Here is a 57,114-nt window from a genome sequence, read left to right on the forward strand (position 1 = left end):
TTTTACAAAGGAACCTCGTCTCTGAGAGACGGGGTATCAACATATCTGGCGTTGACTTTTGGCACGCTGTTGAGTTCTCAAGGAACGGACGCTTCCTTTGTACTCACCCGCTGGGGCTTTCCTCCGGGCGCTTCCCTTCGGTGTTTCCAAACTCTATCAGGCTTTTTCCGTCTCCCTGACCGCGGTCTCTGCGAGCATGCAGAACCGGATCCATGGATAGGATCGAACTTGATGAGGATGCCGCCGAGGCTTTGAGTGCTTGGCGCGCTGTGCGGCCTCAGGCAGGAGTCCGACAGTACATGTCACTGGTAGTGGACGCAAATCGATTGCGGTACGTCGTACGCCTGCCAACTGGGACCAGTTGTGCGGAACCGGGACTTCATATGACTTACGCTTCTGAACAGTGCGCCGTCGTGGACAGGTAGTGACGGCGCTAATGACTCTCCACCCCTGGGAGGCTCCCCATGACGACCGTGACGTCCCCTCTTGCTGGACGTGCAATCGGGCTGAGCGCAGTGCCCGACCCGGTGTTCTCCGGCGCGATGGTGGGACCCGGTACCGCCATTGATCCCGCGCGCGAGCCTTCGGAGGCCGTCGCTCCCGTCGCCGGCATCGTCGTCTCTCTGCACCCGCACGCGTTCGTCGTCGTCGACGAGCAGGGCCACGGTGTGCTGACGCACCTGGGCATCGACACCGTGCAGCTCAACGGCGAGGGCTTCGAGCTGCTCGTGAACAAGGGGGACACCGTGCAGCGCGGTCAGGCGATCGTGCGTTGGGACCCGGCCGGCGTAGAGGCCGCCGGCAAGTCTCCGGTGTGCCCGATCGTGGCGCTCGAGGCCACGGCCGAATCCCTCTCCAATGTCGTGGAGGACGGCGACGTGAAGGCCGGCGACGAGCTCTTCAGCTGGCAGTGACGTCAGCCCGGGAACGGGCGCCGAGAACGACATCCATCGCGGCGGGGTGCACCGCCGCATCTATCGGAGACGGGTGAAATGGAGACAACGCTGCGAGGCGTCGGCGTGAGCCACGGTGTGGCGATCGGCGAAGTACGGCACATGGGGACCGCGGTGCTCGAGCCGCCGGCGAAGCAGATTCCGGCCGAGGAGGCGGAGCGCGAACAGGGGCGCGCCCGTCAGGCCGTCGAAGCGGTCGCCGCCGACCTCATCGCGCGCGGCAACCTGGCCGGCGGTGAGGCGCAGGCCGTGCTCGAGGCGCAGGCGATGATCGCGCAGGACCCGGAGCTCATCGCGGACGTGGACCGGCGGATCGCCGTCGGCAGCACCGCCGAGCGCGGTGTCTACGACGCCTTCTCGCACTACCGCGAGCTGCTCGCGGGCGCGGGCGAGTACATGGCGGGCCGCGTCGCCGACCTCGACGACGTGCGGAACCGGATCGTGGCGCGGCTGCTCGGCGTTCCGATGCCCGGTGTGCCGGACAGCGACGAGCCGTACGTGCTGATCGCGCGGGACCTGGCGCCGGCGGACACCGCTCTGCTCGACCCGACGCTCGTGCTCGGCTTCGTCACCGAGGAAGGCGGGCCGACCAGTCACAGTGCGATCCTCGCGCGGGCGCTCGGTGTGCCTGCCGTGGTGGCGCTGCCCGGCGCCGGTGAGCTGGCCGAGGGCACGGTGATCGCGGTGGACGGCAGCACGGGTGAGATCTTCGTGAGCCCGAGCGCCGAGAAGAAGGCCGAGCTGGAGAAGCAGGCCGAGGAGCGGAAGGCCGCTCTGGCCGCTTCGACCGGGCCGGGCGCCACGTCCGACGGGCACAAGGTGCCGCTGCTCGCCAACGTGGGCGGTCCTTCCGACGTGCCCGCGGCGGTCGAGGCCGGGGCCGAGGGTGTGGGCCTGTTCCGCACCGAGTTCCTGTTCCTGGACGACAGCAAGAAGGCGCCGTCCGAGGAGAAGCAGGTCGAGGCGTACCGGCAGGTGCTGGAGGCGTTCCCCGAGGGCCGCGTCGTCGTGCGTGTGCTGGACGCGGGCGCCGACAAGCCGCTGGACTTCCTGACGCCTGCTGACGAGCCGAACCCGGCGCTGGGCGTGCGGGGTCTGCGGACGCTGCTCGACCACCCCGAGGTGCTGCGTACGCAGTTGACCGCGCTGGCCAAGGCGGCCGAGGGGCTGCCGGTGTACCTCGAGGTCATGGCGCCGATGGTGGCGGACCGGCTGGACGCGAAGGCGTTCGCGGACGCCTGTCGGGCGGCGGGGCTGCAGGCCAAGTTCGGTGCGATGGTGGAGATTCCGTCGGCCGCGCTGCGGGCCCGGTCGATTCTGCAGGAGGTCGAGTTCCTTTCGCTGGGGACCAACGACCTTGCGCAGTACACCTTTGCGGCCGACCGGCAGGTCGGTGCGGTGTCGCGGCTGCAGGACCCGTGGCAGCCGGCGCTGCTCGACCTGGTGTCGCTGTCCGCCGAGGCGGCCAGGGCCGAGGGCAAGAGCTGCGGTGTGTGCGGTGAGGCCGCGTCGGACCCGGTGCTCGCCTGTGTGCTGACCGGTCTGGGTGTCACCTCCCTGTCGATGGGTGCCGCGTCCATTCCGTACGTGCGCGCGACGCTCGCGAAGTACACGCTGGCGCAGTGCGAGCGGGCTGCGGCTGCCGCTCGGGCCGCGGACTCCGCCGACGAGGCGCGGGCGGCCGCGCAGGCGGTGCTGTCCGGGGAGTGAACGAACTGCCGGATTCCGGCTGGTCGTTGTGTGCGTAAGGGTGTCCCACTTCGGTGGGGCACCCTTACGCGTTGTCGGGGTCGGTCAGTGAGTGTGCGGGTCGTTGTACGGACCCAGGTCAGGGGCCTGGGCGTAGTCGAGGCCCGGTTCCGGTGGGACGGGGTCGCCGGTGTGGGCGTCCGTGCAGTAGGCGTCGAAGACCTGGGCCTCGGTGAGAGGTTTCAGGTGTTCGCCGTGGAGGCGCCAGCCGCAGACGCGGTCGGGGCGGCCGGGTGCCGTGGTGCGTTGGACGAGGCCGCCGGGGCTCTGCTTGGCGATGCCCACGGCGAGGACCGTGGTGACTTCGAGGGCCTCGGTCTCGTCCAGGTGCAGCAGGCCGTCCGCGGTGCGCTCGGCGTGCAGGGAGCCGAGGAGCGGTGTGGTGTCGAGGGTGACGCTGCAGACGATGTGCTGCATGCCGGGTGTGGCCGTGTCGAGGATGCGGCTCAGCAGGAGTGCCGCGCGGGTGAAGGCGGCGAGGCCGATGTCCTCGCCGCAGTCGGCGCAGCGGCCGGTGTCGGCCAGGAGGCGTTCCGCGTACTCGATGGTGGAGTGGCGCAGGGACTCGTCCAGGAGGTCCGGGACGAGGTCGCCGAGGGGGCGGCCGTCGTAGGTGACCGTGGGGCTTGTGGCCGCGAGTTCGGCGGTGAAGCGGGAGCGGCCGTCAGGGGTGTCCGGGTCGAGGCCGGTTTCCGTGCAGAACTGTGCGTACTCCTCCGGGTCGAAGAGGGCGAGGGTGGTGTGGCGGCCCTCGGCGGCGAGGGTGCGGAGCAGGCGCTCCACCTCGCGGAGGTAGCCGTCGTGGTCGCGGAATGTGAACGTGTCGTACCGGCGCATGGCCGCGAAGTCGTCCGGGTCGGCCAACAGGCCGATGGTTCCGGCGACTTCGCGGCGCAGGGTGTGCTGGGTGGTGTCGTGCTCGGCGTGTGTCATGTGTCCCCCGTGGACAGTGTCGAACGATGCTCACTCACCGTAACGAGGGGGACTGACAACGGCGTCGGGGTCGGGTGGTTCAGCCTCGGGTGCGGGCCAGGTCGGCGTAGAAGCGGAGGAGGTCGAGGTTGTCGACCGAGCCGGGGTTGACCGCCTTTTCCAGGGGTGTGCCCTGGAGGAGGCGCTTGACCGGAACCTCGATGCGCTTGCCGGTGAGGGTGTGCGGGATGCCGGGGACCTCGATGACCTCGTCGGGGACGTGGCGCGGCGAGAGCTCGGCGCGGATGGTCCGCTTGATCTTGTCGCGGAGGGCGTCGTCGAGGGAGGCGCCGGGGGCGAGGTGGACGAAGAGGGGCATCCAGTAGCCGCCGTCGGGCTGTTCGGCGCCGATGACGAGGGATTCGCGGATCTCCGGTAGGCGCTCGACGACTTCGTAGATGTCGGCCGAACCCATGCGTACGCCTTGGCGGTTGAGGGTGGAGTCGGAGCGGCCGTGGATGACGACGGAGCCGCGGGAGGTGAGGGTGATCCAGTCGCCGTGGCGCCAGACGCCGGGGTAGGTGTCGAAGTAGCTGTCGTGGTAGCGGCTGCCGTCGGGGTCGTTCCAGAAGTGGATCGGCATGGACGGCATGGGGTTGGTGACGACGAGTTCGCCGACCTCGTCGGTGAGGGGCTTGCCCTGCGGGTCCCAGGCCTGGAGGTCGGTGCCGAGGCAGGGGGCCTGGAGTTCGCCGATGTGCACGGGGAGGGTGGGGACGGCGCCGGCGAAGCAGGAGCAGACGTCGGTGCCGCCGCTGACGGAGGCGATCCAGACGTCCTCGCCGACCTCGTCGTGGAGCCAGCGGAAGCCGTCGGGCGGGAGCGGGGAGCCGGTGGTGGCGACGCACTTGACCTGGGAGAGGTCGTGGTCGCGGGCGGGGTGGACGTCGGCCTTGCGGCAGGCCATGACGTACGCGGCGGAGGTGCCGAAGAGGGTGGCGCCGGTGCGTTCGGCGACGGACCACTGGGCGCCGGTCTCGGGGTAGCCGGGGCTGCCGTCGTAGAGGACGACGGTGGTGCCGGTGAGGAGGCCGGAGACAAGGAAGTTCCACATCATCCAGCCGGTGGACGTGTACCAGAAGAAGCGGTCGTCGGGGCCGAGGTCGCAGTGCAGGCCGAGCTGTTTGAAGTGCTCGACGAGGATGCCGCCCTGGGACTGGACGATGGCCTTGGGGAGGCCGGTGGTACCGGAGGAGTACAGGACCCACAGGGGGTGGTCGAAGGGGACCTGTTCGAAGACGGGATCCGTGTCACCTTCGGTGAGTGCCGACCAGGTGAGGGCGCCCTCGGGGGCGTCGGTGCCGAGCAGGGGGATGTGCACGACGGCGCGCAGGGTGGGGAGTTCGGCGCGGAGTTCGGCGACGGTGTCGCGGCGGTCGTGCTCCTTGCCGCCGTAGCGGTAGCCGTCGACGGTGAACAGGACGACGGGCTCGACCTGTTGGAAGCGGTCGAGGACGCTGCGGGCGCCGAAGTCGGGGGCGCAGGAGGTCCAGACGGCGCCGACGGCGGCGGTGGCAAGGAGGGCGACGGCGGCCTCGGGGATGTTCGGCAGGTAGCCGGAGACGCGGTCGCCGGGGCGGACGCCGAGTGCGCGGAGTTCGGCGGCGAGGGAGCCGACCTGGCGGCGGAGTTCGGCCCAGGTGACGGTGCGGGTCTCGTGGGTCTCGTCGACGGCGAGGAGCGCGGGGGCGTCGGGGCGGTCGGCGGCGGCGCGCAGGGCGTGTTCGGCGTAGTTGAGGGTGGCGCCGGGGAACCACTGGGCGCCGGGCATGGTGCGGTCGCCGAGCACGCGCGCGTAGGGAGTGGCGAAGCGGATGTCGAACCAGTCGACGACGGCTTCCCAGAAGGTCTCCAGATGTTCCACCGACCAGCGGTGCAGGGCCTCGTAGCCGCCTTCCGCGGGGGCGCCGTGGCGTTCGGCGGCCCAGCTCTGGAAGCGGGTGATCGCGGCTGCTTCGACGCGGTCGGGGCCGGGCTGCCAGAGCGGCTGCGGCTGCGGTGCGGCGGTGGACATGGGGCGGCTCCCAAGCTGTACGCGGTGTGTGCGTCCGGCACGCGCACGTACAGGGGTGGTGCGCGTGACGCGGCTGTACGGACGATGCCATGTGATCGTCTCCGGCACCAGGGCTGCTCCCCCACAGTCCGTGGCGTGAAGGTGTGGTCCGGCCACGGGTGAACGGCGGATGAACGCGCTACGCCGCACGCGCGCGTGCTGGCAGGCTGAGCTGCATGAACGGTCAGGACCTGGTGCGGTCGGTGAAGGCGGTTTCTGTGGTGGGTACGGCGCGCGGGTGGCGCGCGGTGCGGTCGGCGTGGCGGCGGAGCCGGACGGACGCGGTGGGGCTGCCGCGCAGGGGTGCGGAACGGGCGCGGGTGCCGGGGGCGGTGACGGGCGTGGAGCCGGGGCCCGGGGGCGGGGTGATCCGGTTCGCGCGGGCGGAGCTGCGGGTGCGGGTGACGGCCGGCGGTGCGGTGTTCTGGGGCTGGGACGGGGCCGGGCAGGAGCCGTCGTACGCGGTGGTCGGTGCGGGGCCCGAGGCGGATCCGCGGGCGGTCCTGGAGCCGGACAAGGAGGGCGGCTGGCGGGTCGTCTCGGAGCGGGTGACGGTGGTGGTGTCGCGGCACGGCGCGGTGGAGGTGCGGACGCCGGGCGGTGTGGTGGTGCGGCGGGATCTGCCGCCGCGGTGGTGGGAGCCGGTGGCCGGGGGCCCCGCGCGGTGGCTGCAGCGGTCCGAAGTGGCGCCGGACGCGCGGTTCTTCGGGCTCGGCGGCCGGGCGGGCGGGCCGCGGCTGCGGGACGGGTCGTACCGGCTGTGGAACACCGATCCGGCGGGGTCGTTCGGGCCGCAGGACGATCCGTTGTCGTTGACGATGCCGGTGCAGATGGTGGTCGCGGACGTCGGCACGCATCTGGCGTTCCACGACAACACCTGGGACGGCACGGTGCGGCTGCGGGAGGGCGAGGAGGGCGCGGGTTCCGGGCACGACCGGCCGGGGTGCAGCGAGTTGCGGATGGACGGGGGGCCGCTGCGGTGCTGGGTGGTGGTCGGCGCCCCCGCGCGCGTGCTGCAGGTTTTCGCCTCGCTGACCGGATCCCCTGCGGTGCCGCCCGCTTGGGCGCTCGGGTATCAGCACGCGCGGTGGGGGTTCGGCAGTGAGCGGGAGGTGCGGCGGGTCGTCTCGGGCTATCGGGAACATGAACTTCCGCTGAGTGCGCTGCACTTGGACATCGATCACTACGACGAGCACCGGGTGTTCACGGTCGACAGTGAGCGTTTTCCGGATCTGCCGGTGCTGGCGAAGGATCTGGCCGAGGACGGGGTGCGGCTGGTGTCGATCGTGGACCCGGCGGTGAAGGCGGACCCGGACGACGAGACGTACGCGTCCGGCCGGGCTGCCGACGCGTTCGTGCGGGATGCGCGGGGGCGGGTCGTGGAGGGTCTGGTGTGGCCGGGTGAGTCGGTGTACCCGGACTTCACGTCGCCGCGGGTGCGGCGCTGGTGGGGCGGGCTGTACGAGGAGCGGCTGGGGCAGGGCTTCGCCGGGTTCTGGCACGACATGAACGAGCCGGTGTCGTTCGGGGCGTTCGGCGATCCGACGCTGCCGAGGTCGGCCCGGCACGCCCTGGAAGGCCGTGGCGGGGACCACCGGGAGGCGCACAACGTGTACGGCCTGTGCATGGCGCAGGCGGCGTACGAGGGGCTGCGGCGGCTGCGCCCGGACGAGCGGCCGTTCCTGTTCTCCCGGTCCGGCTGGGTGGGTCTGCAGCGTTACGGCGGTACGTGGTCGGGGGACGTGGCGACGGGCTGGCCGGGGTTGCGGGCCTCGCTGTCGTTGGTGCTGGGCCTGGGGCTGTGCGGGGTGCCGTACTCGGGGCCGGATGTGGGCGGGTTCGACGGGAGCCCGTCGCCGGAGCTGTATCTGCGGTGGCTTCAACTGGGCGCGTTCCTGCCGTTGTTCCGTACGCACGCGGCGATGCGCGCGGGGCGCAGGGAGCCGTGGGAGTTCGGTGCGGAAACCCTGCGCCACGCGCGCGTGGTGCTGGATGAGCGGCGGCGGCTCCTCCCTTATTGGGTGACGCTTTCGCAGCTGGCGCAGCGGACGGGCGCTCCCTATGTGCGGCCGCTGTGGTGGGCGGCTCCGGAGGAGCGGTCTCTGCGGGACTGCGAGGACGCGTTTCTGGTCGGGGACGCGCTGTTGGTGGCGCCGGTCCTGGAGCCGGGCGTGACGCGGCGTGCGGTGCGGCTGCCGCGCGGGCGCTGGTACGACACGGCCACGGGCCGGGCGTACGAGGGGCCCGGGCAGGTGCTGGTCGATGCGCCGCTGTCGCGGATTCCGGTGCTCGCGCGCGCGGGTTCGGTGCTGCCCGTGACGGGGGCGGACGGTCGGCTGGAGCTGGAGGTGTGGGCGCCCGCGCGGGGCCGTACGGGTTCGGGTCTCGTGGTGCGGGACACGGGCGAGGGCTGGGAGGCGCCGGAGGTCGAGCGGTATGTGTCGCGGTGTGCGGGTGGGGGCCGGGTGGTGGTCGAACGGGACTGCGGGGACGGCGAGTTGCGGGAGGTCACGGAGGGGGTGCGGGTGCGGGGGCTTGACGCGGCGGACTGAGGCGCGCGTTCCGGGATGGCGGCGCCCCGTTCACGTCCCGGCCCCGTGTTCCCGCACGCGCGTGTACTCGCCCGCGAACCATCGGCGGGCCGCGGTCGTGTGCAGGGGGAAGCCGAGTTCGCGTGCCCCCGTCAGGATCTCCCAGCCGTGCGTCTCGTCCGTGGCCGTGGGCTCGGGCAGGGCGTCGACCGGGCGTGCCGGGAGGAGTCCGAAGAGGAGCAGGTGGCCTTCGGGGGAGCTGAGGGCGTCGGCGAGGGCGACGTCGGCGGCGTCGGCGCGGATGCCGGTCTCCTCGGCGAGTTCGCGGACGACGGCGTGCCGCCAGTCCTCGCGGTGGTCGATGAATCCGCCGGGCAGGGCGAGCGTGCCGCGTGCGGGTTCGATGGCGCGGGTGACGACGACGAGGCCGCAGGCGGGGCTCCCGGGGCCGCGGTCGGCCGCGGGCGTACGGACCGGCAGGAGCGCGACCGCGACGGGCAGGGGGTTGCGGTAAGCCGAGTCGCCGCAGGAGGCGCAGCGGCGCGGCCAGGGGGCTCCGGGGGCGTACGGGGCGCCGCATGTAGCGCAGTGCGAGCCCTTCTCGGGGCGGGCGGCGGGGTGTTGGGGCTGTGGGTCGGACACGCGCGGAGGGTATCCGAACGGCCGGGCCCGGCACCGTACGTCCGGGTCGAGGCGGGCCCGGAGCGGCGCCGATCTTTCGGACGGCTCCCGCACCTGGTAGACGAGGGCCATGAAGCCGACTTCCTTCCTCCGTGCCCTCGCCGTCGCCGCCGCCACGACGCTGGCGCTCGCCGTCACGCCGTCCCCGGCCCAGGCGAGGCCCGAACCGACCGCTCCGGACGCGTTCGTGGCGTTGCGGGACGTGGATCCGACGATCCTGCAGGAGATCAGATACACCACGGACCACAACTTCGTGGGCGACCCGATCGACGGCTACCGGCAGCCGATGTGCATCCTCACCGAGCCGGCCGCCGAGGCCCTGCACGAGGCGCAGAGCAAGCTGCTGCGGCAGGGCTACTCCCTGAAGGTGTACGACTGTTATCGGCCGCAGCGCGCGGTGGACCACTTCGTGCGCTGGGCGAAGGACCTGGACGACGAGCGGATGAAGGCCGAGTTCTATCCGCAGGTCGACAAGTCCCGGCTGTTCGCGGACGGTTACATCGCGGAGAAGTCGGGGCACAGCCGCGGCTCGACCGTCGACCTGACCGTCGTGAAGCTGCCCGCCGCGCCCACGCGCCCGTACGTGCCGGGTGAGCCGTTGGTGCCCTGCTACGCGCCGCAGGACGAGCGGTTCCCGGACAACTCCGTGGACATGGGCACGGGTTTCGACTGCTTCGACACGCTGTCGCACACCGACGACCCGAGGATCACGGGCGAGCAGCGCGCCAACCGGGACCTGTTGCGGGGGACGCTCGCGGAGCAGGGTTTCGTCAACCTTCCGGAGGAATGGTGGCACTTCACGTACAAGCCTGAGGTGTTCCCGGAGACGTACTTCGACTTCCCGGTGTCGCGGCGGTCGTTGAGCCACTGACGCCCGAGCCACCCGAAATCCGCCTCCCATGGCGCCCGGTTCGCCCGGACCGCACCCTGTTCGGTGCGGGCCGGGCGTGCCACACTGCGGACACTGCGCTGTTCTGACAACCCGTCAGATCTATCGCCGGGGAGGGACCTTGACGCGTCAGCCGAGTGAACGGACACCCGTCGTGGCCGACTGGTTCAGCGGGGAGGGCGAGGCGTTCCGGCTGCTCGGCACCCGCTGCGCGGCCTGCGGGTCGGTGTTCTTCCCGCGCGAGGACACGCACTGCCGCAACCCGGGCTGCGCGGGCGGCGAGCTGGCCGAGGTGCCGCTGTCGAAGCGCGGCCGCGTCTGGTCGTACACCGACGGGCGCTATCGGCCTCCCGCCCCGTACGTGTCCGATCCGGAGCGGGACTGGGAGCCGTACACGCTCGTCGCGGTGGAGCTGGAGGCGGAGCGGATGGTGGTGCTCGGGCAGGCCGTGCCGGGGGTGACTCCGGACGGGCTGGCGGTCGGCATGGAGGTGGAGGCGGTTCCGGGCGTCCTGAACGAGGACGCCGACACCGTCTGGACGACCTGGCACTGGAAGCCGGTGAGCGGCCGATGAGCGCGACGCGCGACGTGGCGGTGCTCGGCGCCGCGATGCACCCGTGGGGCAAGTGGGGCCGCAGCTTCGTCGAGTACGGCGTGAAGGCCGCGCGGGACGCGCTCGCGGACGCCGGGGTCGACTGGCGGGACGTGGGCTCGGTCGTCGGCGCGGACACGGTGCGGGGCGGCTATCCCGGCTACGTGGCCGGCGCGACGTTCGCGAAGGCGCTGGGCTGGCAGGGCGCGCGCGTGACCAGCGTGTACGCGGCCTGCGCCTCGGGCGCGCAGGCCGTGCAGACGGCGCGGACGCAGATCCTCGCCGGGTTCGCGGACGTGGTCCTCGTGGTGGGGGCGGACGCCGCGCCGAAGGGGTTCTTCCGCCCGGCGGGCGGCGACCGGCCCGACGACCCCGACTGGCTGCGGTTCCGGGTGCTCGGCGCCACCAACCCGGCCTACTTCGGGCTGTACGCGCGCCGCCGGATGGCGCTGCACGGGGACACGCTCGACGACTTCGCGCAGGTCAAGGTGAAGAACGCGGCGATGGGCGCGCTCAACCCCCACGCCCGCTACCGCAAAACCGTCACTACAAAGGAGGTTGCGGATTCCGCGGTCGTCGCCGATCCGCTGCGGCTGCTCGACATCTGCGCGACCTCCGACGGCGCTGCGGCGCTCGTCCTGTCCAGCCTCGACTTCGCGCGCAGGCACGGCAGGCCCGACCCGGTGCGCATCCGGGCCGTGTCGACGGTGACGCCGGAGTACCCGCAGACCGTCCTCGACCTGCCGGACATCGCGACCGACTCGGCCGCCGCCGTCGCCCCGCCCGAGCGCCCGTTCCGCTCGGCGATCGCGCACGCCGCGTACGAGGAGGCGGGCATCGGCCCGGAGGAGCTCTCGCTCGCGGAGGTGTACGACCTGTCGACCGCGCTTGAGCTGCAGTGGTACGAGGACCTCGGGCTGTGCGGCGAGGGCGAGGCGGCGAAGCTGCTGCGGGACGGCGCGACCACGCTCGGTGGACGTATTCCGGTCAATCCCAGCGGAGGGCTTGCGTCCTTCGGGGAGGCCGTGCCGGCGCAGGCCATCGCTCAGGTCTGCGAGCTGGTCCGGCAGTTGCGCGGCACGGCGGGAGCGCGGCAGGTGGTGGGGGCCCGGGTCGGCGTGACCGCGAACCAGGGGCTGTTCGGGCACGGCTCCTCGGTGATCGCAGTGCGCTGAGCGAGGCCGGGCGGCCCGGGTCGCGCGCCGGAGTCGGCGCAGGTCAGGGCGGTGAACTCGCCTTACCGCGCGGGCCGTTCGTACAGAGAGTGACGAAGCGGAAAAGCTGCGTGAACAGCTCATGAACTGGGCTCCGGGAGGCGCTCGGGCGCGGCATCATTCTGCCGTGCCTGTCTGGTCGGACTCCCTCCGCTTCGCCTTCCAGCCCGTCGTCAATCTGGCGACAGGAGCCATCGCCGCACAGGAGATACTGGCCCGCCCGGAGTCCGGGGACATCCTGGCCGAGGCCCGGCGCGACCCCGAACTCGACGGTCGGCTCGCCGCGTTCGCCGTGCGTGCCGCCGCCCGCCAGGAGTCGCTGCTCCCCCTGCACGTCAACGTGTTCGCGGGCACCGTCGCCGACCTCGGCGGGCTCGCGGCGCTGCGGGACGCCGTCCAGGAGGCGGGCCGGCTGCCCTGGGAGGTCACCGTCGACCTCGGCCCGCCGTTCACACACGTACCCCACCCCGCGCTCCTCGACGGTGTGGCCGCGCTGCGCGGCGACGGATTCCGGATCTGCGCGGACGGCGTCGGCGACGGGGACGCCCCGCTGCGGCTGCTCATCGACCTCGCGCCCGAACTCGTCAAGCTGGACGCCTCGTTGCTGGCCCGCACGGGCGCCGTGCGCGCGATGCGGGCGCTGTGCGACGAGCTGGGCGCGCTGCTCGCCGTCGAGGGCGTCGAGACGGAGCGGCAGTGCGCTGCGGCCCTCGCGGCCGGGGCCCAGCTCGGCCAGGGCCAGCTGTTCGCCCCGCCCGCCAGACGGCCCGCCGTCGACGTGTACGTACCGGAGGTGAAGGCTCCGCCCGCTCCGGAGACGCCTCAAGTCGGGCCTTCGGTACGGCAGTTCGTGCGGCCCGCGGCCCTGTTGCCGGCGAGCGCGTCGGCCGGGCAGGTGCGCGGGCTGCTCACCGGCACTCCCGACGTGTCCGGCGTCCTCCTGGTGAACACGCGCGGGGTGCCGGTCCGCGCCGTCGACCGGGACCGCTTCCTGCTCTCCCTCTCCGGGCGGTACGGGCACGCCCTGTACGCGGACCGGCCCGCGGCGCGCCTGGCCGACGAGCCGCTGACCGTCGGCGTCGACGCGACCGCCTGGGAGGTCCTCGACCTGCTGGCCGACGGGGAGCGCAGCCGTACCGGCGACGACGTGGCCGTGGTCGACGGCGAGGGGCGGGCCGTGGGGGTCGTGCGCCTGGCCGACCTCGTGCGGACGCTCGCGGAGAACCGGGTCGAGGAGGCGGCGGGGCTCAACCCGCTGACCAGACTGCCCGGTTCGGACGCCGTGACCGCCGAGGTCGACCGGTGGATCGCGCAGGGGCGGCGGTTCGCGCTGAGCTGGGTCGACGTGGACGACTTCAAGAAGGTCAACGACGGCGCCGGATTCGCCGCCGGGGACACCCTGATCCGGGAGGTCGGCGCGGCGCTCAAGGCGGTCGCCGCGGACCCGGCGCGCACCGGCGGGCCCGAGCAGGTGCGGGTCGGGCACATCGGGGGCGACGACTTCGTGCTCCTCGCCGCCCCCGAGGCACTCGAACCGGTCGCCGCGGCCGTACTCGACGTGCCCTGGTCGGCCGGCGGCCGCGAGGTCACGCTGTCCGTCGCGACCGTGGACTGCCCGCCCGGCACGGTCGCCGACCACCGTCAGGCCGCGGCCTGGCTCGCCCCGCTCAAGCAGGCCGCGAAGGCACTGCGCGGGGCGAGCTGGGTCGTCGGGCGCGCCGGAACGGAGGGCCATCGGGTCCGCCGCGGCGCCCCCGCCGCCCGCTGGGAACCCGCCGCTCCGGCCACCCGCACGGAACCTCCCGGCACGCGCCCGGAACCTCCCGCTCCGGCGCACTTCCCGGCACCGCGCGGGGCAAGCCCCGAGGACTCCTCGTACGGCCACGAGGTCGCGGCGCCCTGCGCCGGGCACAGCGGCGGCGCGGGAGCGCCGGGAGGACGGGCGACGGCCTGAGGGGAAACCCGACCCCCAGTACGGGTACGGGTACGGCACAAGCACAAGCACGAACACGGGCACGAGAAGCCGGACGCGAGTACGCCCGCGCACGCCCGCTCGAACCGTTGTCGTCCGTGACCTTGACGGTGTCACAGCGCAGGTGAACACTTCCGGGTGTCAGTCGGCATCGCCGCACTTCCGGCATGGCGCCGCTCGGCGTCAAGGGGGCAACAGGCCAACTCCCAGGGGCGATTCGGCTGCGACGGCACGCTCGTCACGGACGCCGGGCGGGGCCGGGGAACCCTTGGGCTCTCCTGCCTTCGGCCGACGTAGCCACGCACGCACCCTGCACGGAGGACCGGGGCGCAAGGCCCCGGGCATGGGCCAAGGAGCCGCCATGTACACGAATGGGGACGTCCTCGTCGGTGAGATCATCGGCACCGCGATCCTGATCTTGTTCGGCGCCGGCGTCTGCGCCGCCGTCACGCTCAACCACTCGAAGGCCAAGTCGGCCGGCTGGGTCGTCATCGCGTTCGGCTGGGGCTTCGGCGTCCTGGCCGGGGCGTACACGGCGGCGCCGCTGTCCGGCGGGCACCTCAACCCGGCGGTCACGCTCGGCATCGCCGTCGACACCGGCAAGTGGGACCAGGTCCCGCTGTACATCCTCGGCCAGATGATCGGCGCGATCGTCGGCGCGGTGCTCTGCTGGGCCGTGTACTACGCGCAGTTCCAGGCCAACGCCGACAAGGAGAAGGCCCTGCCGACGCTCGGGATCTTCTCGACCGCGCCGGAGATCCGCAACACCGGGGCCAACCTCGTCACCGAGATCATCGCGACCGTCGGCCTCGTCCTGCCGATCCTCGCCTTCGGCCTCACCAAGGGCCTCGGCGAGTCCGGCACGGCCACGCTCGTCGTCGCGTTCCTGGTCGTCGGCATCGGCCTCTCGCTCGGCGGGCCCACCGGATACGCCATCAACCCGGCCCGCGACCTCGGCCCGCGCATCGCGCACGCCCTACTGCCGATCCCCAACAAGGGCGGCTCCGACTGGAGTTACTCCTGGATCCCCGTCGCGGGTCCGCTGATCGGCGGGGCGCTCTCCGGGCTCATCTTCAACGTCGCCTTCTGAGTCGTACTCAGTCGTACGCAGAGCCGCACTCCGAGCCGTGTTCCGGGACGACGAGCGGTACTCCGGGACAACGAGCCGTACTCCGGGACAAGGGGACTTCATGACGGACAAGTTCGTCGCCGCGATCGACCAGGGCACCACGTCGAGCCGCTGCATCATCTTCAACCAGGACGGTGCGATCGTCGCCGTCGACCAGCGTGAGCACCGCCAGATCTTCCCCAAGCCCGGCTGGGTGGAGCACGACGCGACGGAGATCTGGTCGAAGGTGCAGGCCGTCGTCGCGGGCGCCCTCGCCAAGGCGGGCCTGCGGGCCGAACAGCTGAGCGCGCTCGGCATCACCAACCAGCGCGAGACGACCGTCCTGTGGGACCGCGCGACCGGCAGGCCCGTGCACAACGCGATCGTCTGGCAGGACACCCGTACGTCCGCGCTGTGCACCGAACTCGGCGGCGATGTCGGGCAGGACCGGTTCCGGGACGCCACTGGGCTGCCGCTCGCCAGCTACTTCTCCGGGCCCAAGGCGGCCTGGCTGCTCGACAACGTGCCGGGCCTGCGGGCACGTGCCGAACGCGGCGAGATCGCGTTCGGCACGATCGACTCCTGGCTGATCTGGAACCTCACCGGCGGCACCGACGGCGGCGTGCACGTCACCGACGTCACCAACGCCGGCCGGACCATGCTGATGAATCTGGAGACCCTCCAGTGGGACGGCCAGATCCTGTCGGCGATGAACGTGCCCGAGGCGATGCTGCCGGAGATCCGGTCGTCGGCCGAGGTGTACGGGACGGCCGTCGGACAGCTCGCCGGGGTGCCCGTGGCGTCCGCGCTCGGCGACCAGCAGGCGGCGATCTTCGGGCAGGCCTGCTACGACACGGGCACCGCCAAGAACACGTACGGCACGGGCAGTTTCCTGCTGCTCAACACCGGGAACAGGCCGGTCCCGTCGAAGAGCGGGCTGCTCACGACGATGGGCTACCAGATCGGCGGGGAGGCCCCGGTCTACTGCCTGGAGGGGTCCATCGCGATCACCGGGGCGCTCGTGCAGTGGCTGCGCGACCAGCTCGGCCTGATCTCCAGCGCCGACGAGATCGAGCCGCTCGCCGCGAGCGTCGACGACAACGGCGGGGCGTACATCGTGCCCGCGTTCTCCGGCCTGTTCGCCCCGTACTGGCGCTCGGACGCGCGCGGTGTCGTCACCGGACTGACCCGGTACGTGACCAAGGCGCACCTGGCCCGCGCGGTGCTCGAGGCGACGAGCTGGCAGACGCGTGAGGTGGTCGACGCCATGTACCAGGACTCGGGCGTGCGGATCACGACGCTCAAGGTCGACGGCGGCATGACGAAGAACAACCTGCTGATGCAGCATCAGGCAGACGTGCTCGACGTGCCGGTGGTCCGGCCGAAGGTGTCCGAGACGACCTGCCTGGGCGCGGCGTACGCGGCGGGTCTCGCCACGGGCGTGTGGAACGACCTGGACGAGCTGAAGGCGCACTGGCAGAAGGACGCCGAGTGGCAGCCGCGGATGTCCGACGAGGTGCGCGACCGCGAGTACCGCAACTGGCGCCGCGCGGTGGAGCGCAGCTTCGGCTGGCTGGAGGACGGGGAGTAGCCCGGTAGCTCTCGGGCGTCTCCCTGGTGAGAACCGCGGCTCGTACCCCGGTCGGCGGGGGTACGGGCCGTGGTGCGTACGGGTCCTGGCGGGTGCCTGCGCCCGGGCGTCAGCCGGTGGCGTGCTCGCGGGCGGCGTTGGCGCGGGCCGCGGCGTGCCGTACGACGGTGACCAGGACCTCCTTGACGGACTCGCGGTCGCGGGCGTCGCACAGCACGACCGGGACGTGCTCGTCGATGTCGAGGGCCTGGCGGACCATGTCGGCGGGGTAACGGGCCGCGCCCTCGAAGCAGTTGACGCCGACGGCGAAGGGGATGCCGCGCCGCTCGAAGTAGTCGACGGCGGCGAAGCAGTCCTCCAGGCGGCGGGTGTCGGCGAGCACCACGGCGCCGAGCGAGCCCTGTGCCAGCTCGTCCCAGAGGAACCAGAAACGATCCTGCCCGGGAGTGCCGAAGAGGTACAGGACGAGGTCGTCGCGGAGCGTGATGCGGCCGAAGTCCATGGCGACGGTCGTGGTGCTCTTGGTCTCCACGCCCGCCGTGTCGTCCACGGGGCGGCCGGCCTCGGTGAGCGTCTCCTCGGTGCGCAGCGGCTTGATCTCGCTGACCGTGCCGACGAGGGTCGTCTTGCCCACGCCGAAGCCGCCGGCCACGAGGATCTTCAGGGTCACCGGTTCCACGCCGGCCCTGCGCCGCTGCGAGCGCCCGAGGATCGCCATTGGTCTCCACTCCAGCTTGCCGACAGGGGCTGAACTCCCCGCTGACGTGGGCGAGTTCCGCAGGAGACTCTAGCGGCGCCCCGATTCCGCTTCACCGCCGGAGGCCGATCGTGGCCGGAACGATGCCGGGCTTCCGGGCGACTTCAGGACCTTCGCGCCGATCTGCCGGACCGACGGGTGGCCAGGGACGACCTGTTCCTGTCGGTCCCGGGGCCGTCCGGCCACTCGAACCGGTTCAACTCCCTCACTCCGTCAGGGAGTTCCGTATCCCCCACCGCCCGGGGTCTCCACGACCAGGACGTCGCCGGGGCCGAGCTCCGCCGAGTCCGCGCCCTTCAGGTCCAGGGTCGTGCCGTCGGCCCGCTCGACGCGGTTCGCGCCGAGCGCGCCCGGCTCGCCGCCCGCCATGCCGTACGGGGGCACACGGCGGTGGCCGGACAGGGTGGAGACGGTCATGGCCTCGCGGAAGCGGATGCGGCGCACCGCCCCGTCCCCGCCGCGGGTGCGTCCGGCGCCGCCGCTGCCCGCGCGGACCGCGAACTCCTCCAGGAGCACGGGCAGCCGCCACTCCAGGACCTCGGGGTCGGTGAGGCGGGAGTTGGTCATGTGGGTCTGCACCACGGGCGCCCCGTCGAAGCCGTCGCCCGCGCCGGAGCCGGAGGCCACGGTCTCGTAGTACTGGAACCGCTCGTTGCCGAAGGTGACGTTGTTCATCGTGCCGGAGCCCTCCGCCTGCACGCCGAGCGCCGCGTACAGGGCGCCCGTGATGGCCTGCGAGGTCTCCACGTTCCCGGCGACGACGGCGGCGGGCGGCTCGGGCGCGAGCATCGAACCGGGCGGCACGACGATCCGCAGCGGGCGCAGGCAGCCGTCGTTGAGCGGGATGTCGTCGGCGACGAGGGTGCGGAACACGTACAGGACGGCCGCGTTGACCACCGCGTACGGGGCGTTGAAGTTGCCGGGGAGCTGCGCGGACGTGCCGGTGAAGTCGACGGTCGCGGAGCGGTCCGCGCGGTCGACGCCGACCCGGACCCGGATGACGGCGCCGGAGTCCGTCTCGTAGGCGTACGAGCCGTCGTCGAGGGCGTCGATCACGCGGCGGACGGCGGCCTCGGCGTTGTCCTGGACGTGCTTCATGTAGGCCTGCACGACGTCGAGCCCGAAGTGCTCGATCATCCTGCCGACCTCTTCGACGCCCTTCGCGTTGGCGGCGATCTGGGCGCGGAAGTCGGCGAGGTTGGTGTCCGGGTTGCGGGACGGGTACGGCGCGGTCGTGAGGTGCTCGTACGTCTCCCGTTCGCGGAAGCGGCCGTTCTCGGCGAGGAGCCAGTTGTCGAAGAGGACGCCCTCCTCCTCGATGCGGCGGCTGTTCGCGGGCATCGAGCCGGGGGCGATCCCGCCGATCTCGGCGTGGTGGCCGCGCGAGGCGACGTAGAACAGGATCCGCTCCCCCGCCGTGTCGAAGACGGGTGTGATGACGGTGACGTCGGGCAGGTGGGTGCCGCCGTGGTACGGGTCGTTGACGGCGTACGCGTCGCCGGGGCGCATGTCGGGGCGGCGCCGGATCACCTCCTTGACGCTGGTGCCCATCGAGCCCAGGTGCACGGGGATGTGCGGGGCGTTGGCGACGAGGTTGCCGTCCGGGTCGAACAGCGCGCAGGAGAAGTCGAGGCGCTCCTTGATGTTCACTGACTGGGCGGTGGACTCCAGGCGGGCGCCCATCTGTTCGGCGATGGACATGAAGAGGTTGTTGAAGACTTCGAGGAGTACGGGGTCGGCCTCGGTTCCGGCGGTGATGCCCTCGGCCGCCTCGATCCGCTCCATGAGCAGGTGCCCCTCGTCGTTCGTCTCCGCCCGCCAGCCCGCGTCGACGACGGTGGTGGCGTTGGCCTCGGTGATGATCGCGGGGCCGTCGACGCGCTCGCCGGGGGCCAGGTCTTCGCGCCGGTGCAGGGGGACTTCGCGCTGGGCCCCGCCCGTGTGCACGCGCGCGTGGTGCTGTTTTTCGGCTCCACGCGCGCGTGGCGGCGCCGTGAGCGTCGACAGGTCCGGGGGTTCGGTCACGCCGGTGGCCTCCACGGAAAGCGCCTCGACGACGATCGGCCGGTCCAGGGTGAAGGAGTACGTGGTGCGGTGCCGGTCCTCGAACTCCCGCCGCATCTCCTCGGGTCGACCGGTGTCGAGGGCGACGGTGAGGGCGGTGTCGGTGCCGTCGTAGCGGAGCTGGGCGCGGCGTACGACACGGATGTGCTCCTCCGGCACGTCCTCCGCGTGCAGTTCGGCGCGGGCGGCGTCCTCCAGGGCGGTCGCGGTCTCCTCGACGCGCGGCATCGACTCCGCCGCCAGGGCCGCCTCGACGGACTGCTCCCGCATGGCGGTGGTGTCGGCGAGCCCGATCCCGAGCGCGGACAGCACACCGGCCATGGGCGGTACGAGGACGGTGCGGATGCCGAGGGAGTCGGCGACGGCGCAGGCGTGCTGGCCCCCGGCCCCGCCGAACGTGGTGAGGGCGTAGCGCGTGACGTCGTGCCCCTTCTGCACGGAGATCCGCTTCACGGCGCCCGCGATGTTGTTGACGGCGATCTGCAGGAACCCCTCGGCGACCTGCTCGGGCGTGCGGTCGTCGCCCGTGGCCTCGCGGATCTCGGCGGCGAGCGCGGCGAACCGCTCGCGGACCAGGTCGGCGTCCAGCGGCTGGTCCCCGTCGGGCCCGAACACCCGTGGGAAGTGGTCGGGTTGGATGCGGCCGAGCATCACGTTGGCGTCGGTCACGGTGAGCGGTCCGCCGGCGCGGTAGCAGGCGGGGCCCGGGTCCGCGCCCGCCGAGTCGGGGCCGACGCGGTAGCGGCTGCCGTCGAAGTGCAGGACCGAGCCGCCGCCCGCGGCCACGGTGTGGATGTCCAGCATGGGGGCGCGCAGGCGCACACCGGCGATCTGGGTGGTGAAGACCCGCTCGTACGCGCCCGCGTAGTGCGAGACGTCGGTGGAGGTGCCGCCCATGTCGAAGCCGATGACGTTGTCGAAGCCCGCGCGGCGCGACATCCGGGCCATGCCGACGATGCCGCCCGCGGGCCCGGACAGGATGGCGTCCTTGCCGCGGAACTGGTGGGCCTCGGCGAGCCCGCCGTTGGACTGCATGAACATCAGCCGCACGCCGCGGAGTTGGTCCGCGACCCGGTCGACGTACCGCCTGAGGACCGGCGACAGGTAGGCGTCCACGACGGCCGTGTCGCCGCGCGGGACGAGCTTCATCAGCGGGCTGACCTCGCTGGACAGGGAGATCTGCGGGAATCCGATCCGGGCGGCGAGGCGGCCGACGGCCTGTTCGTGCGCGGGGTGCAGATGGCTGTGCATGCACACCACGGCGAGCGACCTGATGCCCTCCTCGTACACCTGCCGCAGCTCCGCCTCCAGGGCGTCCAGGTCGGGCGGGGTGAGGACGGTGCCGTCGGCGGCGAGGCGCTCGTCGACCTCCACCACGCGCGTGTGCAGGAGTTCGGGGAGCACGATCTCCCGGGCGAAGATCCGCGGGCGGTTCTGGTAGGCGATGCGCAGCGCGTCCCGGAAGCCGCGGGTGACGACGAGGGCGGTGGGCTCGCCCTTGCGTTCCAGGAGGGCGTTGGTGGCGACGGTCGTGCCCATCCGGACGGCGTCGATCCGCGCGTCCTCCAGGGGTACGTCGAGGAGTGCGCGGATGCCCGCCACCGCGGAGTCGCGGTAGCGGGCGGGGTTCTCGGACAGCAGCTTGTGGGTGAGGATCCGGCCGTCCGGGCGGCGCGCCACGACGTCCGTGAACGTGCCGCCGCGGTCGATCCAGAACTCCCAGCCCGCGCGCGTGCCGGAGCCGCTCCGACCTGGTCCTGCGCCGTCTGTTGCTGTCACGGAGACCTCCCGCTCGGGCGCCGCGTGGACCACGGCCGGGCCGACCGGGCGTCACGGCCGGGGCCGTCCGGACCGGCGGTCTCAGAGCGCGCGCAGACCGTTGATCACGTCGCGCAGGATACTCTCGTCCGGCAGTTCGGCCGGGGGGACCGGCCGCGTCACATGCACCAGTTCGCGGGCCACGAGGTCGCCGACGAGGACCCGGACCACGCCGATCGGCAGGTCGAGCTCGGACGCCAGCTCGGCCACGGACTGCGGGCTCTCGCGGCAGAGCTTCACGATGTCGACGTGCTCGGGGGCCAGGCTGTGGTCGGCCTCCCGGTCGTCCGCCGCGGACTCGGCGACGACGACCGCGATCAGGTCGAGGCGGTGCTGCCCCTCACTGGAGGTACGGCCCCGCGTCATGGCGTACGGGCGCACCACCGGTCCCGCGTCGTCGTCGAACCAGTGGGGCGCCCCGTAACCCGCATTACCGTCGATGGTCATGCCATTCCACTACCCGCCCGCGGGCGTATCGGTGCGCGGCGCGGTGCCCAGATGTACGCCGACCCGCTTCACGAGGAGCGTCATCTCGTAGGCGATCAGGCCGACGTCGGATTCCGAGTCCGCGAGCACGGCCAGGCAGCTGCCGTCGCCGGCGGCGGTCACGAACAGGAACGCGTCGTCCAGCTCGACCACGGTCTGCCGGACCCGGCCCGCCTCGAAGTGCCGGCCGACGCCCTTGGCGAGGCTGTGGAAGCCGGAGGCCACGGCGGCCAGGTGCTCGCTGTCCTCCCGGGTCAGGTCGGCCGAGACTCCGGTGGCCAGGCCGTCCGACGACAGGACGACGGCCTTGCGGATCGTCGCCACGCGCGCGACGAGGTCGTCGAGCAGCCAGTTCAGCTCGCCGATCGGACCGGCGGTCTTCGGTGCGGTCATGGACCGTCCCCCTCTGTGGTGCGGTGTGCTGAGTCGCCCTCGGCGGCGCCGGGGCGGGGGTCTTCGGTGGTACGGGCGGCGTCGTCCAGCTCGCCGTTGTCGCGGCGGCCGCGCTGCCAGCCCCGCTGGAGTGCGGCCATCCGGTTGCGCACCTCCTCGGCGTCCCGGTCGGCGGGCGCCTCGTCGCGCACGGGCCTGCGCTGCGGCTCGCCCTTCAGCTGCGGCGCGAGGCTGGCCTGCCGCACGCGCCGGGGCAGGGCGGCGGTCGGGATGTCCTCGTACGGGGCGGGCGCGGGCCGGTCGCCGAAGGCGGTGGCGGCTTCGCCGCTCACGTCGTCAACTTGCCTGCTCTGGGCCGGAGTTCCCGGTTCCGGCGATGCGTCACCGCGGGCTTCGTCGTCCGTGCGCTCGCTCGCGCCGCGGCCCGCGAGCCGGGCCGGCAGGTCGCCGCGCAGTTGGTCGCGCGGCGTGAGGACGCGCTCGTCGGAGCCGAAGTCCGAGCCGAAGTCCGAGCCGAACTCCGGGCTGTTGTCCGAGCCGGAGCCACCCGTACCAGCACCCGCGCCCGTACCGGAGCCCGCGCCCGTGCCGTGGTCCGCGTTCGCCCCGGAGTCCGAGCCCGAGGCGGCCGACGCCTCGGCGCGCTCCGGCCTCCCCGGCCGCTCCTGCCGCTCCTCCCCGACCGGACGCCCGTGCGAGCTCACCAGCTTCGGCGCGCGGCGGCGGGGCAGCGGTACGGGAGCGGCGGTCGCGTCCGGGCGGGCGGCGTCGCCGTCCGCGCGGTCCCCGGCCTGCTGGTGCTCGCCCCGGTCGGCGCGGCCCCTCCCCCGGTCGCGGCCCTTGCCCCCGGACTTGCGGCGCGGCCGGAACAGGCCACCTCGCTCGCTGTCGTTGTCCTCGATGTCGCCGAGCCCGGCGAGGTCGGAGAGGTCGAGCCCCAGGCCGCGTACCCGCTCCGCGTCCTCCAGCGGCGCCTCCAGCTCGACGGGCCCGTCGAGGACCGTCGACTCCAGAACGGACCTGGGCAGTCCGGGCAGTTGGGCGGGCACCTTGGTGAGCCGTGCCCCGCGCTCCCCCGCCGGCTCCTCCGCGCGCGCCGCCGACCGGTCGAGCCGGATGCCCCCGCTGGTGTCCCCGTCGGGCACCGCGGTGAGCAGGGCGTCCGGCACGAAGACGACGGCCGTGGTCCCGCCGTACGGGGACTGCTGCAGCGAGACGCGGACGTTCTGGCGCTGGGCGAGCCGGCTGACCACGTACAGGCCGAGCCGGTCGGTGTCGGAGAGCTCGAACTCGGGGGTCTCGGCGAGCCGCAGGTTCGCGTCGAGCAGCGCGTCCGGGGTCATGCCGAGGCCGCGGTCGTGGATCTCCAGGGTGAAGCCGTTGGCGACGCGTTCGCCGTGCACCTGGACCGCGGTGTGCGGCGGCGAGAACACCGTGGCGTTCTCCAGGAGTTCGGCGACGAGGTGGGTGAGGTCGGCGACGGCCGGTCCGGTCACCGCGATCCGGGCGAGCCTGCGCACCTCGATCCGCTCGTAGTCCTCGACCTCGGCGACCGCGGCCCGTACGACGTCCATGAGCGGCACCGGCTTGCGCCACTGCCGGGACGGGGCCGCGCCGGAGAGGATCACGAGGCCCTCGGCGTGCCGGCGCATGCGGGTGGTCAGGTGGTCGAGGCGGAACAGGTCGGCGAGTTCCTCGGTGTCCTCGGTCCTGCGCTCCATGGCGTCGAGCAGCGTGAGCTGCTTGTGCAGCAGGACCTGGCTGCGGCGGGCGAGGTTGACGAACACCTCGGAGACGCCGCGGCGCATGTCGGACTGCTTGACGGCGGCCTCGACGGCGGCCCGCTGCAGGGTGTTGAGGGCCTGCCCGACCTGGCCCATCTCGTCCTTCTCGTACTCCAGGCGCGGCGCCTCGGTCTCGACGTCGACCTGCTCGCCCGCGGCGAGGCGGCGCATCACGCTGGGCAGACGGACGCCGGAGACCTCGTGGGCGTCCTTGCGCAGCCTGGACAGGTCGCGGATCAGTCCGCGGCCGATGCGCACGGACAGGACGATGGAGAAGAGCAGCGCGAGCAGACCGAGGACTCCGGCCGCGCCCGCGCGCACGAAGATGCCGATCACCTCGGGCTCGACCCGCTCCTGATAGCGGTCGCCCGCCTCGGTGTTGAGCTCGGCGAGGTCGTCGAGGACGGTCTTCGCGGCCTTGTCCCAGGTGGTGGAGGTGATGCCGCGCGGGGCTCCGGTGCGGCCCTCGACGACGTTCTTCTCCAGCTCCAGGAGCGGGGTGGCCGCGGGGCTGCTCCAGTAGCGCTCGAAGCGGTCGCGTTCGGAAGCGGGGAGCAGTTCCAGGCTGACCTCGCTGCGCAGCTGGCGCCGGGCGCGCTGGTCGGCCATCTGCCGCTGCTGCTCGGCGTCGAGGCGGCCGCGCACCAGTACGGCGGAGACCAACGCGTCCTGGCGGGACAGGAGTTCACGGGTGCGGGCGAGGTCGACGAGGGCCTGGCCCTCCTTGTCCAGCGGCACGTCGTTCACGGTGTCGAGGCCGGAGAGGAACGTGTAGCAGGGGTCGATCAGGCGGTTGTAGAGCGTGAGGGCCTGGCCGGCGGATATGGAGCCGTCCTCGACGGTGCGGCGCAGGGTGTCGATGCCGTCGAAGGCCTCGATGAGCGAGTCGAGGCGGCGCGCGGTCTCGCCGGACATCTCCTCGCGCACGTCCGGGTTCTCGGCGTTGGCGCGGACCTCCGCGACCCTGTCGTTGGTGGCGTCGCGCTGTTCGTGCAGCCGGGCGGGCGCGTCGGACGCGCGCGGGTCGGCGAGGTAGACGAGCGTCGCGCGGCGCTCCTCCTGCAGGACGCGCACCGCGTCCTCGATGGGGAAGCCGACCTTCTCGACGACGGTGGAGGCCCCCAGGAGGCGGTCGGCGGCGCGGGCCGTGACGACGGTGGTGACGGCCCAGATCACCGTCAGGGACACGAGCGGCACCAGCAGCAACGCCACGATCTTCCGGCGGATGGTTTTCCCGCGAAAGCGCATGGCCTCCCCCAGCTCAACCCCGGATACCGGGGGTACGTGCGGCAATAAACGGCGCGAGCCTACTACTCCCGGGTGATCAACTCGAAGGCACGTGCGGTCACGATCGGTCGTCCTGCGTCTGAACTGTGCGCAACCCGTCACGAGTTGTCCGCTCTTACCGGGAGATGGTCACCCCGCCCGAACCGGCCCGCGCGGAAGCATCCCGCCACCGGACCCGCCCAGTTGGCCGGAATCGACCCTCCGCCCGCGCGCGTCTCCCCCTCCCGCGCGCCCCTCCCCGCACCCCCGCGACGGGAACGTTCCGGCCTCGTCGTACGTTTTGTCCGTACGGGTTGTCCGTACGGGTGTCCGCGGCCGTCGGGTGGGATCGCGCCGCGGGCGTTTCCCTCGCGCCCGTGCGGGAGTTAGGGGAGAGCGAGGGGGCACGGGACACCGTCGCAACACCGTCGCACGGGGGCGAAGCACCCGATGGAGTGGCGTAATCCGGTGCAACAAGGGCACCCCGTGAGGGGTCGGGCGAATGCGCCGGGACGAACCGGTCGCACAGCGTGGGGAGTGAGTCGATGGGCACGGCGGCGCACGGGGGTCCGCAGGGCGAAGAGGCCGAGGGGCAGCGGCAGTTGTGGGTGGACGACCCGGTGGGGCGCCCCAGCATGCCGGACCCCGTCCGGACGGCGGCGGTCCGCGCGGTGATCATCGTGGCCGTGACCCTCACCCAGGGGATGATCGCGGTGCTGTGCACGCTCGCGGGCTCCTGGCTGGCCTTCCCGATGGTCCTGAGCAGCGTGGCGAGCACGGTCGTGGCGACCTGGTCGGTCCTGGACGTCTGGGTTACCAGACAGGTCTGGAACCAGCGGTACGGAGTGGTCTCCTCCCCCGCGAGCACCGCCCGCCGCCTGCGCAGGGAACGCCGCCGCGCCCGCCGCGCCGCCCGCTCGGCGGCCCGGTCCCGGCCATCGGAGGCGGCGAGGCTCGCCGCGCCCTGAGCGCAGACGCGCCTGATCGCAGCACCGGGCGACAGCGGACACCTAGAGGCCGCGTACGACCGTTCGGTAACATCACGTTGCGCACAGCGCCCGCATGCGCGCTCTGCGCAACAGAATCCGGGCGGGAGTCGGGCCGCGTCCGAGGCCGTCCCGCAGATGCGGCGCGGACGACGCCGCCAGGTGGTGAGTACTGACCGATGACCGGAAAACAGAAGAGGGCAGCGACCAACGGCAGCGTGAGCGCGGTGCAGTCCGTGGACCGTGCGGTGAGCGTTCTGGAGATTCTCGCCCGGCACGGCGAGGCCGCGGTGTCAGAGATCGCGGACGAGCTGGACGTGCACCGCTCGACGGCGTTCCGGCTGCTCGGCGTCCTGGAGAACCGCGGTCTCGTGTCCCAGTCGGCGGACCGCGGCAAGTACTACCTCGGCGCCGGCGTGCTGCGTCTCGCGGGCGCCGCCGCCGTACGGCTCGACATCTCGCAGGAGGGCGCGCCCGTCTGCCGCGACCTCGCGGACGAACTGGGCGAGACCGTCAACATCGCGGTCCTCGACGACGACGCCGCGGTCAACATCATGCAGGCCCGCGGCTCGGCCGCCGTCACCGCGCAGAACTGGCTCGGCCGACGCACCCCGCTGCACGCCACGTCCAGCGGCAAGGTGCTGCTCGCGCATCTGCCGCAGGCCCTGCGCGAAGGCCTGCTCGCCCGCACACTCCCCCGCTTCACCGAGCACACCGTGACCGGCACGGTCCAGGTGCGGGCCGAGCTGGAGGCGGTGATCGAGGACGGGTACGCGCGCGCCCTGGAGGAGTTGGAGATCGGCCTCACCGCCGTCGCGGCCCCGGTGCGGGCGCACGACGGCAAGGTGATCGGCGCGCTCAGCGTGTCCGGGCCCGTGTACCGCCTGACGGAGGACCGCCTCGACGAGCTGGCCAAGCGGACCGTCGAGGTCGCGGACGACCTGTCGCGGCGCATGGGGTACGGGTTCTGACCCTGCGCCGCGCGGCGGAGGCCGGCCCTCCCCGGGAGTCCTACTCGGCCGCCTCCGCCGGGCGCTTGAACATCCGCGTCGCCGTGATCTCGCCGTGCACCGTCTCCCCCTCCGGGTCCTGCTGCGGCAGGCCCGGGCGCAGGTGCTCCTCCACGCTGATGTACTTCAGGCCCGCCCGCAGGTCCGCGTCGTTCCGCAGCCGGATGACCAGCGGGAACTCGGCGAGCGCGGTCGTGTCGAACAGCCCTGTCGTGTACAGGAGCTGGACGCCGAGCGCGTCGGCGACGGCCCGCTGCAGTTCGAGCAGATACGTGGCGTTGGCGCGGCCGATGGGGTTGTCCAGGAACAGCGTGCCCGCGTGCCGGTGCTTGTCGCGGCCCCGGTCGTTGGAGCGCAGCGCCGCCATCGTGCAGTACAGCGCGATGGCGGCGGTGAGCAGCTGGCCGCCGGAGAACACGTCCCCCATCTGTCCGACCGGGACGCGCTCGGCGCGCAGCACCGCGTCCGGCTTGAGGATCTCCACGGCCACGCCGCGCGGTTCGATCGCGGCCTGAACTCCCCTGAGCAGCAAGGACATTCCGTCCCGCCGCAGGTCGGAGTTCTTCTTCACCGCCGCGCGCGTGGCCTCGTCCACGACCTCGCCGAGCCGTTCGGTGAGCGTCGCCTGGTCCGGCTCGTCGAAGCGGATCCGCAGGAACTCCTGGCCCGACCACTCGCCGAGCCCCTCCGGCAGCCGGGACAGGCGCTGCGCCGAGCGGAGCGTGGTCAGCGCGGACTCGACCAGGCCGCGCAGCCGGTCCACGATCGAGTCGCGGTTGCGCTCCAGCTGCTCCAACTCGTCGGTGAGGACCCGCAGTCGGGGCGCGAACGCCTCGGCCCACTTCGCGGCGTGCTCCGGCAGCGCGGACGCGGGCAGCTCCCGGATCTGCTGCCGCGCCGGGGTGCGGACCTGCTCGTACCGCGTCGAGTTGGCGTGTCGTACGAGCACGTCGCTCGCCTCGCGGACCGCGGCCTCGGCGGCGGACAGGTCGGCGGCACAGCCGCGCAGGGAGCGGCGGGCCTCGGCTGCGGACTGCCGGGCCTCGTCGAGGGAACCGGCGTACGGCTCCGGCTGCTCCGTGGCCTCCGCGGCCGACTCGTCGTGGTGGTCGCGGAGCAGGTCGCGCAGGAGCGCCGCCGTCTCGTCGAAACCGCCGGCGCCGTCCTCGGCGGCGCGGTGCGCGTGCAGCAGCTCGGCGTGCGCCTCCTTGGCCTGGCTCAACGCCTCGGTGCAGGCGGCGAGTTCGGCGGCGGCGGTGCGCAGCAGGGCCTGCGCGTGCTCGGCGTCGGACGGGACGAGCTCGTCGGGCAGCTCCGTGTGCGCGTCGCCCTCCTCGGGCGCGTGCCGCTCGGCCTCGCCGCGGAGCCGGCCGAGCTGCTCGCTCGCCGCGGACATCCGGGTCTCCAGCATCTGCACGAGCGACTCGGCGCGGGCCGCGGCGGCCTGCCGGGACGGCCCGTCCGCGCCGTCGGTGCCCTCCAGGAGCTGGGCGGCGCGGGTGCGGACCTTGTTGCTGAGCCGGTCCAGGTCGGCGAGCGCGGCGCTCTCGTCGCCCTCGGCCCGGGCCTGGTCGGCGCGGAGGTCGGCGCCGACGCCGACCTTCTCGTACAGCTGCGAGGCCGCGCGGTACGCCTCGCGGAGCGCGGCGAGCGGGGCGTTCGGCGGCTCCGCGTCCAGCGCCTCGTCCTCCGGGGCGCCCGCGATCTCGGCGCGCTCGGCCCGCAGGGCGCGGGCGGTGCGGCGGGCGTCGTCGGCGGCGCGCTGGGCGGCCCTGCGGTCCTCGTCGGCGGCGCGGGCGCGGTCCAGGCAGGACTGCGCGCGGGCCTCGGACTCCACGGCCTCGTCGGCGAGTTCGCGGAGCTTGGCCTGCCAGGCGGCCCGCTCACGCAGCCGGAACGCGAGCCCGGCGAGGGCGTCGGCGGCGCGCCGGGCGCGCTGCGCGGCGTCCTGCCGCTCGTCCCGCACCCGCGCGGCGTCGGCCGCGGCCTCGTCCGCCTCCGCGCGCGCGGTGCGGGCCTCGGCGAGCTCGGCCTCCGCCTCGTCGGCGAACGCGCGGGCGGCGCGGGCGGCCTCGGCCAGCTCGCCGAGGCGTCCGGCGGGGCAGCCGGAGCGCCAGGAGGAGAGCCGGGCGGCCAGCTCGCGGTCCTTGCCGAGGCGCGCGGCGAGCTGCCGGATCTCCTCGTCCCGCTCGGCGGCCCGCGTACGCAGCGCCTGCCGCTCCTCGTCGGCGGCGTGCTCGTCGTGCATGGCCGGGTTCGGCGGTACGAGGAACACGTCCTGCGCGGTCGCCGCCGCGTCCGGGGCCGGAGTGGGCGCGACGAGCGCGGCGGCGGTGCCGACGGCCACGGCGGAACGCGGCAACAGGGCGGCGCCGTCGAGGACTTCACGCGCGCGTGCGTGCGTCTCCGGGTCGGTGATGACCACGCCGTCGACCAGCTCGGGGCGGGCGGCGAGCACGCGCGCGTGGTCCGCCGGGTCGACGGCCTGGGCGAGGTAGCGCCAGCCGGGCAGGGCGGGGATGCCGTGCTCGCCGAGGAACTCGACGGTGGCGAGGACGTCCGGTCCTGGCGGGAGCAGGCCGCCGTCGCCGAGGGCGCCGAGGATGCGGGCGTCGTCGGCGGCGGCCGTGCGCAGCTCGAACAGCTGCCGCTCGGCGTTGCCGACGCCCTGGTCGAGGAGTTCCTTCAGTTCGTCCGCGAAGCGGTCCAACTCCTCGAAGCTGAGGGTGTGTTCGGCGACGCCCGGCTCGTCCGCCGTCCCGGCTCCGGCGGCCGTCCCGGCTCCGGCGGCCGTTCCGGCGTACGCGGGCGCCGGCTCGCCGTCCGTCGCCGCGGCCGTGCGCGGCTGGGGCACCGCGCGGCGGGCGGAGCGGGCGGCGCCGGGCAGGCCGAGGAGTTCGACGAGGCGTTCCTCCGCGGCCAGGGACTCGGCGGCGCCGCGCTCGGCGTCCCAGGCGTGGGCGGCGGCCTCGGCGGCGTCGGCCGCGCGGGCCGCGGTCAGTTCGGCGCGGGCCTCCGCGGAGGCGGCCTCCTTGGCGCGCTCGGCGGCTCCGCGCGCGGCCTCGCGGGCCGTGTCCCAGGCGGCGACCGCCGTCTTCTCGGCGTCGCTCGCGGCGAGCGCGGCACGGGCCGGGTCGGTGTCCGGCTCGGCGTCGTCGAGCCAGCCCGCGCGGACGGCCTCGGCGGTCTCCTGCTCGACCTCGGCGAGGCGCTGGCGCAGGTGACCGGCCTCGCTGCGGGCGCGCTGCGCCTCGGTGGCTGCGGCGGTGGCGTCGCGGTGCGCGGTCTCGCCGGCCTCCTGGAGCGCGGCCGAGCGCTCCTCCTCCTCGTTGGCGTGCCGCTCGCCGTCCTCCGCGGCGGCGTGCAGCGCGCGGACCAGGTCGGAGGCGGCCTTGGCGCGGGCGGCGAGCGCGGGCGCGGCGTCCCGCTCGGCCTCGCGGATGGCGGCGGCCACGCGCGCGGAGCGGTCGGCGGCGGCGCGGTGGCGGAGCACGGCCTCGGCGGCCTGCCAGGCGGCGTGCAGCGTACGGGCGTCGGCCAGCTCGCGCTTCTGCGCGGCGGCGGACTTCTCGGCGGCGGTCAGCGCCAAGGAGGCGTGCCGGTAGGCGAGTTCGGCGGCGACGGCGGCGCTGCGGGCGCGCTTCCGCTCGGCCTCGGTGACGGTGTGGGAGGCGGCGGTGACCTGCTGGGCGAGGTCGGCGGCACGGCCGCGCTCCTCGGCGGCGCGGGCGGAGAGCCTGCGGGCGAGGGTGCGGGTGCGGCGCTCGGCGGCGGAGTGCACGTCACGCGCGCGTGCCCGCACCTCCGTGCCCTCGACGATGCGGCCGAGGAGGTCGACGGAGCCGGCCGTGAAGTCCCGCTCGGCGATCAGTTCGGCACGCCGGCCGAGCTTGTTGCCGAAGCCGCTGACCAGGTCCGCGAGGCCGTCGGTGTCCCGGGTGTCGGTGACGGCGCGGAGCAGCAGGTCGGTGAAGTCGGAGTCCTTCTTGACGGCGAAGAGGCCGGCCGCCTCGCCCTCGTCGGCGTTCATCTCTCGCTGGTAGCGGAAGAGTTCGGGGTCGAGGCCGAGGTCGCCGAGGTGTTCGTTCCAGCGGTCGTGGATCTCCTCCCAGTGCACCTCCAGGTGCGGGTACGCCTTGCCCGCCTCGGTGAGGGCGTCACGGAAGCCCTTCATGGTGCGGCGGCGGCCCTGCGCGCCGGACGCGCCCTCGGCGGCGCGCATCGCGGTCGCCTCGGCCACCGGCAGGTTGTCCAGGCTGAGCCCGGGCCCGGGCCGGAAGGAGTACCAGGCCTCGGCGAACTTCCGCGGGTCGTTGGAGACCTGGCGGCCGCGCCACTCGCTGACCTTGCCGACGACGACGCACTCGCCGGTGAGGGTGTGCTGCCACTCCAGGGCGACGTGCCCGCAGTCGTCGGCGAGCAGGAACTTGCGCAGCACGCCCGAGCTCGCGCCGCCCAGGGTGTTGCGGTGGCCGGGCAGCATCACGGAGAAGATCAGCTTCAGGAGGACGGACTTGCCGCCGCCGTTCTCCAGGAACAGCACGCCCGCGGGGGCCGGGCGGCGGGGCGGGCCGGCGGGCTCGTCCTCGAAGAACTCCGCCTGCGTGGGCGCGGGGTCGGGCACGGCGGCGCCGACTCCGCGCAGATCGAGCACGGTGTCGGCGTAGCGCGCACCGGCTGGTCCGATGGAGTAGAGGCGGACCCGGGACAGCTCGTACATGGCGGCGGACTCTCGTCGTCAGTCAGAAGTCGTGTGTCGTACAGGGGTGTTGGCGGCGGGCGCCCGTGCGCTCTAGTGCCGCTGCTCGCCCGCGTGGAAGGGCAGGCCTGCGCCTTCCGCGAGCTCCAGGTCGCCCTCGGCCTCGGCGGGCAGCAGGCTGGCGGAGCCGTCGGTGACGGGCACGATGCCGAGCTCCAGGAGTTCGGCCATGGCGGCGCTGCCCGCCATGTCGCGCACCTGCAGCTGATAGCGGGCGGTCGTGCGGTACGTACCCCCCGAGTCGTCGCCAGTGCGCTGCAGGAAGCCGGAGTCGGTGAGGAACGCGACGGCCTTGGCGACGATGCCGGTGGTCGATCCGGCGAGGCGGCGGGCGTCCTTGGTGGCGCCGGTGGAGCTGCGCCGGGCCCAGATCCGCCAGGCCGCTTCGAGCCCGGGGGCGTCGCTGGCCGGGTCGGTGTTCTCGCCCTGCTCCTCGGCCCGCTCCTCCAGGCGGCTGCAGGCCTGGCGGACGAACGCGTCCACGCCGTTGACGGTGACCCGGCCGATGTACGCGTCGTCGGCGAGGTCCTCCGGGCGGGGGAAGGCCATGGCGGCGACGGAGAGCTGGGCGAGGCCGTGCAGGAAGCGGTCGCCGGCGTCGGAGGAGGCGCGGCGGGCGTAGTCGCCCATGCGGACCGCGAAGACGGAGTCCTCCGCGGCGGTGACGGCCATGCCCGCGCGCGGGGAGACCTCCAGGACGACCAGGCCGAGGCCGGTCGCGACGGCGTCGGCGAGCCGCGCGAAGGGTGCGTCCTCGCGGTACCTGCGCAGCAGTTCGGTGTACTCGGCGTCCCGCGCGGGCTGCAGTTTCGGCTGGAGGCCGAAGGAGACGAGCCGCGCGGCGTCGGCGGCGTCCGCGGGTGTCACGGGCGCGTGCGCCGGGCGCTCCTCGGGCTCGCTCCAGGGGGCGGCGTCCTGCTGGTGGTCGGTCACGGGTACTGCTCCTCGTACGTACGGAAAAGGCCGAAGCTCGGGGCGGAGGGGCGGGCGGGGGCTCTCATGCGGCCTCCGTCCGGTCCGCCGCCATGCCGGCCGCGTCGAGCAGTGCCGTGCCCACGATCAGGTCGGCGCCGCCGAACTCCGGGTCGTCGAGCTCGGTGCCGTCGTCCACGGCGAACAGCAGCTTGGGCTCGCCCTGGCGGTAGGCCGTGCCGACCGGAGGGCTGGCCGCGTGCACCGCCAACAGGGCGACCAGGTAGGGCAGTTCGAGGTCGCCGGTGCCGCGGGCTTCGGCGAGGAGGCCGGAGAGGCGCCGGGGCGCGTCGTGCTCCAGGTCGAGCAGCTCCATGGCGGCGGCCAGCTGCTCCTCGCTGAACCGGCTGTCGTCGGGGGTGGCGACGAGGTCGGGCTCGGGCATCTCGGCGCCCAGGTGCTCGCGCTCCAGGGGCGGGGTGAGCAGCAGGTCGACCAGGTCGCCGACGCGGACCGAGGACGGCGTGCGCAGGCCGACGCCGCGCGCGAAGAACGCGTCGGTGACGCGCAGCGCCTGCTCGACGGGGAGCGGCAGGACGGGGGCGACCAGCTGGCCGTAGAGGTCGAGGCCCGCGCGGGCGGCGGGCGGGGCGAAGGCCTGGCGGTCCTGCTCGGCGCGGAACAGCGGGCCCGCTTCGAGGAGTCGGGACTGCAGCTGGGTGTGGCGGCGGATGCAGTCCTTGACGATGTCGACGAGTTCGGCGGCGCGGCGCTTGTGCTCGGGGTCCTCGGCCTCGTCCCTGGCCTTGCGGATGTTGGTGAGGATGGCGTTCTCGTGGCGGTACCGGTCCGCCACGTGGTCCAGGGCCTCCGCGATCATGTCGGGGACGGCTTCCAGCCAGTCGACCGCGCGGACGTTGCGCCGCGTGGCGTCGAGGGCGCGGCGGAGCGTCTCGCTGTACTGCACCGTGCGGTAGCGGGCCTGCTCGGCGGCGAGCTGGGCGTCGGCGAGGCGGCCGCGGCTGATCAGCACCTCCAGCTTCACCTCGGCTGCGATCTGGGCGCTGGTCACGTCGGTGTCGAGGGCGCCCACCAGGACGTTGACCGCTTCGTCGGTGGTGCGCAGGTAGACACCGCCGCCGTAGCCGGGGACCTCTTCGATGAGCTTGAAGTCGTAGTCACGGCGCACATAGGTGCCGTCCGGGCCGAACGTGCCGTACACGGCGCGGAAGCCGCGGTCCACGCTGCCGACGTTGATCAGGTTCTCCAGGACCCAGCGGGCCACCCGCTCGTGCTCGGAGCCGGGGCGCTGCGGGGCCTGGGCGGCGATGCGGGGGACGAGCCGGGCGACGATCTGGTCGTGGTCCGCGCCCGTGTCGAAGTCCATGTTGAGCGTGACCAGGTCGATCGCGGAGAGGGCCACTTCCGCCATCGCGTACACCGAGTACTCGCCCGCGAGGTTGGCCTTGCGGGTGTCCAGGTCGTGGAGCGGGGCCGTGCAGGCGAGGGCGCGCAGGCGCCGGGCCAGGCCCTCGTCGGCGGCCGGGCCCGGAGCCGGGGAAGGTACGGCGTTGGCCGGGGCTGGTGCAGTCACGACGGAAAGATTAGGCGGTCCCACTGACAACGGCCGAAACGACGCAGATGAGACGGGGTCCGAGTCCGCTCGACGCCCGATTTGCCTTGTTTGTGCGGGCAGTTGGCGTCACGCCGCGATCACAGGGCGTGACGGGCCCGCAGGCCCCCTCGCCCCCCTCATCCCTCCCCCGAGTCCTCCAGCCCCGCCTCGTACGCCTCGACCATCCCGAGCCGGGAGTCGTCGAGGTAGCGGGCCAGGAGGCGCTCGGCGGCCGCACGGTCGCCCGCCGCGAGGGTGTCCAGAATCTCCCGGTTGCGCGCCAGGTAGGGCTCGTGCAGCCGGCGCGGATCGTCCACCACGTGGAAGCCCAGGCGCAGTTCGGCGAAGACGCTGCGCATCAGCTCGTCCATGCGCGCGCTCCCGGCGAGGGCGACGAGCTCGCCGTGGAAGCGGATGTTGGCCGTGCCGACGCCCTTCCAGTCCTTGGCCTTCGCCGCCCGGTACCCCTCGTCGACCGCGGCGGCCGGACCGTCGAGCGCGTACGGCGGACGACCGAGGCCGCGGACCACGGCGCACTCGACCAGGCGGCGGGTGCGGAAGATGTCCTCGACGTCCTCGACGGTCAACACCCGTACGAAAACGCCCCTGTTGAGCTCGTGCGTCAGCAGCCGCTCGTGCGTGAGCAGCCGGAACGCCTCCCTCAGGGTGTTGCGCGAGACCTTGAGCGCCGAGCCGATGCTCTCCTCCGAGAGCCGCTCGCCGGGCGGGAAGTACCCGTCGGCGATCCGCCCGCGCAGGATGTCCGCCACCCGCTCCGCCGTGCTCGTGCGCCCCAGGAGCGCACGGTCGTCCACGAGTCCGCTCATCGCTCGTCCACCAGGCCTGCCATGGCGGGAATTCAAGCGCAGATACGAGAACGAAACAACACGGGTATTGAGGGATTGTTGAACAATCCCCTACGGTGCTCGGAACGCGAACCGCACAGCGAGCTCGTGCGGCGACCCGCACAGCGAACTCCCGAAGCGCCCTGCGCCCTCCTCCCACTCCTTGCGAGGTGCCGGATGAGCACGACCCCTCAGGGAAACCCCACCGCGGCGGCCGACCCCGCTTCCGCACCCGCCCAAGTCGCCGACGACAGCGGCGCGTTCGCCTGGCTGCGCGCCCTCGGCCCGCGCGGGCGGCGCGCGTTCGGCGGCGCGTTCGGCGGCTATGCGCTCGACTCGTACGACTACTTCACGCTGCCCCTGAGCATGGTGGCGATCTCCGCCTACTTCGCCCTGGACAGCGGCCAGACCGGCCTGTTCACCACCGTCACGCTGGTCGTCTCGGCCGTCGGCGGCGCGCTCGCCGGAGTGCTCGCCGACCGCGTCGGCCGGGTCAGGGCGCTGATGCTCACGGTGATCACGTACGCAGTGTTCACCGTGGCGTGCGGTTTCGCGCCCAACTACGAGACGCTGCTGCTGTTCCGCGCCCTTCAGGGGCTGGGTTTCGGCGGCGAGTGGGCGGTCGGCGCGATCCTGGTCGCCGAGTACGCCACGGCCAAGCACCGGGGGCGCACCCTCGGCGCCATCCAGAGCGCCTGGGCGGTCGGCTGGGGCCTCGCCGTGATCGTCTACACGCTGGTCTTCCAGTTCCTCGACGAGAGCCTGGCCTGGCGCGTGATGTTCTTCACCGGCGCCCTGCCCGCCCTGCTCGTGATCTACGTACGGCGCAACGTGAGCGACGCGCCCGAGGCCGCCGAGGCGCGTCGACAGAGCGGCGAGAAGGGCTCGTTCGCCGCCGTCTTCAAGCCCGGCCTGCTGCGCACCACGCTGTTCGCGGTGCTGCTCTCGACCGGCGTCCAGGGCGGCTACTACACGCTGTCCACCTGGATCCCCACCTATCTGAAGACGGAGCGCGGCCTGTCGGTGGTCGGCACCGGCGGCTATCTCGCGGTGCTCATCTCCGGCGCCTTCATCGGCTACCTGACCGGCGGCTGGCTCACGGACGTGCTCGGCCGGAAGAAGAACATCGCGCTCTTCGCGTTCCTCTCCGCCCTGTGCATTCTGTCCTTCTCCACCATCCCCGAGGGCGCCAACACCACGCTCCTTGTGGTGAGTTTCCCGCTCGGCTTCTGTATGTCGGCCATTTTCAGCGGCTTCGGCTCGTTCCTGAGCGAGCTCTATCCGACGGCGGTACGCGGCACGGGGCAGGGCTTCACGTACAACGCGGGTCGCGGTATCGGTGCCGTTTTCCCCACCCTGGTGGGCTTTCTCGCGGAGAGCTGGGGCGTCGGCGGCGCCCTGGTCTTCGGCGCCCTCGCCTACGGCATCGCGGTCCTGGCGCTGCTCGGCCTGCCCGAGACGCGCGGCAAGGAGCTGGCATGAGCAGCACGGCCGCGGATCAGCGGCCACGCGCGATACGTGCCCGTTTCCGCGCCGGCGAGAGCCGCCCCACCGCCGGACTCGCCCCGGGCCACACCCAGGCCAACCTGATCGCCGTCCCGGCGGACTGGGCGTACGACATGCTGCTGTTCTGCCAGCGCAACCCGAAGCCCTGCCCGGTGCTCGACGTGACCGACGCCGGGGCCTGGACGACCCAGCTGGCGCCCGGCGCCGACCTGCGCACCGACCTGCCCGGCTACCGCGTCTGGCAGGACGGCGAACTCGTCGCCGAGCCCACCGACGTGACGGCGCACTGGCGCGCGGACCTGGTGACGTTCCTGCTCGGCTGCAGCTTCACGTTCGAGGCGGCGCTGGTCGCGGCGGGCGTGCCGATGCGCCACGTCGAGCTCGGCCGGAACGTGCCCATGTACGTCACGGAGCGCCCCTGTCGGCCCGCTGGGCGCCTGCACGGGCGGATGGTGGTCTCGATGCGTCCGGTGCCGCCGGAGCGCCTCTCGACGGCGATCAGGGAGACCGCGCTCTTCCCGTCGTTCCACGGCAGCCCGGTGCACTGCGGCGACCCCGCGGCGCTCGGCATCGCCGACCTCGCCCGGCCGGACTTCGGCGACCCCGTCGACGTACGGCCGGACGAGATCCCGGTGTTCTGGGCGTGCGGCGTGACCCCGCAGGCCGCCGTGACGGCGTCCCGGCCGCCGTTCGCGATCACCCACGCACCGGGCCGGATGCTCATCACCGACTCCCGCGACGAGCACTACCGGGTGCTCTGAAAACCCTCACCAGTAAGGACGTACGTACGCACATGAGCCAGGTAGTCATCGACCTCAACGCCGACCTCGGCGAAGGCTTCGGGCGGTGGCGGCTGACCGAGGACGAGGAGCTGCTGTCCGTGGTCACCAGCGCCAATGTGGCCTGCGGCTTCCACGCCGGTGACGCGGTCACCATGCGCCGGGTGTGCGAGCTCGCCGCGAAGCGGGAGGTGCGCATCGGCGCGCAGGTCTCCTACCGCGACCTGGCGGGCTTCGGGCGGCGCGCCATGGACGTGCCCGCCGACGAGCTCAGCGCCGAGATCGCCTACCAGATCGGCGCGTTGGAGGTGTTCGCACGGGCCGCCGGCACGCGCGTGTCGTACGTGAAGCCGCACGGCGCGCTCTACAACCGGGTCGTGCACGACGACGTACAGGCCGCTGCGGTCGTCGACGGTGTGCTGCTGGCGGGCGGCGGGCTGCCGCTGCTCGGCCTGCCGGGCTCGCGCCTGCTCGACGCGGCGGAGCGGGCCGGACTGCCCACGGTGACCGAGGCGTTCGCCGACCGCGCCTACACGGACGAGGGAACCCTGGTCCCACGCGCGCGTGCCGGTGCCGTGATCACCGACCCGGACGAGGTCGTGGCCCGCTCCCTCGACCTGGCCGGAACGGGCTCCGTGGCGGCCCTGTCGGGGCGCCGGGTCCAGGTGGGCGCCCGCTCCCTGTGCCTGCACGGCGACACCCCCGGCGCGGTCGACCTCGCGCGCGAGGTGCGCGCCCGCCTGGAGGCCGAAGGCGTCGACGTACGGGCCTTCGCATGAGCCGCACACGCGCGGAGGCCGGTCCGAACTCCGGGGCGGGCCACGGCACTTCGAGGCTGACGACCCGGCTCGTCGGCGAGCACGCCCTGCTCGTCGAGCTGGACAGCGGCGCGGCCGTCGAGGCGCTGCACGCCGCCCTCCTGCAGCGCCGCGAGACGGGCGACCTGCCGCCGGTGCGGGAGATCGTGCCCGCGGCCCGCACGGTCCTCCTGGACGGCCTGGACGACCCGCGCGCGCTCGCCGCCGCCCTGCCCTCCTGGGACGTGCCCGAGGTGCCGGCACGCGCGCCGCAGACCGTCGAGCTGCCGGTGCGCTACGACGGGCCGGACCTGGCGGAGGTCGCGGCGCTGTGGGGCGTGGCGGTGGACGAGGTGGCCAGGATCCACGCGGCGACCGAATTCCGCGTCGCCTTCTGCGGGTTCGCGCCCGGCTTCGGCTACCTGACGGGCCTGCCGGAGCGGTACGCGGTGCCCCGCCGCGCCACCCCTCGTACGTCGGTGCCCGCCGGGTCGGTGGCGCTCGCCGGTCCGTACACCGGGGTGTACCCGAGCGCTTCGCCCGGAGGCTGGCAGTTGATCGGCTCGACGGACGCGGTGCTGTGGGACCACGCGCGCGTGCCGGCGGCGCTGCTCGCGCCCGGCACGCGCGTGCGGTTCGTCCCGGCCGGGGCCGAGGCGGTGCGGGGATGACGGACAGCGCCTTCGCCGTGGTCCGCGCCGGCGCGCTGACCACCGTGCAGGACCTGGGGCGCGCGGGCCACGCCCACCTCGGAGTGCCGCGTTCCGGCGCCTTGGACGCACCGGCCGCCCGGCTCGCCAACCGCCTTGTGGGGAACGCCGGTTCGGCCGCCGTCCTGGAGACGACCCTGACCGGCTGCGCGGTGCGCCCCCGCCGTACCGTCACAGCGGCGGTCACGGGCGCGCCCTGTCCGGTGCGGGTGGACGGCCGCCCGGTCGCCTGGGGAGCGCCCGTACGGGTCCCGGCGGGCGCGCTGCTCGATGTGGGGGCGGCGGTCGCGGGCGTGCGGTCGTACGTGGCGCTGGGCGGCGGTGTCGCGACGGAGGCGGTGCTCGGGAGCAGGTCGACCGACCTGCTGTCCGGGCTCGGGCCCGCGCCCCTGGCCGACGGTGCGGTGCTGCCGCTCGGCGCGGAGAACGGGCCGCACGCGCGCGTGGACGTCGCCCCGCAGCCCGCGCCGCCCACGGAACTCGTCCTCAGGGTGACGCTCGGGCCGCGCGCCGACTGGTGCACCCCGCAGTCACTGAAAACCCTCACCACTCGCGCGTACCGGGTCTCCCCCGCGAGCAACCGCATCGGCCTGCGCACCGAGGGTCCGGCCCTGGAACGGGCGATCAGCGGCGAACTGCCCAGCGAGGGGCTCGTGTCGGGCGCGATCCAGGTCCCGCCGGACGGCAGGCCTGTGGTGTTCCTCGCGGACCATCCGACGACGGGCGGCTATCCCGTCGTGGCGGTGGTACGCGAGGCGGACCTGTGGTCGGCTGCCCAGGCGGTGCCGGGAACTCCGGTGCGGTTCGTGCTGTAAGGCACGGGCGCGGCACGCGCGGGCGGGCAGCTCTGCACGCACCCACCTCTGCACGCACCCGCCTCTGCGCCTCCTCCCGCCCGCACCGGCCCCGCGAACGGCGGCACCTCTCAGGCTCTGGCGGCGGGCGCGGCGCGGCGGAGGCCGACGGCCGCGCCGGGGATCGCGGCCGCATGGCCGACCGCCGCCAGGAAGAAGCCGTTGCCGGTGGCCACGTCGACGACGAGGCCAGCGAGCGCGCCGAGGGCGAAACCCGCCCAGGCGCCGACGAGCGCCCCGAGCAGTTGCCGCCCGCTCGGCGCCCGCCCCCGGGCCAGGGCGACGGCCACGATCAGCGCGATCAGGGTCACGGACACAGTGGGCATCAACATGCCTCCACCGTCCCGCCCTCGGCGACGGCCCCGCATCGGGGACTTCCCCTACGGCCCCCTGCCTCGTCCCCTAGGGGCGTTGCCCGTGCCTCAGTGCACCTGCGCGGGCGCCCCCTTCAGCTCCCCGCTCACCGCCCCCACCGAGGCCAGCGCGGCCGACGCCGCCGAGGCCGCGCGCAGGTCGAGGCGGCCGGCCGTGCCGCGCAGGCCGTGCCGCACCTCGTCTGCGGCGAGGGCGGCCAGCTGCGGCAGCAGGTCGGTGCAGCGGCGCAGCACCCAGCCCGTACCGGCGGTGGCGAGCCACGCCAGCGAGGCCGTACGCGACGGTGGCGGCCGTTCTGCCGTGAGGGCGGGCGCAGGGCCCAACTCCCGACCGGACAGGCGCAGTCGCTCGTGGAAGCGAACGGCCAGCGCACGGTGCCCGGCTTCGCCGGGGTGCAGCCGGTCCGCGCTCCACATCGCCCGGTCGGCGACCCACGCCCCGTCGGCCGCGTGCAGGTGGACCGCCCCGTACCGCTCCGACAGGGCGTGCACCACGGTGTTGACGGCGCGCTGCCTGCGGGCCAGCGGGCGGGCCAGGGCGCCGGGCAGGCCGAGCAGCGCGCCCGGGTCCGGCAGGCAGGCGGTGAGCAGCAGGGCGCCGCGCTCCGCGAACGCCCCGTAGACCCGGTCGAGGCGGGCCGTGACGCGGTGGATGTCGAAGGTGCAGCGCAGGGTGTCGTTGACGCCGACGACGACGGAGACGAGGTCGGGCTCGAAGGCCAGGGCCTGCGGCGTCTGGCTCGACCACACGTCCCGGGTCTGCGCGCCGCTGACCGCGAAGTTCCGGAACCCCACGGGCACTTCGGGCGGGGACAGGCTCTCCGCGAGCAGGGCCGCCCAGCCGCGCCAGCCCTCCCCGTCGACCGCCGGATCACCCACACCTTCGGTGAGCGAGTCCCCGAGCGCGGCGAACCGCACCGATCCGCCGGTGCTGCCCGGCAAGGCGGCGCCGCCCTCGGCAGGCCGCGCACGCCGCGCGCTCCCCGGCACCACGACGCCTCCCCCGACAGCCTCTCTGCCCGCTCTCACACCGCACCCCCCGCACCGACAGGAACGCCCACCTGTCCCCGCACGGCCCCGTGCGCCGCGAGGAACGCCGCCACCGAACGGTCCCAGCCAAAACCCTCCGCACGCGCGCGTGCGGCCCGCCGACGCTCGGCCACGGGCCGGTCGAGGAGCGCTTGCACGGCATCGGCGAAACCGGCTCCCCCGAGCGCGGAAGCACCTGCCTCCCCGAGCGAGACAGCACCCGCAAACCCCGCACCGCCCCCGACACCCTCCACGCCATCCACGCCGTCCACGCCGTCCACGCCGTCCACGCCGTCCACGCCCACGATCTCCGGCAGCGCCGACACCGCGCTCACCACCACCGGCGTCCCGCAGGCCAGCGCCTCCAGTGCCGCGAGCCCGAAGGTCTCCGCGGGCCCGGGCGCCAGGCACACGTCGGCCGTGGCCTGCAACGCGGCGAGTTCCGCACGGTCGGCGACGTGCCCGAGGAACGTGACCGGCAACGCACGCGCGCGTGCCCGTCGTTCGAGGCGACCGCGCAGCGGCCCGTCCCCGGCGACCACGAGCCGCGCCCGCAGCCCGCGCTCCACCAGGGCCTCCAGGCAGTCGAGCGCCACACCGGGCCGCTTCTCGACCGAGAGCCGCGAGCAGAGGACGAGCAGCACCTCCGCCACGCGCGCGTGCCGCTCCCGCACCTCCGCGTCCCACAACTGCGGCCGGCAGCGCTGCAGGTCGACGCCCAGCGGCGCCCGTACGACATTGCGCGCCCCGATGCGCCGGAACTCCCGCTCGGCCCACGCGGTCGTGCACACCACGCGCGCGTAGGCGTGCGCCGTACGGGAGTTGAGGGCGTCGGCGAGGCGCCGGGCCGGGGACGAGGGGACGCCCCAGGTGCGGAGGACGCCGTCGGCGGTCTCGTGGGACACCATCACGGACGGCACCCGCGCCCGCCGCGCCCACTCGCCGGTCCAGCGCAGCGTGGTGCGGTCGGACACCTCCAGGCGGTCCGGCTCCAGCTCTTCGAGGAGCCGCCGCAGCGGGGCGCGGTCGGCGAGCACCCGGTAGCCGCCGCTGCCCGGAAGGACCGGCCCCGGCAGCGTGACGACCCGGCCCTGCTCCGTCCGCCGGTCGTCGTGCCGCTCCCCCGGCACGACGAGCACCGGCTCGTGCCCCGCGGCGAGGTAGCCGGCGCCCAACTCCCGTAGCGCCGTGCGGAGTCCGCCGGAGCCGGGCGTCACGAAGTTCGCCAGCCGCACGATCCGCAGACCCGCGCTCATGCCGCGCCCCTCTCTCCGCGCAGATCCTGTCGGGCTTGCCGGAGCAGTTCGCGTCGCGGTTCCCCCCGCAGACCCCCGCGGGCCGCTCCCCCGAGCGCGGAGACTCCCGCCGAGCGCCCGTCGAGCACCGTCTCGTAGTGGTCGATGAGCTGGTCGCCGACGGCTTCCCAGGTGCGCCCCTCGACGGTCGCGCGCCCGGCGGCGCCGTACGCCGCGCGCAGCGCAGGGTCGGACATCAGGGCCCAGACCGCGTCCCGTACGGCGGCCGCGTCGTCCGGCGGGACGAGCAGGCCGGTGCGGCCGTGCGCGACGAGGTCGAGCGGGCCGCCCGCCGCGGGCGCGACGACGGGCACGCCGCTGGCCATGGCCTCCTGCACGGTCTGGCAGAACGTCTCGTACGGGCCGGTGTGCACGAAGAGGTCCAACGAGGCGAAGATACGGGCGAGTTCGTCGCCGGTGCGGCGGCCGAGGAAGACGGCGCCGGGCAGCGCGGCCCGCAGCGACGGCTCGCTCGGCCCGTCCCCGACCACGACCACGCGCACCCCGTCGAGCCCGCAGACCCCGGCGAGCAGGTCGACCCGCTTCTCGGGCGCGAGCCGCCCCACGTACCCGACGAGCAGTTCGCCGTCGGGCGCGAGCCTGCGGCGCAGGGCGGGGTCGGCGTGCTCGGGCCGGAAGCGGACGGTGTCGACGCCGCGCGGCCACAGGTGCACGCGCGGGACGCCGTGCCGGGCCAGCTCGTCGCGGGCGGCGGTGGAGGGCGCGAGGGTGCGGTCGGCGGCGGAGTGGACCGTACGGATGCGCCGCCAGGCGGTGGCCTCGCCTGCGCCGACGTACATCCGGGCGTACCCGGCGAGGTCGGTCTGGTAGACGGCGACGGCGGGGATACCGAGGCGGGCGGCGGCCGCCATGCCGCGCGCTCCGAGCACGAACGGGCTTGCCAGATGGACGAGTTCGGCCCGGTGGTCGCTGAGCGCGGCGGCCACGCGGCGGCTCGGCAGGGCCACGCGGACCTGCGGGTAGCCGGGCAGCGGCAGCGAGCGGACGCGGAGCACCGGGCAGGGCCCGTCGGTGTCGGGGGGTGCGCCGGGCGCGGCCGGGGCGACCACGAGCGGTTCATGGCCGCGGCGCAGCAGGTGGCGGACGGTCTGCGTGGCGCAGTGGGCCACGCCGTTGACGTCGGGCGGGAAGGATTCGGTGACGATGACGACACGCATACGGGTGTTGTCGTCGGCCCCGGCGTGGCCACGTCAACGTGGATCTTTCCGCCCGCGGAACGTCCCATGAGCGTTCCGGGCCCGCGCAGGGCCCGGCAGTCGTCGGCGGGGAGTCCGGCCCCTGAACGCCGGTTGTCCGGCGAGGAGTCCGGTCGTGGGCCTCCGGTCAGACGGCGGAGGCGTCGGGCCCGATCCGGCTGCGTACGGCCGTCTGGACCTCGTCCTCCTCGGCCGGGTCGGCGGCGAGCCTGCGGAGCTGGTCGACGACGCGGGAGTCGCCGGTCGCGGCGGTGCGCGCGGCGACCTCGCGGGTGGACTCCTCGCAGTCCCAGAGGCACTCGACGGCGAAGCCCGCGGCGAACGACGGGTCGGTGGCGGCGAGGGCGCGGGCGGCGCGGCCGCGCAGATGGGACGAGGCGGTCTCGCGGTAGACGTGGCGGAGCACGGGCGCGGCGCAGGCGATGCCGAGGCGTCCGGCGCCGTCGACGAGGGGCCAGAGCGTGCAGGCGTCGGGCCCTTCGGTGCGCACGGCCTCGCGGAGCGCGCCGAGCACCAGGCGGGCGTCGTCGGCGCCGCCTCGGCAGGCGAGGACGCGTCCGGCGGCGGCGCCGAGCTCGTCGGGCCGGCCGGCCCAGGCGCGGGCCTGCCGCAGGGCGTCGTCGCCGCGCATCCGCTCGAAGGCGTCGACGGCGGCCTCGACGACGGTCCGCGAGCCGTCGGCGACGGCGGCGGCGATCAGGTCGAGTACGCGGGGGTCCTGGGCGTCGGCGAGGTAGCGCAAGGAGGTGCTGCGGGCGCCGTCGCCGCCGGCCCGGGCGGCGAGCAGGATCTCGTCCCGGTCCTCGGGTCCGGCGACGGCGCCGAGGCAGCGGGCGGCAGACACATGCAGTCCGGCGCTGCGGCCGACGGCCTCCTCGGCCCAGTCGAAGACCGCTCGTACGCTCCAACCGGGGCGTGGGCCCGTGGAGTTGAGCTGGCGTTGCCACTGCGCGAAGGAGCCCTGCTCGCGGGCGGCGCGGACGCGTTCGGCGAGGTCGGGGCGGACGCCGTCCTCGGTCCACAGCCGCCAGGGCCGCGGCTCGAAGGCGTCGCGCACGGCGGCGGCCAGTTCGGCCTCGCCCTGAGGGGTGCGCGGGAAGCGGGCGAGCACGGGTTCGGCGAGGGCGCGCAGGGCGTCGTCGTCGTCACGCACGGCCAGTTCGTCCAGGGCCCAGGTCCAGTTGCTGCCGGAGGCCGCGTACCGCCGCAGGAGCAGCAGGGCGTCCTGCCTGCCGTACGAGGCGAGGTGGCCGAGGACGGCGAGGGCGAGGCCCGTGCGGGTCTCGTCGGTGTCCAGGACGTCCGCCGCGCAGAAGAGGTGCCGCTCGATGCCGTCCAGCTCGCCGTGCAGGTCGAGGTAGAGGCGGGCGTAGTACAGGGAGCGGTTCTCGACCTGCCAGTCGTGCCGTGGGTCGCTCAGGACGCACTGATCGAGGGCCTCGATGGCCTCGGAACGGGGTGCCGTGAGCGCGTGCAGCGTGCCGTCGCCGCGGCCCCGCTGGAGCAGGCCGAGCAGAGTGCCACTGGGCGCTATGACCGTGTCGAACATGGAAAAAGCCTCACATCAAGCTGTCGACGTAACAGGGGATCGTGCATTACCTGCCGGCGCAACAACACGTGTGGCCGTCCGTCGTCCTGTGCTTGTCGTAGACCATTTTCCTCTGCCTCTCGTCGTGGCCCGGAACGGGCCGCTCACGGCCCGCGTGCTGCAGCGTCTGCCCAGCAGTCGTGTCCGTGAATCACGACGTCATGATGGACCAGCGGCTTCGGCGGCCGCGACCAGATTTCTCGCTGCTCGCGGACCGCCCGGGCCGCCTCGCGGTGGAGCGCGCGGTGGAGCGCTCGGTCACCGCACGGCGAACGGCTCGCTCACTCCGCGTCGAAGAGCTCGAGCAGTTCCGTCTTGCCGAACATGCGGGCCGTGTCGACGGCGGACGGGGTCCCGGCGGCCGGGTCGGCGCCGCCTTCGAGGAGAGCCTTGATCACTTCGTCCTCGCCCTTGAAGACCGCGCCGGCGAGCGGGGTCTGGCCCCGGTCGTTGACCCGGCCCGCGTCGGCGCCGCGGGCGAGGAGGGCGCGCACCGCGTCGGCGTGTCCGTGGTAGGCGGCGAGCATGACGAGGGAGTCGCCGCGGTCGTTGGTGAGGTTCACCGGGACGCCGGCGTCGACGTAGGCGGCGAGCGCCTCCGTCTCGCCCTGCCGCGCGAGATCGAAGATCTTCGTGGCGAGCTCCACGACCTCCGGATCGGGGGCGTCAGTCATCGGCAGGACCGCCTTTCGCTGTGAGCAGTGAGCAATGAAGCACTGAGCAGGGGCGACGACCACGAGGTGGGCCGTACGAGTGAATCGCCAGCGTACTGCCCCTGTCGGTACAGGAACGCGTACGCCCGGGCGGGGCTGAGCCGAGGGCCAAATCAGCGAATTCTGTGGAATTTCACTCGCTTGCACCTTTTGTCGTATGGATACATCCTGTGAGCCTGGAAGAACTCATGGTGACTGTCCCCATCAACCAGGAGAAACCCTCATGATCCTGTCCATCTCGGGCGTAGTGCTGCTCGGCATCATCGTCTTCCTCTTCTTCCGCAAGGACGGCCTCAAGGCATCGCACGCCCTGGTCTGCGCGCTCTTCGGCTTCTACCTCGCGGGCACCGCCATCGCCCCGAGCATCAAGGCGGGCGGCCAGAGCCTGGCCAGCCTGCTCGGCGGGATCAAGTTCTGACCTTCCGGCACGAACCGCGCGACAACTCCAGGAGACAGACGTGGCCAGGCGACCACTCCCCCGCATCCTCACCGGCGGCACCGCTTCCCTCGCCAGGAGCAGAGAGCTCGCCAGGACGGCCGCCGACAGCGCCACCGACGTCCTCCACCCCCTGATCGTGATCACCAGGGGCCTGCGCCGCCTCGCTGCGGCAGGGCGGCGCAAGTGGACCGAAACCCCGAAGGACCGCAGGGGCCCGCTGATCTTCCTCGTGGCCTCCGTGATCCTCGTCGTGGCCCTCGTCCCGTACGGGCCGCTGCTCGCCCTCGGCACGCTCCTCGCGACCGCCGCATGGCAGGGCCGCGACCGCACGCCGGTGCAGACGGGCCCCGACGAGGCGCACGTGGCCCGGCTCCGCTCGCTGTACGAGGCGCTCGTCCCGTACTTCTCGGTGGCCGAGGACCCGAGCCCGCTGTACGCGCACGGCGGCGAGTGGGAGAAGGCCTTCGCGGCGTACGACTTCGACGACGACAACCGGATCACCCGGCTGGTCCTGCGCTACCCGGCGTACTTCACCGACGGCGAGGCTGAATCACGCGCCCGCATCGAGCAGTTGCTGCACGCCAAGTCGGGGCGCGGCCGCGAGTACCACTTCGACTGGGACGAGGAGGGCAACCAGCTGACGGTGACCGTCCTCGACCCGCTGCCCACCGACATCGCCGCGCAGCGCTTCGTCACCGCGCCCGGCGAGACCGTCCTCGGGTTCACCGACAAGACGTCCGTGCAGCGCACCCTGCCGGTGACGGACGCGGCGGACGAGCAGCGGGACGTGCCGCCCGTGGTGTGGCGCACCGGCATCCGCTCCACCGAGCCGCATCTGCTGGCGGTCGGCCAGCCCGGCAGCGGCACGACCTCGCTGCTCCGCTCGATCGCCGTGCAGGCGCTGCAGCACGGCGACGTGGTGATCGTCGAGGGCGCCGGCACCGGCGAGTACGCGTGCCTGGTCGGCCGGCCGGGCGTGCTCGCCGTGGAGTGCGGCCTGTCCGGCGCGCTCGCCACGCTGGAGTGGGCGGCCGGCGAGACCGAGCGCCGCCTGATCGCCGCCAACCGCGCCCGGCAGGCGGGGCAGCCCACGCCCGAGGACTGCAAGCGCCCGCTGTGGATCCTGCTCGACCGCCCGAGCGTCCTCGGCCATCTGGCCGCGGCGGACGGCGTCGGCGACCCGCAGACCCTCCTCCAGGTGCCGCTGCGGCACGGACGCGCGGCGGCGGTGACGGTCGTCGTGGCCGAGCAGTTCGACAGCCTGGACGCACTCCTCGACCCGGTCCGCCAGCACACCCGCGCCCGCGTCGCGCTCGGCCCGGCGACGCCCGCGCAGCTCGCCGACGTCCTCGGCACGGCGCCACGCACCACACCGACCCCCGACGTCCCGCCGGGCCGCGGCTACGCCCGCCTCGGCCCGGGCCCGGTCCACCGCCTCCAGGTCCCGGCCACCCCGGACCCGTACGACGACGCCACGAGCGAGGCACACCGCAGGGCCGTCCTCGAACTCCTCCCGGAACGCTCGGCAACGAGCGAGCCGGAGCCGGCGATCGCCGAGGGATAACGCCCCGGAAAGGGGCGCGCCCAACCACGACGACCCAGCAGCCGACCGCCGACCGCAGCAACCCCCGCGACCGCCCGCCGCCGAAGAACAACGCCCCAAAGGGGCGCGGGGAACTGCGCGCCCAGCCACAACCACGCAGCAGCCGACCGCCGAGCGGCAACCCCCGAGGCCGTCCGCCGGCGAGGACTTTCGGGAAGGGGCGGGGAGGGGAAAGCACCCGCGCCAACCCCGCCACGAGCCGGGCCCCGCGCCCACCGCCTCCGGCCCCCGTCGGCCCCTCGCCCCCACGACGACGTCGACCTCCCGGGCACACGGCAACCCCAGCTACCCCGCCACAGCCGGGCCCGCCCGCCCGCAGTTCAGGCCGCGACCGTCTGCCAGGCCCTCCGCCCGCCCACCGACCGACGACACCGGCAGGCAGCGCGGGCGGCCGCTCGCGGAGGGCGCGGCGGGATCGGGAGCGAGGGCCGGGCCGGCTGAACACCCGCCGCCCACCCCGCACTTCACGCCACGAACGTCCGCGGCGCCTCCGCCCCCGTGCCCGCGCCCGAGGCGACCAGGCGGGCTGCGGCTGCCAGGCGGGTCGCCGCCTCGTCGGCCACGGCTCCGCCGACCGTGAACGGGAGCCGTACGTACCCCTCGAAGGCGCCGTCGACGCCGAAGCGCGGGCCGGACGGGACGCGGACGCCGACGCGTTCGCCGAGTTCGGCCAGGCGCGAGCCGGACAGGCCGCCCGCCCGCACCCACAGCGTGAGCCCGCCGCTCGGCACCTCGAACTCCCAGTCGGGCAGCTCGCGCCGGACGGCGGCGATCAGGGCGTCGCGGTTCTCCCGGGCCTGTCCGCGCCGCAGGCCGACGGCCTCCTCCCAACCGCCGGTGTTCAGCAGCCAGTTGACGGCGAGCTGCTCCAGGACGGGGGTGCCGAGGTCGGCGTACGCGCGGGCCGAGACCAGGCTGCGGATGACCTCGGGGGCGGCCCGGACCCAGCCGATCCGCATGCCCGCCCAGAACGCCTTGCTGGCCGAGCCGACCGTGATGACGGTGGCGCCGCCCGGGTCGAAGGCGCAGACGGGGCGCGGGAGTTCGAGGTCGTCGTCGAGCCACAGCTCGGACATCGTCTCGTCGGCGACGAGCACCGTCCCGGCCGAGCGGGCCGCCTCGACGAGCGCGCGCCGCTGGGTGTCGTCGGGCAGGGCGCCGGTCGGGTTGTGGAAGTCGGCGACCACGTACGCGAGCCGGGGCGCCGAGTCCCGCAGCACCTGCCGCCAGCGGTCCATGTCCCAGCCGCTCAGCCCCTGGGCCATGGCCACGGGCACGAGCCGCGCCCCCGCCTCCCGCATCAGCTGCAGGATGTTCGCGTACGAGGGCGACTCGACGGCGATGCGCTCGCCGCGGCCGGCGAAGAGATGGCAGATGGCGTCGATCGCGCCCATCGCGCCGGTGGTGACCATGATCTGCTCGGGCATGGTCGGGATGCCGCGGGCGCTGTACCGGTCGGCGATCGTCTGCCGCAGCGCGGGCAGCCCCGCCGGGTAGTCGCCGTGGGTGTGCGCGTACGGCGGCAGCTCCTCCAGGGCGCCCTGCACCGCGCGGGTGAGCCACGGCTCGGGGGCGGGAAGCGCGGCGCAGCCCAGGTCGATCATCGAGCCCAGCGACTCCGGCGGCAGCGGTTCCAGGCCGCGCGCGGGCAGCGGGTTCCCGGCGGGTACGGCGGTCCAGCTGCCGGCGCCGCGGCGGGACTCCAGGAAGCCCTCGCTGCGCAGCGCCTCGTAGGCGGCGGCGACGGTGGTGCGGCTGACGTTCAGGGCGACGGCCAGCTCGCGCTCGGCGGGCAGCCGGGCGGCGACGGGCACACGGCCCTCCAGGACGAGCAGCCGGATGCCGTCGGCGAGCGCGCGGTAGGCGGCCGGGCGGCGTCCCGTGCCGGCCGGGCGGTCCTGCTGCGAGGCGATCATCCGGGCCAGCTGTGCCGAACCGACCGCCGAAGTCCACTGCGCCATCGAGACCAGTCCACCTTCCTCGAATTGGCCATGGTTGGCTCTGCCTGACAGGCCACAGAGTGTCATGGGTCAGGCAACTGGCACCACACCCGTCCCCTTCCAGACCTTCCAGGGAGCACACCTTGTCCGAGTCCCCGAGCGCACGCGGCCGCCAACTGCCGCGCCGCCTCGTGCAGTTGTACGTCGGGCTCGCGCTGTACGGCGCGAGCTCCGCACTGCTCGTACGCGCCGGGCTCGGCCTCGAACCCTGGAACGTCCTGCACCAGGGTCTGGCCGAGCGGACCGGTCTCACCATCGGCGTCGTCTCGATCGTCGTCGGCGCGGCCGTGCTCCTGATGTGGATCCCGCTCAGGCAGCGGCCCGGCCTCGGCACGGTCTCCAACGTGTTCATCATCGGCCTCGCCATGGACGGCACCCTCGCCCTGGTCCCCGACGCCCACGGCCTGGCCGTCCGCGTGCCGCTCCTCGTCGGCGGCATCGTCCTGAACGGCGCGGCCACCGGGCTCTACATCTCGGCGCGCTTCGGCCCGGGCCCGCGCGACGGTCTTATGACCGGGCTGCACCAGATCACGGGCCGCTCGATCCGGCTGATGCGCACGGCCGTCGAGGTCGCCGTGGTGGCCGTCGGCTTCCTGCTCGGCGGCACGGTCGGCATCGGCACGGTGGCGTACGCGCTGGCCATCGGCCCGCTCGCCCAGCTGTTCCTGCGCGTCTTCGCCATCCCGGCGGCGGGCTCCGGCAGCACCGTGGTCGCCGGGGCGCAACCGAAGCGGGCGATACTGCGACGGTGAGCACCGTCCAGCGCCCCCGGCACCCCTACCTCGACGCCCCGGCCCCGATCGCCTTCGCCCACCGCGGCGGCACGGCGGACGGCCTGGAGAACACCGCGGCCGCCTTCCGCCGCGCCGTCGACTCCGGCTACCGCTACCTGGAGACCGACGTCCACGCGACCGCCGACGGGAAACTCGTCGCCTTCCACGACGCGACCCTGGACCGGGTCACCGACAGCGGCGGCAAAATCAGCACCTACAGGTGGGCGGACGTGCGGCACGCGCGCGTGGCGGGCAAGGAACCGGTGCCCCTCTTCGAGGACCTCCTCGAAGAGTTCCCCGAGGCCCGCTGGAACGTCGACATCAAGGCGGAGCCCGCGCTCCTGCCGCTGGTCGACCTCATCCGCCGCACCGGCGCCTGGGACCGGGTCTGCGTCGGCTCGTTCTCCGAGGCCCGCGTGGCCCGCGCACAGCACCTGGCCGGACCGCGCCTCGCCACGTCCCTCGGCACCCGCGGCGTCGCGGCCCTGCGCCTGCGCTCGTACGGCGTCCCGGCCGCGCTCCGCCGCTCCGCCGTCGCCGCCCAGGTGCCCGAGACGCAGTCCGGGGTACGGGTGGTGGACCACCGCTTCGTACGGACCGCGCACGCGCTGGGACTCCAGGTGCACGTGTGGACCGTCAACGACCGGGAACGGATGGCGGCACTCCTGGACCTCGGCGTCGATGGCATCATGACCGATCATCTCGGGACGCTGGTCGAGGTCCTGAAGGAGCGCGGCGCCTGGGAGCGGTAGCCGGGGGACCCGCCGCGCTCGACGGTCTACGGGGACGGCGAGGGGGCTGAGGTGGGCGCGGACACCGTGCGGCCGAAGGACAGCGGCGAGAACGCGGAACGGCGGCGCGAACAGCGCGGCTGGTACTTCTACGACTGGGCCGTCTCGGTCTACTCGACGAGCGTCCTGACCGTGTTCCTCGGCCCCTATCTGACCTCGGTCGCCGAGTCGGCGGCGGACCCGGACGGATTCGTGCACCCGCTGGGCATCCCGGTCAGGGCGGGCTCGTTCTTCGCGTACTCGGTGTCCCTGTCGATCGTCGTGGCCGTCCTCGTGATGCCGCTGGCCGGTGCGGCGGCCGACCGCAGCGGCCGCAAGAAGCCGCTCCTCGCGGTCTCGGCGTACCTCGGCGCCGGGGCGACGGCCGGACTCTTCTTCCTGGACGGCGACCGCTATCTGCTCGGCGGCCTGCTCCTGGTCGTCGCGAACGCCTCGCTCGCCGTGTCCATGGCGCTCTACAACGCCTACCTCCCGCAGATCGCCGAGCCCGACGAGCGCGACGCGGTCTCCTCCCGCGGCTGGGCCTTCGGCTACGCGTCGGGTGCGCTCGTCCTGATCCTCAACCTCGTCCTGTACAGCGCGCACGACTCGTTCGGCCTGGACGAGGCCACCGCCGTCCGGATCTGCCTCGCCTCGGCGGGCCTGTGGTGGGGCGCGTTCACGCTCGTACCGCTGCGCCGCCTGCGGGACCGGCGGACCGCACCGGCCGACGGCGCCGCCCCCGCGATCGGCGGCTGGCGGCAGCTCGTGTCAACGCTGCGCGACATGCGCCGCCACCCGCTCACCCTCGCCTTCCTCCTCGCCTACCTGGTCTACAACGACGGCGTCCAGACGGTCATCTCGCAGGCCTCGATCTACGGCTCCAAGGAACTGGGCCTGGACCAGACGACGCTGATCGTGGCGGTCCTCCTGGTCCAGCTGCTCGCCGTCGCCGGCGCCCTCGGCATGGGCCGCCTCGCCCGCAGCTACGGCGCCAAGCGCACGATCCTCGGCTCACTCGTGGCCTGGACGGTGACGATCGGCGCCGGGTACTTCCTGCCGGCCGGGGCGCCCGTCTGGTTCTTCGTCCTCGCCGCCGGCATCGGCCTGGTCCTCGGCGGCACCCAGGCCCTCTCCCGCTCGCTCTTCTCCCACCTGGTCCCGCCCGGCAAGGAGGCCGAGTACTTCTCCGCGTACGAGATGAGCGACCGCGGGATGAGCTGGCTGGGGCCGCTGGTGTTCGGTCTGACCTACCAGCTGACGGGCAGCTACCGGGACGCGATCGTCTCCCTGGTGGCGTTCTTCGCGCTCGGCTTCGCGCTGCTCGCGCGGGTCCCGGTGCGGCGCGCGGTGGCCGCCGCGGGCAACCCCGTGCCGGACCGGATTTAGTGCCGGAGGGCAAAGGCCGGTAGTGTACGCCTTTGGCCTGCCGGACGGACCGTTCCTGCGCGGTAAAGAACGAACAACGCTGGGTGACATCTCCTTGCAGATGTGACAAAGCGGGCGCCGGTGGGTAGAACAAGGGGCGGCTACGACGGCGACGCATGACCCGGAACGGGAATCTTTACCGCCGACCGGACGTTGACCGGATGACGACGACAGCGACACCTGTCCTGTGGGCGACAAGCCCGGGAGGCACGATTCATGAGTGAGCGAGCTCTTCGCGGCACGCGCCTCGTGGTGACCAGCTACGAGACCGACCGCGGCATCGACCTGGCACCGCGCCAGGCCGTGGAGTACGCATGCGAGAAGGGGCACCGCTTTGAGATGCCCTTCTCGGTGGAGGCCGAGATCCCGCCGGAGTGGGAGTGCAAGGTCTGCGGGGCCCAGGCACTTCTGGTCGACGGCGAGGGGCCCGAGGAGAAGAAGGGCAAGCCCGCGCGCACGCACTGGGACATGCTCATGGAGCGGCGCACCCGCGAGGAGCTGGAGGAGGTCCTGGCCGAGCGCCTGGCCGTCCTGCGTTCCGGCGCCATGAACATCGCGGTGCATCCGCGCGACAGCCGCAAGTCCGCGTAACTCCGCGTACCCAAGGCGACTGAAGCAAGGAGCCGTGGCTCGCGAGCACAGCACATGTGCCCGCGTGCCACGGCTCTTTGCCGTACCCGGAGCCGGGTCTTCGCCGTACCCGGATCCCGGTGCGGCTGGACGGACGGCAGATGGACGGCAGATGGGGACGACAGATGGGACGGCAACGGCCCGGCGGGCGCGGGCGGGTCCGCGCGCTCCGGGCCGTCCGCCGCGTGAGGGCTCAGCCGGTGAGGGGCGGGCGCGGGCCCTGGTCGCGCGGCTCCTCGGGGGCCCTGTCCTCGCGGATCACGTCCTCGCGGATGACCTCGCCCTGCACGACCTTGCCGTCGGGGCGGTGGATACGGGCCTGTTGGAAGGCGTTCTCGAACGTGCCGGGGCCGGCCTTGCTCATCCGGCGCTCCATGCTCCGCTCGACCCGCTTGGTCAGCAGCGCGCGCACCGGCGGCAGCAGGAGCAGCAGGCCCGCCACGTCCGACACCAGGCCGGGCAGCATCAGGAGCAGGCCGGCGACCATCGTCAGGGCGTTGCCGCCCGCGCGGGGGTTGCGCTCCGGCGTCTCCCCGCGCTGGACCTGCTGGAGCTGTTCGGTCCAGCCCTTGAAGGCCCGGCGCCCGGCGCGCTTGATCACGACGCCGCCGAGCACGAGCCCGGCCACGAGCAGCAGGAACACGGTGAGCCCGCCCCAGGCGGAGGACACCTGGGTGAGCAGCCAGATCTCGAGCACCATCCACGCGGCGATACCGAGAGGCACGTACCTGCGCAGCTTGGAGCGCGGGGCCGGACGGAGGGGCGGAGACGGAGTGCCGGTGGTCATACACCCAGTGTGCCGAATGCGGCGTGCGAGGCACATAAGCGGGGGCGCCGAAGATCGGCGCCCCAGATACGAGACGAGAGCCCGCCGGGCCTGCCGCGGCGGTGAGTTGCGGTCAGCGCTTGCGGCCGAGGAGCCGGCCGATCCGGCCCGCGCGCTCCTCCACGCCCCAGGCGGCGACCCGCCACAGCGCTTCGAGGGCGATGTCGCGGCTCATCTTGGAGTCGCCGTACTCGCGCTCCACGAAGGTGATCGGGACCTCGATGACGTGGTAGCCGGCCTTCAGGGCGCGGCGGGCGAGGTCGATCTGGAAGCAGTAGCCCTGTGAGGAGACCTCGTCGAGGCCGAGGCCTTCGAGAGTCTCCTTGCGGAAGGCGCGGTACCCGCCGGTGACGTCGCGCAGCGGCACGTCCAGGAGCAGGCGGGAGTAGAGGCTGCCGCCGCGGGAGAGGACCTCGCGGGACTTGGGCCAGTTGACGATCCGTCCGCCCGGCACCCAGCGCGAGCCGAGCACGAGGTCGGCGCCCTTGAGCGCGGTGAGCAGGCGGGGCAGTTCCTCGGGCTTGTGCGACCCGTCGGCGTCCATCTCGACGAGGACGCCGTAGCCGTGCTCGATGCCCCAGCGGAACCCGGCGAGGTAGGCGGCGCCGAGGCCTTCCTTGCCCTTGCGGTGCAGTACGTGGACCTGCTCGTCCTCGACGGCCAGTTCGTCGGCGAGCTTGCCGGTGCCGTCGGGGCTGTTGTCGTCGGCGACGAGCACGTGGGCCTCGGGCACGGCGGCACGCACCCGGCTCACGATCGGCTTGATGTTCTCGGCCTCGTTGAACGTCGGAATGATCACCAACGCTGTGCCGAGCGGGCCGTACTGCCGCTGACCGCCGTCCTTCACTGCTGCCCCTTAAGTCCGTACGCAGATGCTCCACCATAGTGGTCTGGGGCTACCGAGCCGTAGGTGCAGGGGGCTGGTGTCGGCGGGGAGGCGTCGCGGGGCTGCGGATCGGGGCCCGGCGCCCTTCGGGCCGACCAGGGACCCGCTGGCTGCGGGTCGACCGAAAGCCGTTGTCTACTGAGCGTCCGGGCCCCACCCGGGTCACACCTGCCGACCGGGGGGTGCCTGCCCGCGCCCCCGAGGCGCTGGCGCTGGACCTGGCTCCCAGTGGTGGTGTTCCGGTGCGGCACACCACCCCATGGCCCAGCGGCGTCGACGGCTGCGTGGAGGTTCCCGGTCGAACGTCCTGTGGTGGACCCGGCCGAACCTACCCGCCCCGGTCCGCCGTCTGTCAATAGCCGTCTGACCAGCCGCGTTCGGCCAAGTCCCCTGCTCAGTACGGAGGATACGCAGGTCGCACCACCGTCCGGCGGGCCCCGTCCGGCGCTGCCGCTCCCCCGTACATCACCCGCCCGGCCGTACGAACACGGTGCGGCCGCCGACCACCGTCCGCAGGCAGAGCGGGAGTTCGGCGCCGGGGCTCAGGTCGGGCAGGCCGGGGGTGCCGGAGCGGGGGTCGGTGGACCAGCGGGCGACGCGGTCGTCGGGGGCCTGGACGACCAGTTCGTCGGCGCGCCAGACGGCGTAGTCGGCGGGGGCTCCGGGCACGAGCACGCCCGCGTCGTCGCGGCCCATGGCACGCCAACCGCCGCGCGTGTGGGCGGTGAAGGCGGCGCGTACGGAGACGCGGTGGTCCAGGGTGCGGTGGAAGGCGGCGGCGCGGACGGTGCCCCACGGGTCGAGCGGGGTGACGGGGGCGTCGGAGCCGAAGGCGAGGGGGACGCCCGAACGCAGCAGTGCCGCATAGGGGTTGAGGGTGCGGGCGCGGTCGGCGCCGAGGCGGTCGGCGTACATGCCGTCCTCGCCGCCCCAGAGCGCGTCGAAGGCGGGCTGCACGGAGGCGGTGAGGCCGAACTCGGCGAAGCCGGCGACGGTTTCGGGGGTGAGCATCTCGGCGTGCTCGACGCGGTGCCGGGCGGCCCGGACGCGTTCGACGCCGAGCTTGTCGGCCGCGGCGCGCATGCCGTCGACGACGGCGGTGAGGGCGGCGTCGCCGATGGCGTGGAACCCGGCCTGGATGCCCGACTCGGTGCAGGCGACGACGTGGGCGGCGACGGCGGCCGCGTCCAGGTAGGCGGCGCCGGTGTGCGGGGCGTCGGCGTACGGCTCGTGCAGGCAGGCGGTGTGCGAGCCGAGGGCGCCGTCGACGAACAGGTCGCCGGCCGCGCCGATCGCGCCGAGGGCCCGGATGCGGTCGGCGTCGGCGGGCGAGGCGACCTGCTCGGCCCAGTAGCCGAAGACCCGCGGGCCGGGCTCGCTCGCGGCGAGGCCGAGCAGGCCGATGAAGTCGGACTCGGAGGAGATGGTGGGGCCCGCGCACTCGTGCAGGCTGCCGATGCCGAGGGACGCGGCGTGCCGGAGGGCGGCGCGCTGGGCGGCGGTGCGCTGCTCCTCGCCGATGGCGGCCTGGGCGGCGGCGCGTACGGCGTGGTGGGCGTCCTTGGTGAGCGGGGCGTCCGGTTCGTAGCCGGGCAGGCCGGTGACGCCGGGGACGAGGTCGAGGAGCGCGGTGGTGACGACAGCGGAGTGGACGTCGATCCGGGAGAGGTAGAGGGGGCGTCCGCCGGCGGCCTCGTCGAGCTCGGCGCGGGACGGCGGGCGGCGCTCGGCCCAGCGGGCGGCGTCCCAGCCGTGGCCGAGCAGCACCGGGTCGTCGGGGTGGGCAGCGGCGTGGGCGCGTACGAGGGAGAGCGCCTCGTCGAGGCCGCGGGCGGTGGAGAGGTCGAGGCCGGTCAGCGCGAGGCCGGTGGCGGTGGTGTGCACGTGGGCGTCGGTG

General features: G+C 73.7%; 44 protein-coding genes (1 of these 44 only partly in view). 22 read left to right on the forward strand and 22 right to left on the reverse strand.

What is annotated here, in order from left to right; genetic code table 11:
* Positions 1–464 precede the first annotated feature (464 nt).
* Together ACIDOF_RS35865 and ptsP are read left to right on the forward strand one after the other, a co-directional pair.
* Positions 465–914 carry a PTS glucose transporter subunit IIA gene (locus ACIDOF_RS35865; protein ID WP_409010438.1) on the forward strand — a complete coding sequence of 150 codons (450 nt, stop codon included), beginning with the start codon at positions 465–467 and terminating at the stop codon, positions 912–914.
* 78 nt (positions 915–992) lie between these two features.
* Complete coding sequence (ptsP, locus tag ACIDOF_RS35870; protein WP_409010439.1) at positions 993–2,663, forward strand: phosphoenolpyruvate--protein phosphotransferase; 1,671 nt, start codon at positions 993–995, stop codon at positions 2,661–2,663.
* Between the two features lie 84 nt (positions 2,664–2,747).
* Here ptsP and ACIDOF_RS35875 read toward each other — a convergent pair whose 3' ends face one another.
* The gene (locus tag ACIDOF_RS35875) at positions 2,748–3,635 is read right to left on the reverse strand and encodes a hypothetical protein (protein WP_409010440.1); all 888 of its coding nucleotides are present in this window, start codon (positions 3,633–3,635) and stop codon (positions 2,748–2,750) included.
* Positions 3,636–3,714: 79 nt separating this feature from the next.
* Positions 3,715–5,688, reverse strand: coding sequence for an acetoacetate--CoA ligase (locus ACIDOF_RS35880; RefSeq protein ID WP_409010441.1), 1,974 nt, complete (start codon positions 5,686–5,688; stop codon positions 3,715–3,717).
* Positions 5,689–5,903: 215 nt separating this feature from the next.
* Here ACIDOF_RS35880 and ACIDOF_RS35885 point away from each other — a divergent pair, with 215 nt between their 5' ends.
* Positions 5,904–8,279, forward strand: coding sequence for a glycoside hydrolase family 31 protein (locus tag ACIDOF_RS35885; protein ID WP_409010442.1), 2,376 nt, complete (start codon positions 5,904–5,906; stop codon positions 8,277–8,279).
* 30 nt (positions 8,280–8,309) lie between these two features.
* Here ACIDOF_RS35885 and ACIDOF_RS35890 read toward each other — a convergent pair whose 3' ends face one another.
* A complete protein-coding gene (locus ACIDOF_RS35890) occupies positions 8,310–8,900 on the reverse strand; it encodes an NUDIX domain-containing protein (RefSeq protein ID WP_409010443.1) in 591 nt (196 codons plus the stop codon).
* 109 nt (positions 8,901–9,009) lie between these two features.
* Here ACIDOF_RS35890 and ACIDOF_RS35895 point away from each other — a divergent pair, with 109 nt between their 5' ends.
* The 6 genes from ACIDOF_RS35895 to glpK all read left to right on the forward strand — a co-directional run bounded on the left by ACIDOF_RS35895 (position 9,010) and on the right by glpK (position 16,305).
* Positions 9,010–9,810, forward strand: a complete 801-nt coding sequence (locus ACIDOF_RS35895; RefSeq protein WP_409010444.1) for a M15 family metallopeptidase — start codon at positions 9,010–9,012, stop codon at positions 9,808–9,810.
* A 172-nt stretch (positions 9,811–9,982) separates the two neighbouring features.
* On the forward strand, positions 9,983–10,402 hold the full coding sequence (locus ACIDOF_RS35900) for a Zn-ribbon domain-containing OB-fold protein (RefSeq protein WP_409010445.1): 420 nt from the start codon (positions 9,983–9,985) through the stop codon (positions 10,400–10,402).
* A complete protein-coding gene (locus ACIDOF_RS35905) occupies positions 10,399–11,595 on the forward strand; it encodes a lipid-transfer protein (RefSeq protein ID WP_409010446.1) in 1,197 nt (398 codons plus the stop codon). The genes ACIDOF_RS35900 and ACIDOF_RS35905 overlap by 4 nt, the downstream gene beginning before the upstream one ends.
* Before the next feature lie 121 nt (positions 11,596–11,716).
* Entirely contained in the window at positions 11,717–13,588 is a 1,872-nt protein-coding gene (locus ACIDOF_RS35910; protein WP_409010447.1) for an EAL domain-containing protein, read from the forward strand.
* A 379-nt stretch (positions 13,589–13,967) separates the two neighbouring features.
* Positions 13,968–14,696, forward strand: a complete 729-nt coding sequence (locus ACIDOF_RS35915; protein WP_409010448.1) for an MIP/aquaporin family protein — start codon at positions 13,968–13,970, stop codon at positions 14,694–14,696.
* A gap of 100 nt (positions 14,697–14,796) precedes the next feature.
* Positions 14,797–16,305 (forward strand): glycerol kinase GlpK, encoded by a 1,509-nt coding sequence (glpK, locus tag ACIDOF_RS35920; RefSeq protein WP_409010449.1) that lies wholly within the window; start codon positions 14,797–14,799, stop codon positions 16,303–16,305.
* 109 nt (positions 16,306–16,414) lie between these two features.
* Here the strand turns inward: glpK and ACIDOF_RS35925 are convergent, their stop codons facing one another.
* The 5 genes from ACIDOF_RS35925 to ACIDOF_RS35945 form a co-directional block, all read right to left on the reverse strand.
* Entirely contained in the window at positions 16,415–17,023 is a 609-nt protein-coding gene (locus tag ACIDOF_RS35925) for a GTP-binding protein (protein ID WP_409010450.1), read from the reverse strand.
* Positions 17,024–17,275: 252 nt separating this feature from the next.
* Entirely contained in the window at positions 17,276–20,905 is a 3,630-nt protein-coding gene (locus ACIDOF_RS35930; RefSeq protein ID WP_409010451.1) for a hydantoinase B/oxoprolinase family protein, read from the reverse strand.
* An 81-nt stretch (positions 20,906–20,986) separates the two neighbouring features.
* A complete protein-coding gene (locus ACIDOF_RS35935; RefSeq protein WP_409010452.1) occupies positions 20,987–21,391 on the reverse strand; it encodes a DUF742 domain-containing protein in 405 nt (134 codons plus the stop codon).
* A gap of 9 nt (positions 21,392–21,400) precedes the next feature.
* Positions 21,401–21,823 (reverse strand): roadblock/LC7 domain-containing protein, encoded by a 423-nt coding sequence (locus ACIDOF_RS35940; protein ID WP_409010453.1) that lies wholly within the window; start codon positions 21,821–21,823, stop codon positions 21,401–21,403.
* Positions 21,820–24,855 carry a nitrate- and nitrite sensing domain-containing protein gene (locus ACIDOF_RS35945; protein WP_409010454.1) on the reverse strand — a complete coding sequence of 1,012 codons (3,036 nt, stop codon included), beginning with the start codon at positions 24,853–24,855 and terminating at the stop codon, positions 21,820–21,822. Before ACIDOF_RS35945 ends, ACIDOF_RS35940 begins: the two co-directional genes overlap by 4 nt.
* Positions 24,856–25,418: 563 nt before the next feature.
* On the opposite strand from ACIDOF_RS35945, the gene ACIDOF_RS35950 reads away from it, so the two are divergent.
* Positions 25,419–25,841, forward strand: a complete 423-nt coding sequence (locus ACIDOF_RS35950) for a hypothetical protein (RefSeq protein WP_409010455.1) — start codon at positions 25,419–25,421, stop codon at positions 25,839–25,841.
* A gap of 197 nt (positions 25,842–26,038) precedes the next feature.
* Positions 26,039–26,830 carry an IclR family transcriptional regulator gene (locus tag ACIDOF_RS35955; RefSeq protein ID WP_409010456.1) on the forward strand — a complete coding sequence of 264 codons (792 nt, stop codon included), beginning with the start codon at positions 26,039–26,041 and terminating at the stop codon, positions 26,828–26,830.
* Positions 26,831–26,870: 40 nt separating this feature from the next.
* Here ACIDOF_RS35955 and ACIDOF_RS35960 read toward each other — a convergent pair whose 3' ends face one another.
* From ACIDOF_RS35960 to ACIDOF_RS35975, 4 genes are all read right to left on the reverse strand, one after another.
* The gene (locus ACIDOF_RS35960) at positions 26,871–31,589 is read right to left on the reverse strand and encodes a hypothetical protein (protein WP_409010457.1); all 4,719 of its coding nucleotides are present in this window, start codon (positions 31,587–31,589) and stop codon (positions 26,871–26,873) included.
* A 72-nt stretch (positions 31,590–31,661) separates the two neighbouring features.
* Positions 31,662–32,561, reverse strand: a complete 900-nt coding sequence (locus ACIDOF_RS35965) for a hypothetical protein (RefSeq protein ID WP_409010458.1) — start codon at positions 32,559–32,561, stop codon at positions 31,662–31,664.
* 64 nt (positions 32,562–32,625) lie between these two features.
* On the reverse strand, positions 32,626–34,134 hold the full coding sequence (locus ACIDOF_RS35970) for a hypothetical protein (RefSeq protein ID WP_409010459.1): 1,509 nt from the start codon (positions 34,132–34,134) through the stop codon (positions 32,626–32,628).
* 158 nt (positions 34,135–34,292) lie between these two features.
* Positions 34,293–34,982 carry a GntR family transcriptional regulator gene (locus ACIDOF_RS35975; protein WP_409010460.1) on the reverse strand — a complete coding sequence of 230 codons (690 nt, stop codon included), beginning with the start codon at positions 34,980–34,982 and terminating at the stop codon, positions 34,293–34,295.
* Between the two features lie 195 nt (positions 34,983–35,177).
* Here ACIDOF_RS35975 and ACIDOF_RS35980 point away from each other — a divergent pair, with 195 nt between their 5' ends.
* The 5 genes from ACIDOF_RS35980 to ACIDOF_RS36000 are packed head-to-tail and all read left to right on the forward strand — an operon-like array spanning position 35,178 to position 39,607.
* Entirely contained in the window at positions 35,178–36,482 is a 1,305-nt protein-coding gene (locus ACIDOF_RS35980) for an MFS transporter (protein WP_409010461.1), read from the forward strand.
* A complete protein-coding gene (locus ACIDOF_RS35985) occupies positions 36,479–37,267 on the forward strand; it encodes a putative hydro-lyase (protein WP_409010462.1) in 789 nt (262 codons plus the stop codon). The genes ACIDOF_RS35980 and ACIDOF_RS35985 overlap by 4 nt, the downstream gene beginning before the upstream one ends.
* A gap of 32 nt (positions 37,268–37,299) precedes the next feature.
* Complete coding sequence (locus ACIDOF_RS35990; protein ID WP_409010463.1) at positions 37,300–38,064, forward strand: LamB/YcsF family protein; 765 nt, start codon at positions 37,300–37,302, stop codon at positions 38,062–38,064.
* The gene (gene pxpB / locus ACIDOF_RS35995; RefSeq protein ID WP_409010464.1) at positions 38,061–38,753 is read left to right on the forward strand and encodes a 5-oxoprolinase subunit PxpB; all 693 of its coding nucleotides are present in this window, start codon (positions 38,061–38,063) and stop codon (positions 38,751–38,753) included. The genes ACIDOF_RS35990 and pxpB overlap by 4 nt, the downstream gene beginning before the upstream one ends.
* Complete coding sequence (locus tag ACIDOF_RS36000; RefSeq protein ID WP_409010465.1) at positions 38,750–39,607, forward strand: biotin-dependent carboxyltransferase family protein; 858 nt, start codon at positions 38,750–38,752, stop codon at positions 39,605–39,607. Before pxpB ends, ACIDOF_RS36000 begins: the two co-directional genes overlap by 4 nt.
* 110 nt (positions 39,608–39,717) lie before the next feature.
* On the opposite strand, the gene ACIDOF_RS36005 is transcribed toward ACIDOF_RS36000, so the two are convergent.
* The 6 genes from ACIDOF_RS36005 to ACIDOF_RS36030 form a co-directional block, all read right to left on the reverse strand.
* A complete protein-coding gene (locus tag ACIDOF_RS36005) occupies positions 39,718–39,978 on the reverse strand; it encodes a hypothetical protein (protein ID WP_409010466.1) in 261 nt (86 codons plus the stop codon).
* Positions 39,979–40,068: 90 nt separating this feature from the next.
* Positions 40,069–40,962 (reverse strand): SGNH/GDSL hydrolase family protein, encoded by an 894-nt coding sequence (locus tag ACIDOF_RS36010; RefSeq protein WP_409010467.1) that lies wholly within the window; start codon positions 40,960–40,962, stop codon positions 40,069–40,071.
* 83 nt (positions 40,963–41,045) lie between these two features.
* Positions 41,046–42,305, reverse strand: a complete 1,260-nt coding sequence (locus ACIDOF_RS36015) for a glycosyltransferase (protein ID WP_409010468.1) — start codon at positions 42,303–42,305, stop codon at positions 41,046–41,048.
* Complete coding sequence (locus ACIDOF_RS36020; RefSeq protein ID WP_409010469.1) at positions 42,302–43,522, reverse strand: glycosyltransferase family 4 protein; 1,221 nt, start codon at positions 43,520–43,522, stop codon at positions 42,302–42,304. The genes ACIDOF_RS36015 and ACIDOF_RS36020 overlap by 4 nt, the downstream gene beginning before the upstream one ends.
* Before the next feature lie 166 nt (positions 43,523–43,688).
* Positions 43,689–45,110: a HEAT repeat domain-containing protein gene (locus ACIDOF_RS36025; protein ID WP_409010470.1), complete on the reverse strand. Its 1,422-nt coding sequence runs from the start codon at positions 45,108–45,110 to the stop codon at positions 43,689–43,691.
* Between the two features lie 320 nt (positions 45,111–45,430).
* Entirely contained in the window at positions 45,431–45,823 is a 393-nt protein-coding gene (locus ACIDOF_RS36030) for an ankyrin repeat domain-containing protein (protein WP_409010471.1), read from the reverse strand.
* Between the two features lie 262 nt (positions 45,824–46,085).
* Here ACIDOF_RS36030 and ACIDOF_RS36035 point away from each other — a divergent pair, with 262 nt between their 5' ends.
* A complete protein-coding gene (locus tag ACIDOF_RS36035; protein ID WP_266598445.1) occupies positions 46,086–46,280 on the forward strand; it encodes a hypothetical protein in 195 nt (64 codons plus the stop codon).
* Between the two features lie 40 nt (positions 46,281–46,320).
* Complete coding sequence (locus ACIDOF_RS36040) at positions 46,321–47,865, forward strand: hypothetical protein (RefSeq protein WP_409010472.1); 1,545 nt, start codon at positions 46,321–46,323, stop codon at positions 47,863–47,865.
* Positions 47,866–48,368: 503 nt separating this feature from the next.
* Here ACIDOF_RS36040 and ACIDOF_RS36045 read toward each other — a convergent pair.
* A complete protein-coding gene (locus ACIDOF_RS36045; protein WP_409010473.1) occupies positions 48,369–49,865 on the reverse strand; it encodes a PLP-dependent aminotransferase family protein in 1,497 nt (498 codons plus the stop codon).
* Positions 49,866–49,987: 122 nt separating this feature from the next.
* Here ACIDOF_RS36045 and ACIDOF_RS36050 point away from each other — a divergent pair, with 122 nt between their 5' ends.
* The 4 genes from ACIDOF_RS36050 to ACIDOF_RS36065 all read left to right on the forward strand — a co-directional run bounded on the left by ACIDOF_RS36050 (position 49,988) and on the right by ACIDOF_RS36065 (position 53,466).
* Positions 49,988–50,656: a YczE/YyaS/YitT family protein gene (locus ACIDOF_RS36050; protein ID WP_409010474.1), complete on the forward strand. Its 669-nt coding sequence runs from the start codon at positions 49,988–49,990 to the stop codon at positions 50,654–50,656.
* On the forward strand, positions 50,653–51,429 hold the full coding sequence (locus ACIDOF_RS36055; RefSeq protein ID WP_409010475.1) for a glycerophosphodiester phosphodiesterase: 777 nt from the start codon (positions 50,653–50,655) through the stop codon (positions 51,427–51,429). The genes ACIDOF_RS36050 and ACIDOF_RS36055 overlap by 4 nt, the downstream gene beginning before the upstream one ends.
* Before the next feature lie 51 nt (positions 51,430–51,480).
* The gene (locus ACIDOF_RS36060; RefSeq protein WP_409010476.1) at positions 51,481–52,836 is read left to right on the forward strand and encodes an MFS transporter; all 1,356 of its coding nucleotides are present in this window, start codon (positions 51,481–51,483) and stop codon (positions 52,834–52,836) included.
* Positions 52,837–53,091: 255 nt separating this feature from the next.
* Positions 53,092–53,466 (forward strand): RNA polymerase-binding protein RbpA, encoded by a 375-nt coding sequence (locus ACIDOF_RS36065; protein WP_409010477.1) that lies wholly within the window; start codon positions 53,092–53,094, stop codon positions 53,464–53,466.
* Positions 53,467–53,698: 232 nt separating this feature from the next.
* Here the strand turns inward: ACIDOF_RS36065 and fxsA are convergent, their stop codons facing one another.
* From fxsA to ACIDOF_RS36080, 3 genes are all read right to left on the reverse strand, one after another.
* Positions 53,699–54,292: an FxsA family membrane protein gene (fxsA, locus tag ACIDOF_RS36070; RefSeq protein ID WP_409010478.1), complete on the reverse strand. Its 594-nt coding sequence runs from the start codon at positions 54,290–54,292 to the stop codon at positions 53,699–53,701.
* A gap of 112 nt (positions 54,293–54,404) precedes the next feature.
* Positions 54,405–55,178: a polyprenol monophosphomannose synthase gene (locus tag ACIDOF_RS36075; protein WP_409010479.1), complete on the reverse strand. Its 774-nt coding sequence runs from the start codon at positions 55,176–55,178 to the stop codon at positions 54,405–54,407.
* 504 nt (positions 55,179–55,682) lie between these two features.
* On the reverse strand, positions 55,683–57,114 hold the 3' portion of the coding sequence (locus ACIDOF_RS36080) for an amidohydrolase (protein WP_409010480.1). Its footprint extends 224 nt past the window's final position; only the last 1,432 of its 1,656 coding nucleotides appear in the window; its start codon lies beyond the right edge, outside the window; its stop codon occupies positions 55,683–55,685.

The sequence above is a fragment of the Streptomyces sp. Da 82-17 genome (genome assembly GCF_046098215.1).
GTDB lineage: Bacteria > Actinomycetota > Actinomycetes > Streptomycetales > Streptomycetaceae > Streptomyces.

What these genes read in the sequence shown, in the direction of transcription:
- ACIDOF_RS36020 (WP_409010469.1), bottom strand. Translation starts at nt 43,522, where the DNA reads ATGCGTGTCGTCATCGTCACCGAATCCTTCCCGCCCGACGTCAACGGC.
- ACIDOF_RS36035 (WP_266598445.1), top strand. Translation starts at nt 46,086, where the DNA reads ATGATCCTGTCCATCTCGGGCGTAGTGCTGCTCGGCATCATCGTCTTC.
- ACIDOF_RS36030 (WP_409010471.1), bottom strand. Translation starts at nt 45,823, where the DNA reads ATGACTGACGCCCCCGATCCGGAGGTCGTGGAGCTCGCCACGAAGATC.
- ACIDOF_RS35875 (WP_409010440.1), bottom strand. Translation starts at nt 3,635, where the DNA reads ATGACACACGCCGAGCACGACACCACCCAGCACACCCTGCGCCGCGAA.
- ACIDOF_RS35865 (WP_409010438.1), top strand. Translation starts at nt 465, where the DNA reads ATGACGACCGTGACGTCCCCTCTTGCTGGACGTGCAATCGGGCTGAGC.
- ACIDOF_RS35880 (WP_409010441.1), bottom strand. Translation starts at nt 5,688, where the DNA reads ATGTCCACCGCCGCACCGCAGCCGCAGCCGCTCTGGCAGCCCGGCCCC.
- fxsA (WP_409010478.1), bottom strand. Translation starts at nt 54,292, where the DNA reads ATGACCACCGGCACTCCGTCTCCGCCCCTCCGTCCGGCCCCGCGCTCC.
- ACIDOF_RS35950 (WP_409010455.1), top strand. Translation starts at nt 25,419, where the DNA reads ATGGGCACGGCGGCGCACGGGGGTCCGCAGGGCGAAGAGGCCGAGGGG.
- ACIDOF_RS35990 (WP_409010463.1), top strand. Translation starts at nt 37,300, where the DNA reads ATGAGCCAGGTAGTCATCGACCTCAACGCCGACCTCGGCGAAGGCTTC.
- ACIDOF_RS36025 (WP_409010470.1), bottom strand. Translation starts at nt 45,110, where the DNA reads ATGTTCGACACGGTCATAGCGCCCAGTGGCACTCTGCTCGGCCTGCTC.
- ACIDOF_RS35885 (WP_409010442.1), top strand. Translation starts at nt 5,904, where the DNA reads ATGAACGGTCAGGACCTGGTGCGGTCGGTGAAGGCGGTTTCTGTGGTG.
- ACIDOF_RS36015 (WP_409010468.1), bottom strand. Translation starts at nt 42,305, where the DNA reads ATGAGCGCGGGTCTGCGGATCGTGCGGCTGGCGAACTTCGTGACGCCC.
- ACIDOF_RS35985 (WP_409010462.1), top strand. Translation starts at nt 36,479, where the DNA reads ATGAGCAGCACGGCCGCGGATCAGCGGCCACGCGCGATACGTGCCCGT.
- ptsP (WP_409010439.1), top strand. Translation starts at nt 993, where the DNA reads ATGGAGACAACGCTGCGAGGCGTCGGCGTGAGCCACGGTGTGGCGATC.
- ACIDOF_RS36000 (WP_409010465.1), top strand. Translation starts at nt 38,750, where the DNA reads ATGACGGACAGCGCCTTCGCCGTGGTCCGCGCCGGCGCGCTGACCACC.
- glpK (WP_409010449.1), top strand. Translation starts at nt 14,797, where the DNA reads ATGACGGACAAGTTCGTCGCCGCGATCGACCAGGGCACCACGTCGAGC.
- ACIDOF_RS35915 (WP_409010448.1), top strand. Translation starts at nt 13,968, where the DNA reads ATGTACACGAATGGGGACGTCCTCGTCGGTGAGATCATCGGCACCGCG.
- ACIDOF_RS35910 (WP_409010447.1), top strand. Translation starts at nt 11,717, where the DNA reads ATGAACTGGGCTCCGGGAGGCGCTCGGGCGCGGCATCATTCTGCCGTG.
- ACIDOF_RS35940 (WP_409010453.1), bottom strand. Translation starts at nt 21,823, where the DNA reads ATGACCGCACCGAAGACCGCCGGTCCGATCGGCGAGCTGAACTGGCTG.
- ACIDOF_RS36005 (WP_409010466.1), bottom strand. Translation starts at nt 39,978, where the DNA reads ATGTTGATGCCCACTGTGTCCGTGACCCTGATCGCGCTGATCGTGGCC.
- ACIDOF_RS35980 (WP_409010461.1), top strand. Translation starts at nt 35,178, where the DNA reads ATGAGCACGACCCCTCAGGGAAACCCCACCGCGGCGGCCGACCCCGCT.
- pxpB (WP_409010464.1), top strand. Translation starts at nt 38,061, where the DNA reads ATGAGCCGCACACGCGCGGAGGCCGGTCCGAACTCCGGGGCGGGCCAC.
- ACIDOF_RS35935 (WP_409010452.1), bottom strand. Translation starts at nt 21,391, where the DNA reads ATGACCATCGACGGTAATGCGGGTTACGGGGCGCCCCACTGGTTCGAC.
- ACIDOF_RS35960 (WP_409010457.1), bottom strand. Translation starts at nt 31,589, where the DNA reads ATGTACGAGCTGTCCCGGGTCCGCCTCTACTCCATCGGACCAGCCGGT.
- ACIDOF_RS35945 (WP_409010454.1), bottom strand. Translation starts at nt 24,855, where the DNA reads ATGCGCTTTCGCGGGAAAACCATCCGCCGGAAGATCGTGGCGTTGCTG.
- ACIDOF_RS36065 (WP_409010477.1), top strand. Translation starts at nt 53,092, where the DNA reads ATGAGTGAGCGAGCTCTTCGCGGCACGCGCCTCGTGGTGACCAGCTAC.
- ACIDOF_RS35955 (WP_409010456.1), top strand. Translation starts at nt 26,039, where the DNA reads ATGACCGGAAAACAGAAGAGGGCAGCGACCAACGGCAGCGTGAGCGCG.
- ACIDOF_RS35895 (WP_409010444.1), top strand. Translation starts at nt 9,010, where the DNA reads ATGAAGCCGACTTCCTTCCTCCGTGCCCTCGCCGTCGCCGCCGCCACG.
- ACIDOF_RS35925 (WP_409010450.1), bottom strand. Translation starts at nt 17,023, where the DNA reads ATGGCGATCCTCGGGCGCTCGCAGCGGCGCAGGGCCGGCGTGGAACCG.
- ACIDOF_RS35975 (WP_409010460.1), bottom strand. Translation starts at nt 34,982, where the DNA reads ATGAGCGGACTCGTGGACGACCGTGCGCTCCTGGGGCGCACGAGCACG.
- ACIDOF_RS35905 (WP_409010446.1), top strand. Translation starts at nt 10,399, where the DNA reads ATGAGCGCGACGCGCGACGTGGCGGTGCTCGGCGCCGCGATGCACCCG.
- ACIDOF_RS36045 (WP_409010473.1), bottom strand. Translation starts at nt 49,865, where the DNA reads ATGGCGCAGTGGACTTCGGCGGTCGGTTCGGCACAGCTGGCCCGGATG.